Source organism: Caulobacter sp. GW821-FHT11A05, from assembly GCF_058809015.1.
Genome location: NZ_JBXASF010000002.1, coordinates 1 through 54,436, shown reverse-complemented (window position 1 = coordinate 54,436; position 54,436 = coordinate 1). Strand labels below are relative to the sequence as shown.

Sequence of the window (54,436 nt, the reverse complement as noted above, 5' to 3'; positions counted from 1 at the left end):
GGTCCGGCGCAGCCACGCAATCGCGTCCTCGATCGCCTCGCCGCCGCGCCGCAGGCTCACGGCATAGTCGGCGAGATCGGCGGAGACGCCGCCCGCCGTGTCGGCGATGAGCTCGACCTCCTGAAGGAACGCCATGACAGGGCGTCCTCCGGCCATCGGCAGCTTGCGCGCCACAAGGTCGAAGGCCTGGATGCCGTTGGAGCCCTCGTAGAGCTGGAAGATGCGGGCGTCGCGGACGAACTGTTCGACGCCGTTCTCGCGGATGTAGCCGTGACCGCCGTAGACCTGGACGGCGGCGTTGGCCGCCTCGAACCCCCGGTCGCTGAAATAGGCCTTGATCACCGGCGTCAGCAGCTGGCCAAGGCCCGCGGCCCGTTCCCGTTGCGCCGGCTCGGCGCCCGCCTGCTCCTCATGCAGCAGTTCGGCGACCCACAGCGCCGCCGCCCTGGCTCCCTCCACGAAGGACCGCTGCTGCAGGAGCATGCGGCGCACGTCGGGATGGACGATGATCGGATCGGCCGCCCCCTCGCCCCGGCCGCCGTCCGACACCGCGCGGCCGGACCGCCGTTCCTGGGCGTATAGCGCGCTGTTCTGGTAGGCGACCTCCGCCGCCGCGATGGCGCCGACGCCCGTGCCCAGCCGGGCGTGGTTCATCATGTGGAACATGCCGCTCATGGCGGCGGACTTGGAACCCGGCGCGGCGTCGGTCTTGGTCGTCCCCAGCCGGTAGCCCACCGCGTCGTCGAAGTTCAGGACGCAGGTGGCGCTGCCCTTCAGGCCCATCTTCTTCTCGATGCCCCCGACGTTGACGCCGTTGCGCACGCCCAGCGCGCCGGTCTCGGGCTCGACCCTGACCTTGGGGACCATGAACAGGTTGACCGTGGCGAGGTCGTCGCAGTAGCGGCCGTTCTCGTCGGGCAGCTTGGCCAGGACCAGGTGGATGATGTTCTCGGTCAGGTCGTGGTCGCCGCCCGAGATGAAGATCTTGGTCCCGGTGATCCGGTACGACCCGTCGGCCTGGGCGACGGCCTTCGTCGACATCAGCCGCAGGTCCGTGCCGCAATGGGGCTCGGTCAGGCACATGGTGCCGCACCAGTCGCCGCTGACCATCCGCGGGACGACGTGCTGCAACATCCAGGGCGCGCCCGTCAGGGCCAGGCTCGAGCAGGCGCCGTTGGTGAGCCCCGGATAGTGGGCGAGGGAGGCGTTGGCCGACGAGGTCATCTCGTAGACCGCCTGCGAGATGACCCCGGGCAGGCCGGCGCCGCCATGGGCTTCCGGGGCGCCGAGGCGGTTCCAGCCCGCCTCGCAGTAGGCATGGTAGGCTTCCGCGAAGCCGGTGGGCGTGCGCACCACCCCGTTCTCCAGGCGGCAGCCCTCCTCGTCGCCCACCTGGTTCAGCGGTTGCCAGACGCCGGTCAGGAAGTCCCCCGCCCCTTCGAGGATCGGCCGCGTCAGGTCAGGTTCGAGGTCCGTGAAGCCGGCGATATCGTCCCGGGTCTGAACACGCAGGACCTCGTGCAGCAGGAACAGATAGTCGTCGATCGGCGGGGCGTAGGTCGGCATGGGTTATCCAATCAAGGGGGAGGGTCAGCGGCCCTGGAAGTTGGCGGCGCGGCGTTCCACGAAGGACTGGATGCCTTCCTTGGCGTCCTCGCTGTCGAGCACCCGCCCGCGGATTTCCGGGATGATGTCGATCGCCGCCCGCTCGCCGGCCTCGATGAACTTGAGCCCGGCTTCCTTGGTCACCTGGATGCCCAGCGGCGCGTTGCTCGCGATGATCCCGGCCAGTTCCATGGCCCGCTCGACCTGCTGACCGGCCGGCACGACCTCCTGGACGATGCCGACCCGGTAGGCTTCCTCGGCCGTGAACTCGTCGCAGAGGAGCAGGTGGTACATGGCGTTGCCCCACCCGGCGCGGGTGAGATAGCGGAAATGGGCGCCGCCCAGAGGCGCGATCCCCCGCTTGGATTCCATCTGGCACAGGCGCGCGTTGTCGGCCGCCACGACGATGTCGCCGGCCAGCATGATCTCGATGCCGATGGTGAAGCAGACGCCCTGGATCGCCGTGACGATGGGCTTGCGGCAGCGGTTCTCCAGGCCGAAGGGATCGATGTTCCCGGCCGGACGATCCATCTTCACCGCCGTGGGGCCGAAGAACTTGGGCATGTCGAGGCCGGCCGTGAAATGCTTGCCCTCGGCGCAGAGGACGCCGACCCAGAGGTCGTCGTCGCGGTCGAGGACCGTGAAGGCGGCCGACAGCTCCTCCATCATCTCGGGGCTGAAGGCGTTCATCTTGGCGGCGTTGTCGATGACGATCTTCAAGATGTGGCCGTGGCGTTCCTGACGGACACAGCCCACCTGCACTGCGGCTTCACTCATCGACGTCTCCTGGAGTTTGCATGAAATGGCCGATCGCTTGGCGGGGTGACGATTGAAGGCTGGGGGTCACCGCGGGTCACAACGCGCCCTCTCGGGACGCGCCGCGGAAAGGCCGGAAGCATGTCCGCAGCTCCTCGACGAAGATCTCCGGCTGTTCCCAGGCTGCGAAGTGGCCGCCACGCTCGACCTCATTCCAATGAACGAGGTTGGCGAAGGCCCGCTCGGCCCATACCCGCGGAGCGCGGAAGATTTCGCGGGGGAAGACTGTGCAGCCCACCGGCAGGTCGACCTTGGTGAAGGCGCCGAAATCCTTGCCCCAACTCTCCCAGTACATCCTCGCCGCCGAGCCGCCGGAGTTGGTCAGCCAGTACAGGCTGATCTCGTCCAGCAACTCGTCGAATGGCGCGATGTCGGCCCAGTCGCTCCGGTCGATATCGCCGCCGAGATCGGCGGGCGTCGTGAACTTGTCGTACATCCATGCCGCCTGCGCGACGGGCGAGTCCGCGAGGGCATAGGCAAGCGTCTGTGGCCGCGTCCGTTGCAACTCGGCGTAGGCCGACAGTTTGGCGGCGTAGTAGGACAGCTGCTTCAGCGCCGATCGCTCCGCTCGCGACGGCTCGCCCTCCACGGGGGGCGTAAAGAACGGCAGGAAGTTGAGGTGGATAGCCCGCAGTCCCGGCGGCTTCTGCTGACCCATCTGGCATGTGACGGCCGAGCCAAGGTCGCCGCCCTGGGCCACGTAGCCCGAGTCATAGCCAAGGCGCGCCATCAGGACCGCCCATGCCTGGGCGGTGCGCGTCAGATTCCAACCCGTCTCTGTCGGCTTGTCCGAGAATCCGAACCCCGGGAGCGCCGGCGCGACGACGTGAAAGGCGTCCGAGGCCTGACCGCCGTGCGCCTCCGGGTCGGTCAGAGGGCCCATCACCTTGGCGAATTCGAGAACCGAGCCGGGCCACCCATGCGTGAGGATAAGGGGCAGCGCCTCCGCATGGCGCGAACGCAGATGCAGAAAGTGAATTCCCAGCCCATCGATCACCGTGCGGTGCGGCCCAAACGCGTTGAGCTGCGCCTCGCAACGCCGCCAGTCGTATTCGCGGCCCCAATAGTCGACCAGGGCCTTCAGCCGATCGAGCGGGACGCCCTGCGATTGGTCGCCTGTGGCCTCGCGCCCCGGCCAGCGTGCGGTCGCGATCCGCCGGCGGAGATCTTCAAGCGCCTCGGCCGGGATGGCGATCGGGGCCGGCTCGATCGTCTCGGTGTCGCTCATGCGACCTCCGCCGCCTGGGCCGTCAGGCCATACCGGACCGGTGGGATCGCGTTCTGGCTGATGGCCTTGCTGAGCGTCCGCCGCGCATCGTCGAAGGCCGTCCAGGCCTGCAGATCATGCAGGGTCGGCCAGCACAGGAGTTCGCCCTGGTCCAGCGCCCGGAAGGCGATGTCGACCACGGTCTCGGGAGACATGAAGAGCTCGTCGGGGAGCGGCGGCGGCCGGTCGCCGAAGAACTCGGTCCGCACCGGGCCCGGCATGACGACCTGCACCTTCACCTTCGTCTTGGAGAACTCGCTCTGCAGGGAGCGCGAGAAATTGAGGACATAGGCCTTGGAGCCGCTGTAGGCGGCGGCGGTCGCGGACGGGATGACCGCGATCACCGATCCGAGGTTGATGATCAGCCCATCGTCGCGGGCCGCGAACCGGGGGGTGGCGGCCAGGCAGAGTCGGGTCAGCGCCAGGACGTTGATCCTGACCAAGGCTTCCACCGCATCGGCATCGGCCGACACGCTGGGCGCGCCGGCGCCGAGGCCGGCGTTGTTGACCAGCACCCCGATGTCGTCGCGCTCACGCACCAGCGCTTCGATGCGGGCGAGATCCTCGGGCTGGCCCAGGTCGGCGGGGTGAACCTCGACCTGTCGTCCGTACTCCTCGCGCAACCGTGCGGCCAGGACCTCCAGGCGATCACGGCGCCGCGCCACGAGGATCAGATCGTGGCCGCGCGCCGCCAGGCGATCGGCATAGACCGCGCCTATCCCCGAAGAAGCGCCTGTGACGAGAGCGCCGATGCGAATGTCGCTCATGCCTTGGCTCTCCCTGGGCCTTCCCGGTGATATTCTGCATGTTATATCTCATGCAGTTGCCTCACCATGATGGCCGTCATCCTGTTCGTCAAGCACCCTGATCGTCTTCCGTGAGTTCAAAAATGACACCGCCTCGTGCGGCCTGTTGTGGCGGTTCGCCGAGGCAATGGCCGCCGATGATTCTCGTCGGGTTCTTTTTTACCACTTGCTATCGCGAGACTGGCGAGTCACTTTCATTATGAGAGTTACCGGGGGCCGCCCATGAAGCTGAAGTCATTCGCCGGGATGCGCTGCTCCATCGCCGGGGCGCTGGAGATGGTCGGCGACAAATGGACGATCCTGCTGTTGCGCGACCTGGCGCTGGGCGTTCACCGCTATGACGACCTGCGAAACAGCAGCGGTATTCCGCACGCCACGCTGGCCGCACGCCTGAAGAACCTGGAGGCCCAGGGGCTGGCGGAACGCGTGCGCTATCAGGATCGACCGCCCCGCGACGAATACCGGCTGACCGACAAGGGCCGCGATTTCTGGAAGGTGACCACCGCGCTGCGCGAATGGGGTGACCGCTGGGACGTCTGTGGCCACGGCGCGCCAACCGTACAGGTCATGGATATCGACACCGACCATGAGCTGCGTCTGGCGCTGGTCGATCCCATGACCGGCCGCGCCGTCCCACCGGAGCGGGTCCGCTACCGGCCAGGGCCCGGCGCGGACGAAGCCCTCACCGACCTTCTCAACAAGTTCAACAAGGGAGAAAACGCATGAGCTCGACCGTAGAGTTCTTCTTCGATTTCCAGAGTCCATACAGCTACTTGGCGCACAGCCAGCTGGCGACGCTGGGCGCGCCGATCCGCCTTGTGCCGATCTCGGTGCTGCCGCTGATGAAGCTGGTCAACAACACGCCGACCACCATCACCTGCAGCGTGAAACGCACCTATGCCGGCAACGACCTGGGACGGTGGGCCGCGCGCTACGGCGTGCGGGTGATCCCCGCCGACCGGGAAGGCCTGGACGCCAACCTTTTGCTCCGCGTCGCCACGGCGGCGGAGGGGCCCGTTCGCGCCGCCGTGACGGACGCGATCTTCAACGCGATGTGGGGCGGCCAGGGCAAGCCGACGCCAGACGGCCTCGAGGCGGTGCTTTCCGCTCGCGGCCTGCCGGCCGCCGACCTGATCGCCGCCGCCGGACAGGAGAGCGTGGCCAAGGCGCTGGAAGCGGCCACCGAGGCGGCCGCCGCGCGCGGCGTGTTCGGCGCCCCCACCCTCTTCGTCGGGGACGAGATGTTCTTCGGCAATGACCGGCTCGATTTCGTGCGCGACGCCCTCGCGCCCAAGGAGGTGGCGTGATGCCCGCAACCAAACCCCTCGCCCTTGTCACCGGGGTCGGCCCCGGAACCGGCTCCGCCGTGGCCCGCCGCTTTGCACAGGGCGGCTACCGCGTCGCCATGCTGGCCCGCGACGCCGACCGGCTGGCCGCCCTGGAGGCGGAGATCCCGGACTCCATCGCCGTCCCCTGCGACGTCACCGACGCCGCCGCTCTTGAGCGGGCAGTCGCCCAGGTGGGCGCCCCCAAGGTCGTGGTCCACAATGCCGTGGGCGGCGCCTTCGGCAGCTTCCGCGACATCGATCCGTCGGTGCTGCAGCGCAACTTCGAGATCAACACCATGGCGCTGATGCACCTGGCGCGGCTGACGACGCCGGCCATGGTGGAGGCCGGCGAAGGGGCCATAATCGTCACGGGCAACACCTCGGCGCAGCGCGGCAAGGCCCACTTCGCGGCCTTCGCGCCGACCAAGGCCGCCCAGCGCATCCTGGCCGAGTCCCTGGCCCGGGACCTGGGTCCCAAGGGCGTGCATGTCGCCTACCTGATTATCGACGCCGTCATCGACGTGCCCTGGGCGCGGGAAATGATGAAGGACAAGCCCGACAACTTCTTCATCTCCCCGACCTCCATCGCCGCCGAGGTCTTCCACCTGGCCCACCAGCCACGGGACGCCTGGGCCTTCCTCGCCGAGGTGCGCCCCTTCCACGAGCCCTGGTAGGCGCCAGCGCCAGGCGGGTCAGCGCCCCTCGCGACGATCGATCGCGAGGGGAGCGGGCTCTAGCGCCGGACGTCGATGACGGCCCGGCCGCGGACTTCCCCGCGCACCACGGCCTGAGCGACCTTGGGCGCTTCGGCCAGGCCGAACTCGGTGATCGTGCTCTCAAGCTTGGCGAGGTCCAGGTCGCGGGCCAGACGCGCATAGGCCTCCACCCGCACGGCATGGGGCGCGTTGACGGAGTCGATCCCGGCCAGGGTGATGTTGCGCAGGATGAACGGCAGCACCGTCGCCGGCAGGTCCATGCCCTGGGCCAGGCCACAGGCGGTGACCACGCCGCGATACCTGGTCTGGGCCAGGGCATTGGCCAGGGTGTGGCTGCCGACGGAGTCGATCACGCCGGCCCAGCGCTCGGCGCCAATGGGGCCGGCCGGCTCGGACAGGGTGGCGCGGTCGATGACCTCGGCGGCGCCCAACGCGATGAGATAGTCCTTCTCGCCCAGCCGGCCCGTCGAGGCGACCACGCGGTAGCCCAGGCGCGACAGCAGGGCGATGGCGATCGATCCCACCCCGCCGGCGGCGCCGGTGACGAGGATGTCGCCTTTGCCTGGAGTCACGCCGCCGTGCTCCAGGGCCAGGACGCTGAGCATGGCGGTGTATCCCGCCGTGCCGATGGCCATGGCGTGGCGGGTCGAGATCGCACCCGGCAGCTTGATCACCCAGTCGCCGGGGACCCGCGCCCGCTCCGCATAGCCGCCGTGGTGCGTCTGGCTGAGGCCCCAGCTGTTGACGACCACCCGGTCGCCGGCCGTGAACCGCGCATCGGACGACGACTCGACGACGCCGGCGAGATCGATACCGGGCACGAGGGGAAAGGTCTTGATGATGTTCGACCGCGCGTTCAGCGCGGCGCCGTCCTTGTAGTTCACGCTCGACCACTCGACCGCGATGGTCACATCGCCAGGATGCAGCTCCGCATCCTCCATGATCTCCACCTGGGCCACGATTGTCTCATCGATCTTGCGCGCCACCAAAGCCCTGAAGGTCATCTTGTCTTCCTCGGAAACATCTGAAGGTTCTGATTTGGCACGTGCAATCGGTCTTGCAAGACGGCACAATCATCGCCGGTACTATCAATCATGAAAGTAACGCCATGCGCCCGAAGCGACTGGATTCCCGCAGTGACTGCGCCGTGGAGACGACGCTTTCGGTCGTCGGCGGCCTGTGGAAGCCGCTGATCCTCTACCACCTGATGGGCGGCAAGAGGCGTTTCATGGAACTGAGCCGGCGGATTCCACAGGCGACGCAGCGGATGTTGACGTTGCAGCTGCGCGAGCTTGAGGCCGACGGGGTCGTCACCCGCCAGGTGTTCGCCGAGGTCCCGCCGCGGGTCGAGTACGCGCTTACCGAGTTTGGCCACACCCTTGCCCCGGTCCTGGACGCCCTGCGCGCCTGGGGCGAACGCTACCGCGTGGAACGCCAGGGCCTGCCGCCCCGCGACCCCTGTGCGAACACGCCGGTGAAGACCACAGAGCCATCCGCGGCCGATCTGGGCAGGGTCCAGGCATCCGGCCCCCTCCTCGGCTGACGTCACGGAGAAGGGCTTGTCCGCCCGGGGACGGAGTGGAAGACTGTGGATAGATTGCCAATCGGGTTCGTTTTCGGCATTCATCCGCCAATCGGCGCCCCGGCTGGCCGAATTTGAAGGAGACCTTGCGTGCAGTGGAGCGAGCTCGAGGACCAGGCCTGTTCGCTGGCCCGTACGGTGTCGGTGATCGGCGACCGATGGACGCTGCTGATCCTGCGCGACTGCTTCCTGCGGGTGCGGCGGTTCGACGATTTCCAGGAACGGCTGGGGATCGGCCGGCCGATCCTTTCGGACCGGCTGAACAAGCTGGTCGACGCCTTCGTGCTCACCAAGGTCGCCTATCAGACCAATCCGACCCGCTACGAATACCGCCTGACGCCGAAGGGCCTCGACCTCTACCCGATCATCATGTCGATCGTTCACTGGGGCGATGTCCACATGGCGGGCAAGAAGGGCCGTCCGCTGCTCCATGAGCACGTCACCTGCCATCATCAGTTCGATCCGGTGATGGTGTGCTCGGAGTGCCAGGAGGCTCTCGACCCGCGCGACGTCCGCCTGTCGGCCGGCCCCGGGGCGCGCCATCCCCAGCATCTGCCGATGGATCTCGGCCGGCCGGCGAGCGCCAAGGGCGTTCGCAAGAAGGCTGCCGCCGCGACCTGAGGCCCGTCAGGCCGGCAAGCTGGCGCTCGCCGCCATGATCTCGTCCTCGACCTCTCGCAGACGGTCCTTCCCGAAGTAGAGCTCGTCGCCGACCAGGAAGGACGGGCTGCCGAAGACCCCCTGCGCGACGGCCGCCTCCGTATTGCTCATGAGCGTCGATTTTACGGGGTCGGTCTGAGAGAGCCTGAGAATCTCGTCCTTGGGCAGGCCGGCGTCGACCAGGGATGCGGCGTAGACCTCCGGCTCGTCCATCTTGCGGCCATGCACCCACATGTCCGCGTAGATCCGCTCGACGAAGGGCTCGAACACCCCCAGCACCTGGGCGGCCGCCGCGCCGCGCATCAGATGGAGGGTGTTGATCGGAAAGTGCGGGTTGAACTGGAAATCCGCGATCTCGTGCCGCCGGACGAATCGCTGGGTTTCCAGACGGTCGTACTCCGGCTTGTTCTTGATGTGCCCGAAGGCGGTCGCCGGCGACTGATTGCCGGTGAGCTTGAATATCCCGCCGAGCAGGACCGGCTGATACAGGAACTTGACCCCGGTTCGCGCCTCGATCCGCGGGATCACCCGGTGGCACAGATAGGCGTTGGGGCTGCCGAAGTCGAAAAAGAACGTGACCTGCATCGTCGACCTTTGGTCCGGAGCGCTCGCCTACGCGAGCAAGAATGGGTATGAAATCAGCACTTATAGAAATCCCGGCGCATATCAAGCGTTGGGGACGCTCCGGCGACACCCAAGTTGAGGAGGCCCACCCCGGCTGAAAAGCTTGACGAGTTCGAAAAACGAACTCACTTAGGCGGTCTGGCCCGGCGCGTTGCCGGGGCCACGACAGAGTCCGGGTGATCGCCGCCGCCCGCCCGGCAATTAGAGGCTTCATATGTCCGACGCATCCAACGCCGCCGCGCCCCCGGCCCGCCGTAACGCCACCGCCGTCGTCGTCGGCGCCGGCGACTACATCGGCGCCGAGATCGCCAAGAAGTTCGCCGCCGAGGGCTACATCGTGTTCGCCGGCCGCCGTCAGGCCGAAAAGCTGGAGCCGCTGAAGGCCGAGATCGAGGCGGCCGGCGGGCGCGTTGTCATCAAGGGACTGGACGCCCGCGACGAGGACCAGGTGACCGCCTTCTACGAGGAGGCCGAGCGCACGGCTCCGATCGAGGTGTCGGTCTTCAATATCGGCGCGAACGTCAACTTCCCGCTCCTGGAGACGACCTCCCGGGTGTTCCGCAAAGTCTGGGAGATGGCCTGTTTCGCGGGCTTCCTGAGCGGCCGGGAGGCGGCGCGGCATATGCTGCCCCGGGGAACCGGCTCGATCTTCTTCACCGGCGCCACCGCCGGCCTGCGGGGCGGCTCCGGATACGCCGCCTTTGCCAGCGCCAAGTTCGGCCTGCGCGCCGTGGCCCAGGCCGCCGCCCGCGAGCTTGGACCGCAAGGCATCCATGTGGCCCACCTGGTCATCGATTCCGGCGTCGATACCGCCTGGGTCCGCGAACGAATCCGCGAGGCCGCCGCCAACAGCCCAGCCCCGGACCGGGTGCTCATGCGGCCCGCCGCCGTGGCGGAGGCCTACTGGGCGCTGCATCAACAGGCCAGCGACGCCTGGACCTTCGAACAGGAGATCCGCCCGGCCGGCGAGACCTGGTGACCTCCGAGCCTTCGCCGCGCTTTGGGAGGATGCGGGCCATTTTCTGCAATTGGAGCAGCCCGAGCGCGTCGCCGAAGAGGTTATCAGCGTCCTCAAGATCGGGATTTAGCAGGGCGCTCGGGATGTTGCCGGATGGCATGGCCGTCCGGCCTTTGCTCAGAGCGCCTTGCCGGCCAGGAAGCCTCCGTCGATGTTCACGATGCTGCCTGTCATGAATGCGGCGCGGTCGGAGGCGAGATAGACAATCAACTCGGCCACTTCCTCAGCCTGACCCGCACGTCCCAGGGGATGGGCGGCCGCCACCCGGGCACGCGCCTCCGGCGAGTCGGCCAGGCCCGTAAGCTCCGTCTCCACCGCCCCGGGCGCCACCGCATTGACGCGGATTCCCCGAGATCCGAGATCGAGAGCCATCATCTTGGTCAGGCCGACGACACCGTGCTTCGACGCCACATAGGCCACCCGGCCCGACATGGCGGTCAACCCGGCCACGGACGAAACATTGACGACGGAACCGCCTGCCCCCCGCTCGACCATGCGGCGGACGACGGCCTGGGACAAAAGGAATACGCCGGTCAGGTTGACGTCGATCACGCGGCGCCAGGCGCCGGCCTCCATCTCAAGGAATGACGCCCCCTCGGCGATTCCGGCATTGTTGACCAGCACGTCCAGCGGCCCAAGCAGCCGCTCGGCCTCCGCCACCGCGGCGACGACGGCGTCCTCATCGGCGACGTCCGCGATCAGGGCCTCGGCGACACCGCCGTCCTCGCGGATCTGCTGCACCGTGCGCCCCGCCAACTCGGCCCGTCGGTCCAGCACCGCCACAGACGCTCCACAGGCCGCGAAACGGCGCGCCGCGGCGGCGCCGATTCCCCGTCCGGCGCCGGTCACAAGCGCGACCTTGCCGCGCAGTCCCATGTCATCGGGCATCCGATTCAGCCTCCCTGCACTTCAGTCGTCATCCCACCAGAGGCGAACCCTACGGGCGCTTCAGATTGACCATCTGAATGATGGTCGACATTCTGATTGCGGTTGTCAAACACGCCTGTAGCCGATGGCCAGTCCGACGCTCCGGGCGTCGCCAACGCAGCGCGGCGCCTGGCGGAAGTCGCCCGAGGACATCGGCAGCTGTTTCAGGGCCTCGACCACTTGGCGCAAAATGCCAATTCGCGGGCGCACCAGGCCATGTCTCCGGGCGCCCGCGCGGCCTAACCTGCCGAATACAAGACCCGCCTTGATGCGGGCGACAGGGAGGCAAGACCATGGCCGATGGCTCAATGGCTCAATCCGCGGCAGTCCGCGCCCGATCCATCCCGCTGGATGAGATCGACGTCAGCCACCCCGACCTCTGGCACAGCGACAGCCACTGGCCCTACTTCGAGCGCCTGCGGCGCGAGGACCCGGTGCACTACTGCCGCGAGAGCCTCTACGGGCCCTACTGGTCGATCACCCGGTACAACGACATCCTGGCGGTCGACACCAATCACCAGGTGTTCTCGTCGGAAGCCGCGCTCGGCGGGATCGCCATCGTCGATCCGGCCACGCCGCTGCGCCTGCCGATGTTCATCGCCATGGACCCGCCTAAGCACGACGCCCAGCGCAAGGCGGTCAGCCCCGCCGTCTCTCCGTTCAACCTGCAACGGATGGAGCCGCTGATCCGGGAGCGCGCCGGGCGGATTCTCGACGAACTGCCGCGTGGCGAGGTTTTCGACTGGGTCGACCGGGTGTCCATCGAACTGACCATCCAGATGCTCGCCACTCTGTTCGATTTTCCCTTCGAGCAGCGCCGCAAGCTGACCTGGTGGTCCGACGTGGCCACGATGGAGCCGGGCCCCGACATGCCGATCAAGACCGATGAGGAGAAGCTCGCGGTCCTCATGGAATGCCTGGCCGCCTTCACCGAGCTGTGGAACGAGCGGGTCAACGCCCCGCCGGCCGGCGACCTGATCTCGATGCTGGCGCACAACGAGGCGACCCGGAACATGAGCCCCGAGGAGTACCTCGGAAACCTCATCCTGCTGATCGTCGGCGGCAACGACACCACCCGCAACAGCATCAGCGGTTCGCTGTACGCCCTGAACAAGAACCCCGAGCAGTACCGGAAACTGCGGGACAACCCCGCGCTCATCCCCTCGATGGTTTCCGAAGCCATCCGGTGGCAGACGCCGCTGGCCCATATGCGGCGCACGGCGCTGGAGGACATCGAGTTTCGCGGCAAGCTCATCCGAAAGGGGGACAAGGTCGTCATGTGGTACGTCTCGGGCAACCGCGACGACGAGGTGATCGACAATCCGGACGCCTTCATCGTCGATCGGGAACGACCCCGCACCCACATGTCGTTCGGCTATGGCGTCCACCGCTGCGTGGGCAACCGGCTGGCCGAACTCCAGCTCAAGATCATCTGGGAAGAAATCCTCCAGCGGTTCCCGGTGATCGAGGTGGTGGGCGAGCCTGAGCGTACGCCGGCCTCGTTCGTGAAGGGCTACCTCAGCCTTCCAGTCCGCATTCCCGCCTGAGGAGCCGACATGCCGGTCATCACCTATGTCGAACACGGCGGCGCGAGGCGGCGCGTCACCCTGCAGTCAGGCGTCAGCCTGATGCAGGGGGCGATCGCCAACAACATCCCCGGCATAGACGCCGACTGCGGCGGGGCCTGCGCCTGCGCCACCTGCCACGTCTTCGTGGACCCGGCCTGGATGGCCGGCCTGGGTGACCGCAACCCCATGGAGGAGTCCATGCTGGAGTTCGCCGAGGGCGTGCGGGAGACCTCGCGCCTGGCCTGCCAGATCCTGGTGAACGACTCCCACGACGGCCTGGTGGTTCACCTGCCCGAGGCCCAGCACTGACGTCCGGGTTCGTCGCTGAGCGAGGCGGCATGTTGCCTATGCCCATCTAATAGGTTCTATTTCGATACCCATACTGGCTTCGGCGCGGTCGCGGTCCGGCGGCGTGGGGTGGCCGAGGCCCCCCTCCGCCCGGGGCGGGGCCCACAACGGTAGAGATGCGGAGGGTCCAGCGCATGGTCGGTCACGATCCCGCCTCCGCAACAGCCGACGGCCATCAGCCGCCGACGCTGGAACAGCTGTCGATGACGCCGGGCTATTTTCGGCTGATCCTGCGGTCCTTCGGCGACACGCCGGAACGGCGGGCGGCCATTCTGGCCGGAACGGGCGTGACGGAGGAACAGCTCCGGGATTCGTCCGCCGACATCAGCCTCTTCCAGCAGGTGCGGCAGGTGGAAAACCTCGTCGACCTGGTCGGGGACGGCTGGGCCCTGCGGACGCCCGAGCTCTGGCTTCCCACGGCGCATGGCCCGCTGGGCGTTGCGGCCATGGCGGCCCCGGACCTCGATGCGATGGTGGAGATCATCGCGCGATACGGCAGGGTCCGCGCGCCCTTCCACACAGCCTCCCTGCGGCGCGGACGCCTCTGGAGCCAGGTCGACTACGAATTGACGGTGCCCATCGATGAACGCATCTGGCGTCCGATGATCGAGATATCCTTCATCGGCATCCGGGGCTCCCTCGCCGCGATGCTCGGCGCCGCGCCGCTGGAGGCCCGCTTTTCCTTCAGCTGCGCCGAACCCGCCCATGCCCCCGCCGTGCGCGCCATCCTGGGCGAGCGCGTGTCGTATGGCGCGCCGCGCAATTCGATCCGGTTTCCCTCCGCCTGGCTTGCCCTGGCCTCGCCGTTCGCCGACGCCACCCTGTACGCGGCCGCGACCGGTGAACTTCAGGCTGCGGCCCGGCGCAGCTCGGCCCCGGTCGGCCTGAGAGGGCGGGTGGAGCGCCTGTTGAACGGCCTGCCCGCCGGGCGTCTCACCTCCGAGGAGGCAGCGCGGCTGACGGGCGTATCGCGCCGGACCCTGGTCCGCCGCCTCTCGGAGGCGGGCGTTGGCTATCGGCAACTGGTCGACGCCGAATTGCGCTGCCGGGCCGAGCGGCTTCTGAGCGAGGGCCGCCTCCCCTACGCGCGGATCGCCGAACAGCTGGGCTACACGGACCCGGCCAGCTTCAGCCGCGCCTGTCGCCGATGGTTTGGGCGGCCCGCATCGACCCGAGGCCTCTGACACCCCGTTTTGCATGATGCTCAACATCCACCTTGACTGAGTTGGTTTTCAGTATTTAGGTCGGCCGACCACAGCGGGGATCGCCGATGAGCAGCCGTCGCCTGGACACCGGCACCGATGAGCTGCTCGGCGAAATCCGCCAGGGCGTCGCCATCTTCACCCTGAACCGGCCACAGGCGCGCAACGCCCTGTCCGACCACCTGACCCCGGCGCTGCGGGCCGGAATCGCGGCCTGCGACGCAGATCCGGAGGTCGGCGCCTTCCTGATCACCGGATCGGGCGCCGCCTTCTGCGCCGGGGGCGACGTGAAGGGCATGGCGACGCCGGGGGCTCGGACCAGGTCGGTCTCAGCGCGGGTGGCCGAACTGGTCGTACGCCAACGGGCGCTCACCGGCGCCCTGGTCATGAGCCGCAAGCCGAGCATCGCGGCGCTTCCCGGGCCCGCCGCCGGCGCGGGCCTGTCGCTCGCGCTGGCCTGCGATCTGCGGCTGGCGAGCCCTGGCGCCTTCATACGCACCGCCTATGTCCGCATCGGCCTGCCGGGCGACTACGGCGTCAGCTGGCTTCTCTCGCGCGCGGTCGGCCCGGCCCGCGCCCGCGAACTCATGCTGTTGTCGGAAGACATCGATGCGCGGCGCTGCGAGCAGCTGGGCCTCGTGAACCGGGTCGTGCCGGACGATCAGCTCTTCGCCGCCGCCTTCGAGCTGGCCGCGCGCCTCGCCGACGGCCCCCGTCAGGCGATCGGCCTCATCAAGGACAATCTCGACGACGCCCTGCGGCTGGGCTTCCTGGCGTCGCTCGACGCCGAGGCCCGCCGCATGGTGACGCACAGCGGTTCGGCGGAGACACGCGAGGCGATCACCGCCTTCGTTGAGCGTCGCCCCTCAGACTTCAAGGGCGTTCGCGACAAGGTGATCTTCCCTCCGGCCAGGCGATCGCTGTTCACGCTGCTGAGCGACTTCGCCGGCTGAACGGCGACGAATAACTTCCCCATTCATAGTGACAACTTCCATTTTCATAGTTATTAGAGAGGCGAAGACAGCCAGGCTGGAGGATGCCCGTGAGCCTCAGTGACCACCCCTCCATCCGGCGACTTCGCGCGGCGGGCCCGACCGCGGCCAAGCCCGCCCTTCTCGCGGACGAGGTATTGCAGTTGTGCCGCGATTGCGGGGCCGACGATGTCGCGCTGCTCTCGGTGGACGATCCCGCCATCGCACCCCAGCTGAGCGAGATCGTGCGCATCTTCCCCGAGGCGCGCACGGTGGTCAGCTTTGTCTGCCAGATGAACCGCGAGCCGGTCCGGGCGACGGTCAGGTCGATCGCCAACCAGGAATTCCACGAGACTTACGACAGCGTGAACGAGACCGCGCGAACCTTCGTGCGCGAACTGCAGGACCGCGGCCACCGGGCGGTGAACGCCGTCGCCGCCTTCCCGATGGAGCAGGAGAAGTTCCCCGGCAAGAACTGGGCGCTGTCTCACAAGCCGATCGCGGTCGCCGCCGGGCTCGGCAAGATGGGCCTGCACCGCTGCGTCATCCATCCGAAGTTCGGCAGTTTCGTCCTGCTGGGCACGATCCTGCTTGAGGACGACGTGCTCGCCGAGAAACGGGTGCTGGACTACAACCCCTGTCTGGAATGCAAGCTGTGTGTGGCCGCCTGTCCGGTCGAGGCGATCGGTCCCGACGGCAGCTTCAACATGCTGTCCTGCTACACCCACAACTACCGGGAATTCCTGGGCGGCTTCGGCGACTGGGTGGAGACCATCGCCGACTCCAAGTCCGCCGACGACTATCGCGCCCGCGTGCCGCTGAACGAGACGGCCTCGATGTGGCAGAGCCTCAGCTTCAAGCCCAGCTACAAGGCCGCCTTCTGCATCTCGGTCTGCCCGGCCGGCGAGGACGTCCTCAGCCCCTTCTTGGAAGACCGCGCCGCCTTCGTGGAGCGTTTCGTCAAGCCGCTGCAGGACAAGCAGGAAACCGTCTATGTGCTGGACGGCTCGGACGCCCAGGACCTGGTCGCCCGGAAATTCCCCAACAAGACCGTCAAGACGGTGTCCTGGATGAACGTCGAGCCGACCGGCGCCAGCCTGCTCTTTGGCATGCGGCTCAGCTTCCAGCGCCGCCGCTCCAAGGGGCTGGAGGCGCGGTTTCACATGCACTTCACCGGGGCCCGCGAGATCTCGGGCACGGTGGACGTCCGCCGCCTCGCCGTGGACCTGGATTTCGGGCTGAAGGGCGTCCCGGACGTCGTCCTGCGGGTGTCGGGCCCTGTCTGGGTCGAGCTCCTCTCGCGCAAGCTCTCCGTGCCGGACGCCATGGCGCAGGGGCGGCTGGAGGTCGAGGGCGATCCGCAACTGGTGACCCGCCTGGTGGACTGCTACCCCCGCTACGGACGCGTTCCCCAAGGCGGACCAGTCGCCGAACCGGCCTGAGGCGTCCAGGGCCGACGATGGAGGGTGGAAGACATGCGATGGGATGAGGTCTCTGACCTGCAGTGCTCGGTGGCGCGATCCCTGGCGATCCTTGGCGATCGCTGGACGATGCTGCTCCTCCGCGACATCTTTCTCGGCGTCCGCCGCTTCGACGAGCTGCAGGCCCTGAGCGGCGCGTCACCCCAGGTGGTGGCCTCACGGCTGTCGCGGCTGGTCGAGGCCGGAATCCTGCGCAAGGTCGCCTACCAGGAGCGGCCGACCCGTTACGAATACCGGCTCACCGAGATGGGCCGGGAGCTGCACCCGACGATGGTGTCGCTGATGACCTGGGGCGACAAATGGCTCGACGACGGCCAGGGCGCGCCCAACCCGCTTCGCCATACCGGATGCGGCGAGGTCACGCGCCCCAGGCTGGTCTGCGACCAGTGCGACGAGCCGGTCTCGGTGAACACCCTGGTCAGCGAGCCATCGGAACGGATGGCCCGCCAGCGCCACGCCATGCTCGCCGCCGCCGAGCCCCAGGCCTGAGCCTGGCGGTCCCCGAACAGGAAAGAGTCCCATGAGCACCCGCGATATCGTTCTGTGCCACCCGGTCCGCACCGCGATCGGCGGCTTCAACGGGGCCCTCAAGGCCGTGCCCGCCACCGAGCTTGGCGCGATCGCCGTGCGCGAGACCCTGCGCCGGGCCGGCCTGGACGCAGCCGAGATCGGCACGGTGGTGATGGGCAATGTCATTCAGGCCGGCAATCGCATGAACCCGGCCCGCCAGGCCGCCATCGGCGGGGGCTTGCCCGTGTCGGTCCCGGCCATGACCGTCAATCGCGTCTGCGGTTCCGGGGCCCAGGCCATCCTGACGGTCGCGCAGGAGATCGCCGCCGGCGATGCGCAGGCGGCCATCGCCGGCGGCATGGAGAACATGGACCGGGCGCCCTACCTGATGGACGGCGGCCGGTGGGGCTATCGGATGGGGCCGGCCCAGATCCTGGACAGCCTGTTGACCGATGGCCTCAACGACGCCTTCTCCGGTCAGCACTCCGGCTGGCACACCGAAGACCTCGTCGCCCAGATGCAGATCACCCGCGCCGAGCAGGACGCCTTCGCCGCCCGCTCCCAGCAGCGCTTCGCCGGCGCCCAGGCGGCGGACCGCTTCGCCTCGGAGATCGTCGCCGTCGAGGTGAAGGGCAAGAAGGGACCCGAGCCCTTCGCCGTCGACGAGGCGCCGCGACCGGACACCACGGTCGAAACCCTGGCCCGGCTGAAACCGGCTTTCCGCCCGGACGGCTCGATCACCGCCGGCAATGCGCCGGGGCTGAACAGCGGCGCGGCGGCCATGATCGTCGCCGACCGCGCCTGGGCCGAGGCCAAGGGGCTCCAGCCGATGGCCCGCCTGGCCGGCTACGGCGTCGCCGCCGTGGAGCCTGGCCTGTTCGGACTGGGGCCCGTCCCGGCGGTGCGCCGGGCGCTTGACCGCGCCGGCTGGACGCTCGCCGACATCGAGCGGATCGAGATCAACGAAGCCTTCGCCGCCGTGCCCATCGCCGTGGCCCGCGAGCTGCGGCTGCCCGCGGACATCGTCAACGTCGAGGGCGGGGCCGTCGCTCATGGCCATCCCATCGGGGCGACCGGCGCGATCCTGGTCACCCGGCTGCTTCACGCCATGCGGCGCGACGGGATTTCCAAGGGCATGGTCACCCTCTGCATCGGCGGCGGCCAGGGCATCGCCCTCGCGCTCGAGGCGCTTTAGCGCGGTCAGCGAGCGCCGCCGCCGATCGGGGACCGCGCCGCCCGGTCGCCGATCCAGGCCCGCGTCTCGCGCAGAATCTCCAGCGACAGCGATGGATCTTCAATCGTTCGCGACAGGACGAGCGCCCCGACCATGGAGGCCAGTGTGCCAATGGCCTGACGACGCGCCTCGGGGGTTTCCTCGCTGGAGATGGCCCCGGCGATGCGATCGATCTGCGATCTGAACCCTTCGGTCATGGCCAGGCGGGCCGCCGGCGTCTGACGACGAACATCCGCGACCAACGCGGCCGTCGGGCAGCCATCCGCGACGCCATCGCGGTGTAGGGGTGACAGATAGGCGTCGAGTTCGGCGTCCAGACCGCCCGGCCCGGGCTCCAGCGCGCCGGTGTCAAAGATGTGGGCGATGGTCTGGACGATGAGATCGTCCTTGGACTCGAAATGTCCATAGAAGCCGCCGTGGGTCAGACCCGCGACCTTCATCACCTCCGCCACGCTCACGGCGTCGAAGCCCTTCTCCCGGAAGAGGCGGCCGGCGGCCTCCAGGATTCGGCCTCGGTTGGCCTCCCTCTGCTCGCGGCTAACCTTCATCGAACAAATTCTCCGCGCGGCCCGTTGACTTCAACATGACGACCATCATATTCAATACCAATCATGATGGCTATCATGATTATGCCGCAACCTGACACCGACGCCCTCCCAGGCTTCGCGTGACGACCGTCCCTGGAGACCTGTTCCCCATGAAAGCCTTCATCCTCGATCGCTACGGGAAGAAGGGCGCGCTGCGCCTGGGCGATCGTCCCGATCCCGTCCTGCAGGACGGCGACGTGCTGATCGAAGTGCGCGCGGCCGGTCTCAACCCGATCGATGCGAAGATCCGCGACGGCGCGTTCAAGCCAGTCCTGCCCTACCGGCTGCCGCTTGTTCTGGGCCACGACGTGGCCGGAACCGTCGTTCGGGTCGGCCCCAAGGCGCGCCGCTTCAAGGTCGGCGACGAGGTCTACGCCCGGCCTCGCGACGGCCGGATCGGAACCTTCGCCGAGCTCATCGCCGTCGACGAAGCCGACATCGCGCTGAAGCCCGCCAACCTCACCATGGAGGAGGCCGCCTCCGTCCCCCTGGTGGCCCTGACCGCCTGGCAGGCCCTGGTGGAACGCGCCGGGCTCGGCAAGGGCCAGAAGGTTCTCATCCATGCCGGGTCCGGCGGCGTCGGCATCTTCGCCATCCAGCTGGCCAAGCACCTGGGCGCAACGGTGGCCACAACGGCCAGCGGCGCGAGCGCCGACCTGGTCAGGCGCCTGGGGGCCGATGTCGTGGTCGACTACCGGACCGAGGACTTCGCCAAGGTCCTGTCGGGCTATGACGTGGTGCTGAACGGCCTGGACGCCGAGACGCAGGAACGCTCGCTCGCGGTCCTCAAGCCGGGTGGCAAGCTGATCTCGATCTCCGGTCCGCCCGACCCCGCCTTCGCCAAGGCCCAGGGTCTGAACTGGGTCCTGCGCCAGCTTTTTGGGCTGCTGAGCCGCGGCATCCGGCAGAAGGCCGGGGCGCGGCGGATCGACTATTCGTTCCTGTTCATGCACCCCGATGGCGAACAGCTGGCCCGCATCGCGTCGCTGATCGAGGCCGGCGTCATCCGCCCGGTCGTGGACCGGACCTATCCGTTCTCTGAACTCAACGACGCCCTCGCCCATGTCGAAACCGGACGGGTCAAGGGCAAGGTCGTGGTCACGGTGAAGCCATGAGCACAAGCATTCCGCCCCCGTCGAACCATGGCGCCGAGACCTGGCGCGACACTCCCAACAGGTCGGTCGACGCCGCCGGGACGACCTTCGCCTATCGGCGGCTTGGGGCGGCGCAGGGCGTTCCGCTGGTGATGCTGAATCACTGGGGCGCGACGCTCGACAATTTCGACCCGCGCATCATCGATGGCCTGGCGTCTGGCCGACCCCTCATCGCCCTCAACTACCGCGGCGTCGGAGCCTCCGGCGGCGAGGCGCCGCTGACGACCGCGGAAATGGCCTCCGACGCCATCGCCGTCATCCGCGCCCTGGGGCTCCAGCAGGTCGATCTGCTGGGCTTCTCCCTTGGCGGCTTCGTCGTCCAGGATATCCTGCGCCAGGCGCCGGACCTCGCCCGCAAGGTCATCCTGACCGGCACGGGCCCGGCCGGAGGCGAGGGGATCGCGAAGGTGGGGGCGGTATCCTGGCCGCTGATCGCCAAGGGAATCCTGACCTTCAAGGACCCGAAATACTATCTGTTCTTCACCTCCAGCGCGAAGAGCCGGCGCGCGGCCGACGCCTTCCTCAAACGGCTGAAGGAGCGCGCCCGTGCCCGCGACAAGCCGATCACGACGGCGGCTTTCCGGCGTCAGCTGAAGGCCATCACGGCCTGGGGCCTGCAGGCGCCGCAGGATCTCGGCGCGATCGCGAAGCCCGTCCTGGTGGCCAACGGCGACCAGGACCTCATGGTGCCGACCCGCAATTCCATCGACATGGCGCATCGCCTGCCGAACGCCGAGCTGGTGCTTTACCCGGACGCCGGCCACGGCGGCATCTTCCAATACCACGAAGCCTTCGTCCCAAAGGCCAAGGCCTTCCTCGACGCCTGACCCCTCACCACTTCTCGACCCACGGCCGCAGCGCGATCTCAAAAGCCCAGGTCGAGCGATGCTGGCGGTGGAGGTACAGATAGGTTTCGGCGATGCGGTCCGGGTCGGCCATGTTGTCATCGACGGTCGTTCCGGCCAGCCGGTGGGCGCGACTGCCGTCCTCCTGGGTCCAGCCGATCGCCGCATCGATGGGCACATTGGCCACATGGATGCCCTGGGGCATCAGCTCGCGCGCCATGCTCTGGGCGAGGCCCGACTTGGCCTGGCAGGCCATGGCGAAGGCGCCGCTGGCCGGAAAGCCCTTGAGCGCCGCGCTGGCGTTCGTGAAGATGATCGTCCCCCTGGCCCCGTTCGCGTTGACAGGGTTGTCACGCATCAGGCTGGCGGCCTGCTGGCCGACGAGAAAGGCGCTGAAGGCCGAGTTGCGAAGGGTCTCCAGCACCATGTCCGGATCCGCTTCGGTGATGCCTTTGCGGAAGATGCCAGCGACGCGGCCATCGATGTTGTGCACGACAAGGGTCGGCGTTCCGAGGTCCTGGGCGACGGCCTGGAACAGCCCGGCCACGCCGGCGGGGTCGGTGGCGTCACAGCCATATCGACGCACGCCGTGCGAGGCCTCCAGGGCCCCCAGCACCGGCTTGTCCGGATCCCTGGCGGCGACGGCGACGCGCATGTTGTTCTGGGCGAACAGCCTGGCGCAGCTTGCGCTGATGCCGGGCCCGCCGCCCACGATGAGGGCGACGTCCTGCCCGGAAGGCCGGGCTTCGCGGGAATCGGCTTCAGGCATGTCGGGGGGCTCCATCGGCGGGACAGGTCGGACGCTTCAATCGGGGCGGCGGTCTCGCCGATGCTGTGAAATCGCGCACATCCCGGCTTCTGGAGCGGGCAACCAACGGTCGTGGGCTGTCCTCAGGCTAATCTGCATGTTATGCCTCATGCATATGATTGAACATGATAACCGTCATTCAGGTTGTCAAGCAGGTGTTGGAGCCGATGGGACATTCACGGGCGGAAAAGGCGGAGAGCCGCGAGCGCATCCTCGACGTCACGGCGCGGCAGATTCGCCAGGGCGGGCTCGACAGCGTCAGCATCGCCGAGATCATGAAGGCGGCGAACCTGACGCACGGCGGCTTCTATGGTCATTTCCCCTCGCGCGCGGGTCTCATATCGGCGGCGCTCGAGCGGGCGCTGGACCTGGGCGATGCGGCCTTCTTCGCCAACCGAAGCGCCAACGAAAACGCCACCGTCAAATCGATCGTCAACAGCTACCTGAGCCCGGCGCACCGCGACAACACCCAGGAGGGATGCGCCATCGCCGCCCTGTCGGGCGACGTCGGCCGGGCCGAGGACGATGAGGTCCGCACCCAGATGTCGCGCCGCCTCGAGCCCAGCTTCGAGGACATGGCCAGGGCGATGGGCGGCGGTCCGAAGGCGGAGGCCGCGGCGATGACCGCCTGGTGCGCCATGGTCGGCGCCATCAACCTGTCGCGCGTCTTCCGCGGGACGCCCCGCGCCGACGAGATCCTCCGCGCCGCGCGGCAATCCATCCTGGACCTGGAAGCGGCGGTGCGGGACGAAGAGGCTCTGCCCTCGTAGCTCCGCCGCCTAGGCCCCGTGGTGTTCCTTGCTGCCCGCGCCGGCCAGTCGCATGATCTGGAACAGGCTCTCAGGCGTGACCTGCACGTAGTCGTTCAGCCCCCCGGCGCGCATGATCGGCAGCGCCTGTGCGGTCTGGTAGACGCCATCCTCGATCAGCAGCTTGTCGATGTAGACCGCCACCACCTCGCCCAGCACCAGCCAGCCGTTGACCTTGTCGCCGTCGGCGTTGCGGAACTGCACGATGTCGATGACCTTGCATTCCATCGCCGCGCGGCTTTCCCCCACCCGCGGGACGTTGACCACCCGTCCTGGAACCGCCGTCAGTCCGGCGATCGAAAACTCATCCACCCCGTGAGGCAGCGGCGCCGACGTCGCATTCATCCGGTCGCCGAGCTCCCGCGTCACCAGGTTCCAGACAAACGCTCCCGTTTCGGACGCATTGCGGACGCTGTCCTTCCAGGCGATGCTCGAGAACCCGATGATCGGCGGGTCGTAGTTGAAGGCGTTGAAGAAGCTGTAGGGGGCGAGGTTGACGCGGCCCTCCGCGTCCCGCGAGGAGATCCAGCCGATCGGACGTGGGGCGATCAGCGCGTTCAGGGGATTGTGCTTTAGCCCATGGCCCTGGGACGGCTCGTAGTAGTGAAAATCAACGCCCGACATCAGGTGCAACCTCGGCTCTGGTGGACGACGCGGGGGGCGGAAGCCCTCACGGACGCTGCAGCCAGTCGATCACGCGGCGGGTCACCTCGGCCGGCCGCTCGCGGTGGAGGAAATGCCCGCAGCCTTCCAGGATGGCCCATTCATAGGGGCCCACGAAGAATTCCTTCTGCGGCTCCAGCATCTCGCTGCGCAGGTCGTTCGCGCCGCACAGCGCCAGGGTCGGCACCCCGATCGGCCGGTCGCACGCCGCGTTGATGTCCCGCAGCGCCGGATCGCTCTTGGCCGGATCGATCATCGCCCGGTAGTAGCCGAGCGTCGCCGCCAGGGCGCCGGGCCGCGCCAGCATCCGCTTGATCTCGGCGATGTGCGCCACATCCTCATGCCCAGGCGACCAGTCGGCCCAGAGGTAGTCGATGAAGGCCATGTCATTGGCCAGGATCGCCGCTTCCGGCAGGCCGGCGAGCTGGAAAAACCACCAATGGAACGACTCATGGACGTGCTTTGGCGAGTCCAGCAGCGTGCGCCGGATCTGCGCCGAATGGGGGATGGCCATCGCCACGGCGCGCCGGACCAGCTCGGGGAAGGCGGCGATCACGTTGTAGGTGATCCCGGCCCCCCAGTCCTGGCCCACGAGGAACACCGGCTCGCCGCCGCCGAGCGCCAGGATCAGCGCCTTGACGTCGAGCGCCAGGGTCGAGCGGCCATAGTAGCCGCCCTCCGGGATCTGGGTGGGCGGGTAGCCGCGCAGGAACGGCGCGACGACCCGATAGCCGGCCGCCGAAAGGGCGGGAATCTGGTGGCTCCAGGTATGGGCATTGTCGGGAAAACCGTGCAGCAGGAACACGGTCGGTCCGCTTCCCTCCTCCAGGTAGGCATAGTCGATCCCGTTGGCCTTGACGCGTCGCTCTTCCATCAAATCCCCCTGGATGCCGCTCTGGATGACCGGCGGATCGATGCCGGACACCCCTGCGAATTTCGTTTTCATGTCAGCGCCTGCAAGCCGATGGATTCCAAGCTCTGCGCCGTTAAGTTCTGTTATAGCACTCACGGGCGCGTCGCAAGGCGGCCGCCGCGCGTCCCGGGCTCGCCCAAGCAGTGTAAATGGCGCTCGACATCCTGATTTCGAATACGCTATGCCGCGCGGCGGAATTCGAACGACTGTTTAAACCCACTGCCCCGCGTTAATGACGGTGACTGACCCGTGCGCCCGTTCTTCGTGCGACGGACCACCGAAACAGGGCGGTTCATGCCCGCCACCCGAGGACCCCATGGCCTACAACACCCTGTCCTACGAGGTCGCCGACCGGATCCTGACGCTGACCCTCAATCGGCCCGACCAGCTCAACGCCTTCACCGTCGAGATGGCGCACGAGCTGATCGACGCGTTCGAGAGGGCGAGCGAGGACGACGAGGTGGGAGCGGTGATCGTGACCGGCGCCGGGCGCGCGTTCTGCGCCGGCATGGACCTCTCGCCCGACGGCAATGTCTTTGGCCTGGACGAGAGCCTGACGCCCACTCTGGCCGACATGCGCGATCGCCTGGACGACCCGACGATCCGCGACGGGGTTCGCGATACAGGTGGGCGCGTCACCCTGGCGATCTACAACTGCAAGAAGCCGGTGATCGCCGCGATCAATGGCGCGGCCGTCGGCATCGGGGCGACTATGACGCTCGCCATGGACATGCGCCTGGTCTCCGAAAAGGCCCGGATGGGGTTCGTGTTCGGCCGGCTGGGGATCGTGCCGGAAGCCTGTTCGAGCTGGTTCCTGCCGCGACTGGTTGGGCCGCAGCAGGCGTTGGAATGGGTGCTCTCGGCCGAGATCTTCGACGCCGCCGAGGGCCTGCGCGGCGGCCTGTTCCGCTCCATCCACGCCCCCGAAGCGCTGCTCGACGCGGCGCGCGCGCTGGCCCGCAAGTTCATCGACGGCCGCTCGCCGGTCGCCGTCGCCCTGGCAAGGCAGATGATGCTGCGCAACGCCGCCCAGCCGCACCCCATCGAAGCGCACCGCATCGACTCGCTGGCGATGTTCTACACGAGCCTCGGCGATGGAAAGGAGGGCGTCGCCGCCTTCCTGGACAAGCGCGAGCCGGACTTCTCGGGCCGGGCTTCTCAGATGCCGCCCTTCTACCCCTGGTCCTGAGGCCTGGCGCAAACTGTCAGAAAAATGGCGCAGCGCGTTATCCGGGTCAGCCCGCGCGCGGCGTACCCTCACGCCACCAGACCTGCTTGAATCAGGCGACAGGGAGTGACGACCATGCCCCGCGACAGCGTAGCGCCGCCGGCAGATGGCGGTGTCGGATCAGATCCGCCGCCCCCCGCCAGCGCCAGCCTCATCGGCCGCCTGCTGGGGTTTCTGCTTCAAGGCATGCCGTTCATTTTCGGAATCGGCTTCATCGCGCCCCTGATTGCGCAACTCCTTGAGCGCACGATTCCGGCCGCGGCGCAGGCCCAGTGGCCCCTGTTTGTCGGCCTCGCGATCGGCGGGACCTGGGGGGCCGTGGCGACGGTGACGGGGCGGTGGCTATGAGCGTTTCCGCAACCGTGCTGGAGCGCGATCTCAGCGCGCTGTCGACCCAGGAGCTGATGCGCCTGGAGCGTTCGATCGCCGAGCAGTTCATGGGCGGCCTTCCGTGGGGCTCCATCGCCTGGGCGTTCACCAACCTGGCTGTCTGGCTGTCCCTCTGGCCCCTGACCCTGTCGGGCATGCTGCCCCTCTGGGCGGCGGCGCCCATCGCGACGCTGAACGTGATCCTCGCCTACCTGCCCTCGCACGAGGCCCAGCACCGGATCATCGCGCGGGAAGGCGAGCCGCTCTTCTGGCTGAACGAGCTGGTCGGCCATCTCTCGCCGTTCCCCATGGGGCTGTCCTACGAAGCCGCCCGCCTCACCCACTATGAGCACCACAAGCACGCCAACGACCTGGAGCTCGACCCGGACATCAACACCAGGTCCGACAGCGGCTGGCATATGATCGTCAAGGACATCCGCAGCCAGCTGCAGACGGTCCCGAACATGAACACCTCCTATGCCAAGGCCCTCGAGCGGCTTGGGACCGAGGAGGCCCGGCGCGCGGGCGCGGTGGCCCTGATCTACGCCCTCGCCACCAACGCCGTGCTCTTCGGGTTCGCCTGGGCCGGCTACGCGCTGGAGGCGGCGGCGCTCGTGTGGTTGCCCCGCATCATCGGCGGGGTCTACATCCGGTTCTTCCTCAGCTGGGCGCCGCACCATCCGGCCGCGGACCTGGGCCGCTACCGCGACACCCGCGGCTTCCGAAGCCGGCTTGGCAATATCCTGACGATGGGGATGCAGTACCACGTCATCCACCACCTCTATCCGCGCATGCCCCTGTTCCGGCATCCGGCGGCGTTCCGCGCGTTGCGGCCCATTCTCGTGGCGCGCGGCTGTCGGCTGGACGGGATCTAGCGGCCGCTCATCACGGCTGTAAGGCGGCCGCCGCAGGAGCGGAGAAGGCGGCTAGCGTGACAGATCTGGCCAAGCGGCGAGGTATACAAACGATACCAACAGGCCTAATGGGACTGCGCTAGGACAGCTTTTGGAATGGCCACCATGATGGATCTGGATCCGATCTGCTTCTCGTCGGACTGCCCCAGTCGGACGCTCTTCGACCAGATTGCCGACAAATGGTCCATGATGGTTCTGGCCGTTCTGGGAGACGGCCCTCACCGGTTCAACGCCATCCGCAGGCGCCTGGAGGGCGTCAGCCAGAAGGCGCTGACGCAATGCCTGCGAAGACTCGAGCGAAACGGCCTCATCACGCGACGCATCGTTTCGCTGTCGCCGGTCGCCGTGGAGTACGAGATCACCGCCCTCGGTCACACGCTGCAGAAGCCGTTCGCCGAGCTCCACCGCTGGACGCTCGACAAACTGCCGGACGTCGATGCGGCGCGTGAGGCCTTCGACGCCCGCAAACTCAATGACGGATTCCTCCCGGCGGAAACCCGCTGATGCCGCGGTAGCGACACCGCAACCAGGTATCCGCAAGCCTACCTAGGCGACTTCAGGTGCCTGATTGACGCCAGGTCTACTCGGTATACCTAGATGTCCAGGCTTTCTGGAGCATCGAATGATCCCGCCCGATCGGTAGCAACGGCGACCCATACCCACGCCCTGTCCGGCAGTTGAACTGCGGACACCGGGCCTCCTCCCACAATCAAATGACCCATGTCCACCGGCGCCCACGGCGCCGGTCGAGACCGTGCACAAAGGCAACGCGACCATGACTGATCTCAAACTCCTGACCCCGCTGACAACCGACGCCTTCGACTTCAAGAACCGCGTCTTCATGGCCCCGATGACCCGGGCCAGGTCGCCTGACCGCGTGGCAAATGAGCGGACCGCCCTCTACTACGCTCAGCGCGCCACCGCCGGACTGATCATCTCCGAAGGCACGCAGATCAGCGCCCAGGCGATCGGCTGGACGAATACGCCGGGAATCCACACCGCCGAGCAGATCGAGGGATGGCGAAAGGTCACGCGGGCCGTGCACGACGCCGGCGGCCTCATCTTCGCTCAGCTCTGGCATACGGGCCGGGCCTCGCATCCAGATTTTCATGACGGCGCGCTACCCGTTGCTCCGTCGGCGGTTCCCTTCAACAGCCAGGCCTTTACGTCGCAAGGCCCAAAACCAACCGTCACCCCCCGGGCTCTGACCCTCGATGAGATCGACCAGACGATCCGGGACTACGAGGCGGCCGCCCGCGCGGCGAAGGCGGCTGGTTTCGACGGCGTCGAGGTGCACGGCGCCAATGGCTATCTGCCCGCTCAGTTCCTTGAGGACGGCTCCAACAGGAGAACGGACGCCTACGGCGGCCCCGTCGAAAACCGCGCCCGCTTCCTCCTCGAGGCGACCGACGCCGCCATCAGCGTCTTTGGGCCCTCCCGCGTTTCAGTCCGCCTCTCCCCGCGGGTGCCCTACAACGACATGGGCGACAGCGACCTGGAGGGGACTTACATGTTTGCCGTCGAGGCTCTGGAACGCAGGAAAATCGGCATTCTTCACTTCATGGAGCCGGCGCAGCTTCCCGAGGGCCTCAAGCCGTTCGCGCCCGAGGCAAGAAAGCGCTTTTCGGGTCTGTTTGTGGTCAACGTCGGATACGACCGTGAAAGCGGTGAGCGGGCGATAGCGAGCAATCTGGCCGACGCGGTTACGTTCGGAACGCTCTTCATCAGCAACCCCGATCTGCCGGATCGCTTCCGCCGGGATGCAGCCTTGGCTCCGTCCGACCCATCCAGCTACTACGTGGGCGACGAGCGCGGCTACACCGACTACCCGCCGCTCGGCTAGCCGGAACGCCCGCGTCGCATCGGAGGGCCCGCAGCCTGTCTTTGGCGACTTCTGCATGTTATGCATCATGCATCGAGGTCACATAGTCATCATGCAGATCCTTCGGTGCGAGAGCGAGACCCTGGCGCATCTGCCGATGCCCCTGAGCTACTTCCGGCTCATTCTGCGCTGCTTCGGCGACACGCCGGAGCGTCGGGCCGCGATCCTGGCCGGCACGGGTGTCACCGATGAGATGCTGCGGGGCCCTTCAGCCGACATCAGCCTGCTCCAGCAGGTCCGGCAGATCGAGAATGTGGCCGCGCTGTTCGGCGAGGGGTGGCCATTGCGCGCGCCGGCGCTATGGAGCCCCGCGTCACACGGGCCGCTGGACGTCGCGGGCGTCACGGCGCCCGACGTCGCCACGATGATCGAGGTGATCGTCCGCTATGGCCTCGTCCGGGCGCCCTTCTACAGCACATCGCTGCAGCGCGGACCGCGCTGGACCCAGCTTGATTTCGAGCTGACGGCTGGTCTCGATGAACGTCATTGGCGTCCGATGATGGAGGTCTCCTTCATCGGGATCAGGGCGGGGATCGCCGCAATCCTGGCCGCCCCGCCCGTGGACGCCCGGTTCTTCTTCGCCTGCCCCGAACCCGACCATGCGCCTCAGGTCCGGGCCATACTGGGGGAGGGTGTCGTCTACGGCGCCGCCCGCAACGCGATCCGCCTGCCCACCGCATGGCTCGCCGTGCAATCCCCCTTCGCCGACGCCAGGCTCCACGAGGTGGCGCTCAGCGAGCTGCAGGATGCCCGGGCGCGTCTCGCCGGGTCCGTCGGTCTGCAGAGCCGGGTCGAGCGACTGCTCAGATCCCTGCCCGCCGGTCGCCTGACCGCCGATGAGGTTGCGCGCCTCACCGGCGTGTCGCGACGGACCCTGGTCCGCCGGCTGTCGGAGGCCGGCGTCGGCTATCGCGAACTCATGGACGCCGAGCTACGGAACCGCGCCGAGCGGCTCATGCGAGAGGGTGACCTGTCCCACGGCCAGATCGCCGAACGACTGGGCTACACGGATTCCTCGAGTTTCAGCCGCGCCTGCCGTCGATGGTTCGGACGCGGGTCGCCCACTGCGAACTGAACCACCGCGTCCCGGAGCCGGCGCGAGGAGGGCACGCGGAGTTTTGCCGTCGATGTAGTCGGCCACCCGGGCGCGGAAGGCTCCCATGTCGAAGCTGGGATCGGCCTTCCGGTGGACCGGCAAGGCGTACTCCTTGTGCCCGCAGTGATGGCAGATCACGCCTTGCACCTGATCCATCTCGGCGCGCCTTCGCGAGCGCCAACCCGGGACGTCAGCGACCTTGAGCCCGGCGTCTTCCAGGACCTCCGCCAGCCAGGTGAGTGAGCAGGTCATTCGCCTTCCCTTCATTCAGGCTTGGCGACGCCGCCGGGTGCAGCGGGCAGGTCCTGGTCCGGGGTAATCTCCGTCAGATCGACCGCGATTTTCTCCGGGCAGCGGTCGACGTTGGCCTCGCGGGTGTCGAGGTCGGCGTCGTCGATCGTTCGGCTGGCCGGCGGCGGAGCAATTGTTGTCTTCGCACCCTGCCCGGCGCCGCCGGCTCCGCCAGTGACAGAAGGTTGCGCCACGGGCTTGGCCTTGACCTCGACGTTCGCAAGAAGATCCTGCACGAGACGCTCGGAGAACCCGGCCGCGAAGCCGGCCGCCAGCACCGAAAGCCAGCTGGCGGGAACGGCGCCGCCCAGCGATATGGTCACCGCCCCCGAGCGGATCAGTCCAACCAGAACAGCGCCGGCGATCGTGCCGATAGCCACGCGCAGGAGGGCATCCAGGGCGTTGTCCAGCCACTGCAGGTCCGGCAGTACGGTGCGCGCATGCAGCGCCACCGCGATCGAGAAGAAGGCGCCCATCGCCCCCGCTCCCGCGCCGCGCCAGAGCGTCAGCACATCCTGGATTCGGGGGAGCGCCGTCGCATCCGTGATCTTGAGATGGTAGCACACCAATAATGCAGTGAGAGTGACGAGCGTGGCGGCGCCCAGGGCATAGAGCACATACTGCGCCCGCGCCCGCGCCACCCGCTCCCCCAGGATGTCCTGCTTGACGCCGGCCAGGAGGCCCTGGGCGGCGGCCGTATCCCCCTCCAGCGCCAGGACGAGAGCGCCAGCAACGCGCAGGTCGTAGCGCGCCGTGTCCCGCTGCCGCTCGGGCCCGCCGCGCCGCCAGCCGTCGATCCAGCCCGTGATCTCGCCCCGAAGCGGATTGAGCGGCGCCATGGCGTTACGCTGTTGGCTCGCCACGGCCGGGTCGTCGGCGAACTGGATCACCACCCGCTGGTCCGTGCCATAGACGGCGTACTCGGGCGGCTTGCGCCCGTACATCGTCAGGATCACATGCCCCATGTCGTCGGGGGCCTTCTCGATCAGGTCTGCGACGCTCTTACTCATGAGGTTTTCCCCTTTTGATAGCCCCGCCCGGCTGACGGACAAGGGCGCGAGAGCGATCTGGATCCGGCGAAGGTGGCGGGCGCCCCGGCGCGTGAGCGAGGTGCTATGGCCCGCCAGGGCCGCCGAAGAAGATGTGCTCGCCCCAGTTGGCCGCGCGCTGCACATCGATCGAATAGGACTCCGGCCAGTCCTGGTGGGCGTTCAGGGTCGCACGCCGCGGCTCGCCGTCGAGGTCGTAGAAGCGGATGGACCGCTGGAAAGAGGCTTGCCCGAACCCCCGCGCAGCGAAAGCGCCGCTTCCCATTGGGGGATAGAGACCGTCCGCGCTTGTCTCTCCGCCGAAGTCCACCGTCTCGGCGGCTTTCGCCAGCTGTCCCGATCCGAAAAGGGAGGTCGGAAAATAGCCAATGGCATTCGCCGGCGAGACGCCGTTGACGTAGAGCCACCATTTGTCGTCGGTCAGCTTCAGGCTCAGCAGCAACTCGTGCTGCGGGCCATTCATGGTGCTCACGTTGTCGATCGCCATGCCGAGCGGCCATGAGGCGCCGTAGCGGACGAAGCCGCCGTAGTTGTACGAACCGGTGTCGTCATAGTCGTCCGCCGTCCAGTAGGTGAACAGCACGGGCCAGGCATGCTTGTATTTCCTCGGGTAGACGTGCCATCCCGCCTCCACGGTCTGGAGACCACGGTCTGACCGCGCCGAGACCCAGAGCTGCGATCCGGAGAAGATTCCGGCCTCGACAGGCGGCGCCCAGACGTTGAGTGAGGCGGACGCACCCCGATTGGCGACATCCTGACTGGCATGGGCGTATCGATGACCCCGACGGCCTTGGCCTGCCCCGACGGGGGGCTCGCCTCCGGCCCGGCAGTGCGGCAGGGTTTCGAAGCTGGTCAGTTCCTCGAGCGACAGCCGGCGGATCGGAACACAGCCGGCCGGGCACCACATGCGGTTGCCATGGTCGTCGAGCCTGCCCTCGCGGAGCGGCGGCGGTTGCCCTTCACCAAGAGGGCCGTCCTCATCGTCCGGGGGCTCAGGCGGCGCCGCGGCTTTCTTGCCGCGAAGAGCCGGCTGGCTCTCCATGGGAACGCAATCGAAGATCTGGCCGCCGAGATCCTGGAAGGTGTTGCAGGCGGATACGCCGTCATAGAGTTCGAGAAGGTGATCTTTCAGGCCCTCGAACACCGTCGGGCTGCGCACTCTGCAGTCCGGCAGGGTCTGATAGATGCCCAGCCGGGCTGTGTGGAGCGCGGCGTAGAAATCGTCGAACGATTGAAGTCCGCTTGGTGTCGTCTTGTCTGGCATCGAAGGAGCCTCCAGGAGCGATGCTTGCGCGCCTCTGCTAACGCCCTGCCGGCGGCGGCTTGACCGCCGGGCCTGGCGGCTCGGTAACCGGGTTCGTCTGGACGCCGCCGCCATTGTTCTCTGCCGGCGCGGGCGCCGGGGCGGCATCCCCCACCTTCACACTCACACTGACGAAGCTCGACTCGTCGCCATCATAGAAGGTGAGCGTCTGGGCGCCGGTCGCGGCAGGTGGCGCTTTCATATCGACGCGCGCCGCCTTCCGGCCGCTGGGGCTCAAGGTGACAGTCCAGCCGGCCGGCGGCCTCTCGACGAAATATCCGCCCACGCCACCGCGGAGGATCACCGAGCCGGCGCGCGATGCGTCGAGCGTCACGGAGGTCGCGCTCGCCGTCAGGGGCGCCACGTCGGTCACCGCGACGATGCAGGTCTGTCCCAGGGTCGCATCCGTCGCCTTGTGCGCCTTCACCGCGGCGTCAAACCGGTCGGCGTCGCGCTTGGCGTCGATCGCCATCTTCGAAGCGAGGAGGGCGTCAGCCTGCGCCCGATCGGCGCGAGCGCGCCAAGCATCGACGACTCCGCACCAATCCGCGAGCTTCGCACTCGGTTTGCGGCAGATCCCTTCAGTGGTCAGGGCCGCCCCGCCGCTGTTTTGAGACATGCCCGGCTCATCCTCTGGCTCGGGGGCCGCTGTACCCTGCGCCTGCTCGGCCACCGAAAGGATCATCTGCCGCGCGGTGCTCGCCATCGACATGGCCGTCAGTTCGCGCTTCGTGATCTCGTTGATCGCGACGCGATCTACCTCATCGGACTGCCGCAGCAGCCTCGCTCCGGGCAGGCCGGCCTGGCTCTCGACCTGCGCAAGAACGATCTCAGCCGTCGCGGACACGGCGTCCAGGCCATCGCGCACGGCGGTGATGCGGGCGGCCGCTTCGTCATAGCGGGCCCCGTTGGCCATCAGGGCGCCCAGCAGTTTCTCCAGTTTCGGCTTGTCGGCCTTCTTCGCCGCATTCACGGCGGCCCGGAGGGCCTCCTCCTGAGCGGCGCGGCCGTCCCTGAGGCTCCGCGTAGCGTCAATGGAGAAGGCTGAGATGGCGCCGCTGGCAAATGCCGTGTCGCCGCGGCCGATGCTCAACTTCAGTTGCGCGTGCGCCGCCTTGATGGCTTGCGTGTTGTCGCCCGCCTGCCATTCCGCGACCGCTGACAGGAGACAGTTGTAGGCCGCGACGGCTTTTTCACTGACACTCGCCTGCTCGGGCGACGCGAAGTTATTGGCGCCCGTCACGGCCACGCCGCTGGCGAGGCCCAGCGGCACGACAGCATGGTTCGGGTCCCCCTCGGCCGCGAGGGCGATGCCGACGGCCGCGGCCAGCACTGTGAACGCGCCGGAATTGCGGTTGATTTGCCGGCTGAGCGCCGCGCGGCGTTCCCAGCCTGCGCCGCGCGCGACCAGACAACCCTGGACCTTGTCCGCCGCGCTGGGCGTACTCAGCGCGTCGGCGCAAGCTGTCGCCAGGCTTCCCTGAGCACCCTGGCCAGCCGTCGCGCCACTGGCATAGCGCGTTGGATAGGGGGTTGCGCAGGCGGCCAGGGCAAGCAGGCTGACAGACACTAGACTTCCGCGCAAAAGGACGTTGGACCTGGTCATGTCGGCTCCCCAGCCTCACCGCGAGGCAGGGGGAGAGTGCCTGCCGCGGCGCGGTCCGACGGTGACCAACGGCACAGCTTTGGTGTGAGATTCACCACATGCGAGGTCGGCGCCCATCTCTCGGCGCCCCGCTCACCTTGCTCTTACAAGCTGGACGGCGATGCTGCTTCCTCCGGAACTGCCAGGCCCTGCTCCCCCAGCCATGCCGGCCACGCCTGTCGGGCTCTCAGACCGCGCGGCGGGGCAAACGAGATGAATTTCCTCGCTCCAGTTCGTGAAAAAGTGGTATTTCTTTGTGCGATTTCCCACAAATTGTACTCCAGTGCGCGGTGTGGATGGGGACGCGATGGAAATGTACGATGCGGAGTCGGCCGAGGTGTCTGGGCTGGACCTCGAAGAAGTGCTGCCGAACGATCTGGCCGCAGAGCTCTTTGCTCGCGGGAATCGGATCAATGCCCCAAAGGGCCTCACACTCATCTCCCAGGGGTCCGATTCAAGCGATGTCTACCTGATTGTTTCAGGGTTGGTGAGGTTCACTGTCACCTCCAGCAACGGGAAAGAGATCGTCCTGCGCGAGATGGGGCCGGGCCGACTCTTCGGCGAAATGGCCATTTTGGGCAAACAGCGCCGGTCCGCCAGCGCCACAGCCGTCACCAACTCCGTGATCGGCCGTATTTCCGGAACCGTCTTCACGTCGTTCCTCAAGGACGTTCCTGGCGCCGGATACTGGCTGGCAACGCTGCTGGCGGCGCGCGTCCGCCACCTCACTGTGAGGTGTTCCGAGCTCGCCACCTTGTCCGTCTCCGCACGCCTCCACATGGAGATCATGCGGCTGGCGGTGGCGGCGGGGCTGGATCGCGATCACTTGGAGATCGCAGACTTCCCGACTCATGCGGAGTTGGCTGCTCGAATTGGCTCGCACCGAGAGGCGGTCACCCGTGAACTCCAACAGTTGAACAAGGAAGGCATCGCCAGTCGATCGGGACGCACGCTGACGATCCACTCGTTGTCTCGGATGCGAACGCTGATGGCGCGTATGGCGCGATGAGCGACGCTCACATCGAGGAACGCCGCCCCATCACAGTCCTGTTTTGTGACCTGATCGACTCGACCGGACTCACCACGCGTCTGGAACCCGAGCAGTTCGCAGAGATTTTGGAACAGATACGCATCATCTCCCATCGCGCCGTCAGCACCCACGGTGGCGAAGTCATTCGGGTGGATGGGGATGGTATGCTCTGCATCTTCGGCTATCCCGAAATCTACGAGGATGCCGGTCGCCGAGCGACCGAAGCGGCCCTGGACATACACACGAGCATGGCCGCCCTGGGGTCTTCCCTCAACATCAGCCGGCCCCTGAGGCTGCACAGCGGCATCCATTCAGGGATGGTCTTGCTCCGCACCGGCGACATCGTCCGTGGCAAGTATGAGATCCTGGGCGACGCCACCAATACGGCCGCCCGCCTGTGCGACGCCGCCCGACCTGGAGAGATCCTGGTCAGCGCCGAGACCCTGGGCGCAGAACACCACTTTTTTGAAACGAACGGCTGCTCCGAGCGGTCGCTTCGCGGCAAGATCAAGCCCTTGCGTGCTTGGTCCATCACCGGTCGAGCCGGCGTACGCACCCGGTATGAAGCGCGCACGCTCGGCGGGTTGACGCCGTTTCAGGGCCGGACACAGGAGAGCGCCGCACTGCGAGCCTGGCTGGGCAGCGCTGCGCCGCGGCTCGCGCTTCACGGTCCGGCCGGCATCGGCAAGAGTCGGTTCCTGCGCGAGGAGGCTTCTCATGCGGCAAGCCAGGGCTGGCTGCTCGCGAGCGGCTGGTGCGAATCGTATCTGAGCGCCCAGCCCCTGCAGCCCTTCCGGCAGATCGCGTCAGCGCTGGGCATCGGCGGCGATACGACGGAGTCGGGCGCAGGGAACATCTTGGCGGCCTTGTGCGGCCTAGCCGGCTCGGGACGAAACCTGTTGCTCATGATCGACGACTGGCAGTGGGCCGATGACGCCAGCGTCGACCTGCTCACCGTCATGATCCAAGATGGATTGCTGGGCCGCCACGTGAAGCTGGTGACCGCCTCGCGGCGGGACCTCGAAGGATCAGAGATCGCACCCGGGATCGACAGGCTGGCCTTGCTGCCGCTCCCGCGAGGCGACGTGCTCGCTACGATCGAAGGCCTGCTGGGGCTACCCGACGCGTTCGTCGCCGCACGCATTGAACAGGCCGCCGGCGGCAGCCCGCTGTTGATCGAAGAGTTATGTCGTGGGTTCCAGACAGGCGCCCTTTCGATGGCCGACGACCTGCGCAGCGCATGGTTCGATCAATCGGTGCAAGCCCGCTTCGGCGGTCTTGAGCCAGCGGAGCGCGAGCTGCTAAGGCTGTTCTCGGTCGTCGGCCACGTGGCGCCTGTCTGGCTCATCGAGGCCCTACTCGGCGGGCCGCTTCCGGAACAGATGCGCGACCGGTTGCGCGAGGCCGATTTTCTCTTCGCTGGCGAAAACGATGAGACCTATCGTTTCAAGCACGGACTGACCCGCGACGCGATCTATAGCGCCATCAGCCTGGCTGACCGCCGCGCGCTGCACGCCAAGACCCTCGCGGCCTTGGAACGCCGTCTCGCCCACATTCCCAGGGAGCAGGTGCGGGACGCGATGGCCCACCACGCTGTCGCGTCAGGTTCGGAGCGAGGCCTTTCACTGGCGGCCGAGGCGGGTGACGCGGCGCTCGCCGCCGGCGCACTCGACCGGGCCCAGGCGCACTACAGCGCCGGCCTGGGTCTCGTGCGTATGCTGCCGCCCGACGACGCGAAACGAGACTGGGCCTGGACCTACCTCAACAAGTTCGGGCTGGCTTGTGTCATCGACCCCGCGCCCGACCAGCTTGAGGTGCTCGCCGCCATACAGGCCATTCTCGAGGAGCACGGTTCGCAGCGCGATCGCATGCGCTGCATCTACTGGCATGGCGCGATAGCCTATGGCCTGGGACGCGGTCGACAGGCGGTCCGGTACTTTGAGCAGGCACGCGCGATTGCGCTCGATCACGGGTCCCCCAGCGATAATCGCCTCATTCACGCGAAGCTCGCTCACTCGCAGTTCACCTGCGCGCGCATCGCCCAGTCGATGGAGGCCCTTGAGGGTCTTATTCCGGAACTGACACGGTCGGAGAGTCAGCACGACCGCGGGCTCTCGGCCTACTCGCATGCCTGTCTGGGCTTCCTCCATGCCGAACGCGGCGACTTTGCGCGTGCGAGCGCGCTGTTCGATCAGGCCGACTCGGTCCTGGCGGACCCCGATGATGCGATCAATGCGAGCATTCTGCTCTATCGCGCCGCAGCGAAGGTTTCCCAGGGCCAATGGGGGGACGCCATTCGCGTCACCGATTCGATCCAGGCGGTGAGCCAGCGCAGCCGGACACGGATGCAGAACCGCACCTGTCGCGCCCAGGCGGCATATGCTCGTTGGCAGCTTACCCAAGACCGGCAAGCCGCGAGGGACCTGGTGAGTGCGGCCAGGGTATTCCTCGATTCCAGCAACAGCCAGCAGTACGCCTCCATGGTCTTCGGCTGGGTCGTCGACCTTGCGGCGGATCGCAACGACCCGAACCTGGCGCGTGAGTTCATGGGCGCGGTCCTGCTCCGGGCGCGAAAAGCCGGGGACCGGCTTGGCGAAGCGATGGGGTGGCGGGCGATGGCCCGACTGGCGCAGGCGGGTGGCGACCCCGCACGCGCGGACCGGCGTCTTGCTCACGCCCGTCGATCCGCCTCAGCACGGCTGTCGCGGCGGGAAGAGGCGCACAACAAGGTCTGCGAAGCCGCCCTGGTGCGCGCACGGGGGCAGGTTTCGAGAGCGGACGACCTGCTGCGCGGGGCCGCCGACGACTTCGCAGACATGCTGATGCCCAGCTACGCCGCGCGCGCCACTGAACTCACCAGTCGCTGATCCTGACGATAAGCGAGGCGGGAAGCGCCTGGATCGTGCCCGCATCGAGCAGCGCCGCGAGAATGCCCGTCATGGCGCCCATCGCCATCTTCTGCGCGGGACAGGCATGCACCGCGCCATTGCCGCGCGGAGTGACGGCGCCGTCCCTGTAGTCGTAGCCCTGCAAAGGCTTGTCGCGCGGACCGCCGAAGATGATCGAGACATCGTTTCGATCCCCCTCGGGGCGCTCGTCCAGCCGCCTTTGACTGGCTGAGGCGAGGTTGACGACGACCAGATCGCCCTTTTCGGTGACGACGGGCGGTTTGGAACTGTCGCCTCTGGCGCCCTTGGGGATATCCACGCTTCCCGTCGCCGTGCGGAAAAGCAGTTCAGGCGCCGGCCGCTTGCACATCGCCTGCGCAATCGGTCCGCTCAGCACGGTGAGGACTGCCTTTGCGTTCGCCAGCACCCCGCCACCGTTCAGTTCCGCCTTGAACGCCGCCTGATGCCGCCACAGTCGCCGCTCCAGCAGCCATTCCAGGATGATGTTGCGGAGGTTCGCGTCCATGGGCGGGATAGCCCCGATCATCGTTCCGATGATGTTGCGCGCCAGCACCTCTCGCTGCTCCGCATCCGGGTAGGCCTTGAAGAGTGCGTCGATGAGACGGGTTCTCGCAATGGTTTCGTCTCCGCGCAGCCGATCGACAAAGGCCAGACCAGCCTTGTGGAGCGCTTCGCCATGTTCCTTCGCGTAGTGCTCGATGGATTTGTTCGGCCGTGGATAGACGGCCCCCCGCGACGGCGCCAGGAAGTCGCCCGGGCATAGGGGCTTGGACCGCTGGGTGGCGCTGTCGGTAGCGGCCAGCTGCTTCCAGGACCATCCACCGTCGTCCATGGCGTCTCCGTCTGGCAGACCGTACCAAGTCTTCCATAGGGCGGCGATCGCTGGCTGAATATATTGGCGGCGAAGTTCTATCTTGAATTCCTTGGGACTCCCTGGGGGATAGGCGTCGTCCAACCCCTTCTTGATCGCATTCAGAACGCCTGAGCCGGCCTCATATCCGTCTCGAAACGCATCTTCTTCTTTGTATTCAAACAAGATTTCGTTCGCCGCTTGCGCTTCCTTGTGATAGCTCAGCCCCGCGAAGACACCGGCGTTGTCGTCGATGTACTTGTCGTCCGGCTGTTGCGTAACGTAGATCGGACCAGTCTTGTCCGCGATGCGTCTCAGTTGCTCCTGAGACGTGAACTTGTCCCACTCCGAAAGCACTTGAAGGATCTGGTGTTCTCCGGCGCATAAGATGACATTCTGATTTTCTGGAACCGGGTTGTTCCAGTCGTAGCGCCGCGCTGCGTCTTCGCTGGCGTCCTCAACAAGTTTCATGGGGAACTGCCCCCAGAAGGCCTTCCAGGCGGCGCTTTGGTCCGGTGTCATGGGCGGAGGCGCGATGGGCCTTGGAAAGAAGTTGAAAACACCGCCGTGGTTTCGGCGGATCGCGGACCAAAGATGCGGACTGATGTCGCGTTCCGAGGGGTCCTTTGCGACGAAGTCTTCGATCAGTCGGTTCAATTCCTTGGCAGCCTGGCTTCTCGGGAGCGCTTGGATGGTCTCGATTTGGGCCTCGCCGACCGCCACCTCCAGCATCTCGCGCAATGGCCTGTATCCCCCCTTCCAACCGCGCCCTTTGCCCGCCTCGTCCGGCTGGTGCGCATCGTCCTTTTCGACCGCATCGGTCGAGATGGTCTCAAGCGCGGCCCGAGAGGGCGCAAAAAGGTAGAGGCCCCAGTGGAGCGGCGTGAAGGGATGACGACCCGGCTCCGACTCGTCGCCAACTGGTGTCGGAAGCTGAGCCCGGACCACGACGCGCTGGCCGTTCGCGCCTCTCGCGACGAAGCGAAGCGTGCTCGGTCCATCCTTCGGTCGGACGCCGGTCAGCGCATCGTTGTTGGCCGAGGCGACATCGGTCGGATTGCCGCCGTTCAGCCAGCGCTGGATGACTTCGTACTGCTCGGCGATGCTGGCGGCATAGGCCATGAACATTATGCCACGCGACGCGTCGCCCTCCTTTCCGAAAAGCATCCCGCGGCGCAACAACCTGGGAGTTGGTCGGCCGAGTTCGCGGCCCGCGGCGGTCGGGTCCTGGCTTTTCGGATCCCATCGCCTGGGATTGGCCCGACGGATGTGGGCAGCGTGTGGGCACGCCAGCCCCTCCGCGTCGTCCCGGTAGTCGAAGTCATTGTCGTCCGCGGACAGGGGTGGCACGAGGGGCGTCCCGTCGGCGTTCCGGCCCATGATGGCCGCCCGCAGTAGCGCTCTCGCGTCGGGGTCGGTGCAGCCCAACTGGTTGGCGACGGCGGCCTGCTCCCGGTCCAGCCACGCCTCCAGCCCATCCACGTCCTCGCCGATCTTGCGGACGACGAGGAAGCTGCCGTTCTTGAGCAGGTTCAGGACCTTTTGCCGAGGCCCCTTCCGCCAGTTCGTGCTCCTCCCAAGCGGCTTGTCCTTCCGGTCCAGTTCGTCGAACGGGACCGGTGGCGGATCGCCCCGATCGTTGGCATAGCCCAGCACCACCTCGCCCAGGGCCACACTGTCTCTCTCCAGATGGCCGCCCGGGTCGCCCGGGACCTTCGGCCTGGGCTGACTGACGCCGTCGATGAAGCCGAAGTGATCGCGGAACCGATGCCCGTCAAGCCGCACGTTGAGCCAGTCGATCGCCTCGAGCGTCGCGGCGGGCGCCGCCTGCGTGGCGAGCCAATGCGCCAGCTGCCTGACCGAGTCCTCGTTGAAGCCGCGCAGCTGGAGGACGAAGTCGACCTCGTCGAGCGTGACCGGCGGGAGAGACCCGGGGGCCTCCTCACCCCGGACAAAGGCCGATCCGTTGCGCTCAGGCAGGATCCAGTTGCGCGGATGGTTCTCGCGCAGGTCGCCGACCTGGCTGGACCGCTGGGCCAGCCCATCGCGGAACTCCTTCGGCAGGCAATCGTGTTGCGGATAGGGCATGCCGAGTTCCAACAGCCCCGGCGAGGTGAAGGCAATGTTGCTGAAGACGGCCGCCTCATCCGTGGAGGCGGGCGTGTCGCCAAACCCGAGCACTCCCTCCTCGACCAGAGCCTGAATGAAGCTCTTCGTCTTGTCGGCCTTGCGGACGGTGAAGAGCATCAAGGCGCCGTGGCTGACGGGCCGTTCGCGGGATCCGTGGGGCCTGAGGATGCCCGATTGGACCTGTGCGTGATCGAAGACCGGGTCGGCTGGCGCAGGTTGAGGCGCGCCGATGTGCTTAAGGCCCGTCTCATACCAGTTGAGGGGTTCGGCATAGGTGGTGAGCGCTGGATGGGTCGGGGCGAGCATCCGGAACTTCGCCAGCACCTCGTTCCAGCCAGACAACAATTCGTGGGTCGCCCGCACCAGCCGGTGGCCTTCACCGGGCCACTTGTGTTCGCCCGCGCGGCCGGTCAGCCATTCGGGCGGATAGTAGTCCGCCAGCTTGTAGAGAACGTTCAGAGCCTCGAAGCCGAGTTTTACCGCCTTGCGGAAATGCGCGGGCGCTTCCCTGACCTTGGCCGCCTCGTCGTCCGGGTAGGCCATCGTATGCTTCGCCAGGATGAGATCGTCATCCGAAAGGCTGGGCCTGCCCGCCCGCTGGGCCTTCTCCAAGCTCGACAGATACTTCTGGTCGCGGACGGTGAGTCCGGTCGTATTGTAGAAGATCGCGCTATCAATTTGGTTGTCGCGAACCCATTGGATATATTCGTCGAAGCTGTGTTCGGTCGCGGTGATGTAATCTTCGCAGTTGCAGAACAGAAGGTCGAGGAATGCTCCCAGCGGGCGCCAGATCTGGCGCATATAGGGCTCGAAGCCGCCTTCGAAGGTCGCCGTGAGGTACAGAAAACGCTTCGGGGTGACGGTGCGCGCGCCGCGCGGCCCCCGCGCCAGGCCAAACAGCTCCTCATCGATCACGCCCACTCGAAAATCGAGCAGGCTGAGGATCCGCTCCGTGACATCACTGTACGGCGTCACCCGCTCGTATTCCCGGGCGGCGATGCGTAGCCGGTTTAGAGCGTTGGCAACGATCTCGAGGCGAGAGGCGTAAGTGATTGTCTCGTACGCCTTGATGAACCCTTCCTTGATAGGCGCAAAGACCACGAGGTCGGAAATCCCCTCTAGGGTCTTGGATGCAGCTTCCTTCATGATCGTGCCCCTCCGCCAGGCCGGGCTCCTCGCTCGAATGACGCCCGTCTTTCGAGCCTACCCGAAGGTAACCTCTCAAGGTTGTGGGAAAAATCACCAGCCCAACAATACTTCTGGCCTCTTCCGGAAGGTGGGTGGTCGGCCGACAGCTGAACGCGAAACAGACTTTCTGGTTGTCCACGTTGAGGTCGGAAGCGGACTTCGGTGATCTCCCGTCCCCACAGTGGTCGCCGATTGAGATCGCAGTTTGCGACCTCAAGCTCCAAGAGCGGTCGATTGCGATACTCGAACCTGCGCGGACAGGGGATTGGTAGGCGTGGCAGGACTCGAACCTGCAACCAGACCGTTATGAGCGGCCGGCTCTAACCATTGAGCTACACGCCCCCGAGGCCTGAGCGCCTAGCATGGCCCGTCTGCTGAAACCACAACGGCTTTGACAGGTCCCGTTCAGGGGCGCTGAGCTTAATGTCGCCGCAGACGGGGCCGATCAAGGACCCCGCACTGGTCGGAGACTGTACGATGAAGAACCTGTTCCGGGCCGCCGCCGTCGGCGCCCTGATTCTGGCCGGCACGGCCGGCGCCAGCGGCGTGGCCATGGCCCAGACGGCGCCGGCCGCCGACGCCGCCTTCCGCGCCACCACCCTGAACCTGTCGGCCTATGGCGAGACCCGCCAGGCCCCCGACATGGCCACCATCACCCTGGGCGTCACCACCGAGGCCCCGTCCGCCTCCGAAGCCATGCGCCTCAACGCCGAGCGGATGAGCGGCGTCATCGCCTCCCTCAAGAAGGCCGGCATCGACCCGCGCGACATCCAGACCAGCGGCCTGAATTTGAATCCGCAGTATGTCTACGTCGAGAACCAGCCGCCCAAGCTGAACGGCTACCAGGCCGCCAACACCGTCACCATCGTGGTGCGGGACCTCAAGCGCCTGGGCGCTGTCGTGGACGCCTCGGTGAACAGCGGCGCCACCAATGTCGGCGGCATCAGCTTCGGCATCGAGGACAGCAGCGCCGCCGAGGACAAGGCCCGTCTCGAGGCGGTCAAGGCCCTGCAGGCCAAGGCCAACCTCTACGCCCAGTCGCTCGGCTACAGGGTCGCCCGGCTGGTCACCTTCAGCGAGTCCGGCGGCTACGCGCCCCAGCCGCCGGTGGTCTACGCCAGCTTCGCCCGCGCCGAGAAGATGGACGCCGGCACCCCGGTCGAGGCCGGCCAGCTGAAGGTCCGCGTCGACGTCTCGGCGACCTTCGAACTGATGAAGTAGGCAGAAGGCCCGCCCGCGCAACCTGGCGCGCGGCGGGCCTTCATCCGTCGGCCGGTCAGGCCGTGGCTTCCGTCAGCGCCTCGTTCAGCGCCGGATAGTCAGTGTAGCCGGTGGCGTCGAGCGCGTAGATGGTCTGCGGGACCAGGGCGTTGAGCGGCGCCCCGGTCTTCAGCCGCAGCGGCAGGTCGGGGTTGGAGATGAAGTCCTTGCCGAAGGCGACCGCGTCCGCGATGCCCGCATCGAGCGCCGCCTGGGCGCTGGCCCCGGTGAAGCCCTCGTTGGCGATGTAGACGCCCTTGAACCGCTTGCGCAGGTCCGGACCCAGGCTGTCGGGCGCCTGGTATTCGCGAGCGGCGATGAAGGCGATGCTCCGGCGGTCCAACTGGTCGACGACATAGCCGAAGGTCCCGGCCAGGTCGCTGTCGCCCATGTCGTGGGAGTCGGCGCGCGGCGCCAGGTGCACGCCGACTCGGTCGGCGCCCCAGACGGAAATCGCCGCATCGGTCGCCTCGAGCAGCAGCCGGGCGCGGTTTTCGATGGGGCCGCCATAGTCGTCGGTGCGCTTGTTGGAGCCGTCCTGAAGGAATTGGTCGAGCAGGTAGCCGTTGGCGCCGTGCAGCTCGACGCCGTCGAAGCCGGCAGCCTGCGCCAGTTCCGCGCCACGGCGGAAGGCCTCGATGACGCCGGGGATCTCCTCGCGGGCCAGGGCGCGGGGGGTGACATAGTCGCGCTGCGGCCGCAGCAGGCTGACCTGGCCCTCGGGCGCGATGGCGCTGGGGGCGACCGGCGGCTTGCCGCCGTGGAAGATCGGGTCGGATATCCGGCCGACGTGCCACAGCTGCATGAAGATGCGCCCGCCTGCCTCATGGACGGCCTGGGTCACGCCCTTCCAGCCCTCGACATGGTCCTGGTTCCAGATGCCCGGCACGCCCTGGTAGCCGACGCCCTGCGGCGTCACCGGCGTCGCCTCGGTCAGGATCAGACCGGCCGAGGCCCGCTGGACATAGTAGTCGGCCATCAGCGGGTTGGGGATGTGGGTCTCACCGGCCCGCAAACGGGTCAGGGGCGCCATGATCACCCGGTTGGGCAGATCGAGATCACCGAGACGAAGGGGATCGAACAGGCTGGGCATCGGGCAGGCTCCTGGGGCCGAAAATCGGTAACCAGCCATGTGGCGTTTGTCGCGCCACGCTCAACCCGCTCAGGCCCGGAATAAATCTGAAGGCCGAGCCAAGGATTCTTGGGGGGCCTGGAGCAGGGCGCGATTTGATGGAATCAAATCGCTTGCTCTAGCCTCTTCGTTGTCGCGCGTTTGGTCCGATGACCGGTTCCCACTTATCGGAACGCGCTCTAGAGGCCCGCCCGTCTGAACGCCGTGGCGAGGCGGGCCTTCATCTCGCGGCCGGGCAGCGACTGCTCGCTCGGCCCCTCCATCACCGCCGCATAGGCCAGCTTCTGGCCACCGGGCTTGGTCTCGACGACGCCGGAGGCCCAGGCGACCGTGCGGGCCCCGTCGGCGGTGCTGTTGCAGCTGATCGCCCGGTCGGCGCCCTGTGCGGCCAGTTGGGCGAAGTCGGTGGCGTTCAGGGTCGCCCCCGAACAGTCGGGCAGCTCGCGGCCACAGGCCGAGGGCGCGCCGTACTGGAAGGTCTTCTTGCCGCTCCCCTGCTCGACCAGGAAGACGCAACTGTTCTCGCCACCGACGGCGTCGGCCACGGTGTTGGACAGGGTCTGGCCATCGACGCCCTTGGGCGCCGGCTCGCAGGCGGCCAGCAACAATGTCACGGCGGCGATGGGCAGCAGGGCGCGCATGGGAAGTCCTCCGAAATCTGGAGGCAGATTGCGCGATCCGGGAAGGGCCTGAAAGCCCCTTCGCTTAAGCGGCGCGCTTGATGTCGTTCTGGTCGTCGAGCAGCACGACGACGGGGTTGTAGTTGCGGGCCTCTTCGGCCGGCAGCTGGCCGTAGGTGACGACGATGATCTTGTCGCCCTTCTGGACCAGGCGGGCGGCGGCGCCGTTGACGCCGAACACCTTCGACCCGCGCGGCGCCTCGATGGCATAGGTGGTGAAGCGGGCGCCGTTGGTGATGTTCAGCACATCGACCTGCTCGTGCGGCAGAATCCCGGAGGCGTCCAGCAGGTCGCGGTCGATGGCGATCGAGCCCTCGTAGTCGAGGTCCGCCTGGGTGACCGTGGCGCGGTGCAGCTTGGACTTCATCATGGTCAGAAGCATGGGGAGTAAGGACCTCAGGCAGGTGATCGAGATGCGGAGCCGCCACACAGTTTGGCCTCCGAGGACCGCTGCATATAGCGGCTCCGGCGCCCATCTTCAATGCAGTGCAATATGAACACTGATCAGATAATCTGCGGACCACCCCCTTTTCCAGGCTGGCGGGGCCCGCAAAGCCAAGCCAGGATTGGACCTCACCCTGGGGGAGCCCTCCACCATGCGCCGCATCATCGCAGCCTTGATATTGTTCGCCTTCTGCCTGGCCCAGCCGGCCGCGGCCGCCACCCGCATCGACGATCCCAAGGCCTTCATCACCCAGGTCTACGCCGATCTGATGAAGGGCCAGACCGAGACCGGGGCCGATCTCGACAAGGCCCATGAGCCGCCGGAAGACAGCATCTACACCGCCACCCTGCAGAAGGCCTTCGACGACGAGCGCCGCGACCGCGCCGGGGAGCTGGGGCGGCTGGACTTCTTCTTCTGGGTCAACGGCCAGGACTGGAAGCTGAGCGAGGTCGAGGTCAGCGAGCGCAGCGTCTGGAAACGGCCCGACCGCCGGGTGGTGGCGGTCAGCTTCAAGAACTTCGACCAGGAGAGCAGCCTGCTGTTCTACTTCCAGAAGTCCGGCGCCCGCTGGCTGATCGACGACGTGGAATCGCTCGACGTCACCGAGGGCGAGGAGGGCTACGCCTGGGTCCTGTCGCTGATCCTCAAATACGCCCGCGAGGAGGAGTAGGCCTCAGCCCAGCCCCGCCTGGCGGCGCAGGAACCCTGTCAGCTCGGCGTACTCGGTCGAGCGGCCGCGGAAGGTGCGCGACAGGTTGAGCAGGACGTCGGCATGGCTCTGGCCCGGATAGATGTGGCTCTCGACCTCGACGCCTTCCTTCTTCAGCGCCGCCGCCAGGCGTTCGGTGTTGCGCGGCCGGACGGTCCGGTCGGCGCCGCCGGCGACCAGGAAGGCGGCGGGGGATGCCGGGCTGGCGTAGTCGAGGGTCTGGTAGATCTTGTCGTCCGGCGCGCCGGCGAAGGTCTTGCTGAGCACCGGGCCACTGAGGTCGGGGAAATAGTAGGGGCCGGCCAGGCCGGCGAAGGCCTTGATGCGTTTGCGATCGACCCCGACCGCCTTCAGGTAGCGCGGGTCCAGCGCCACCATGGCGGCGTTGTAGGCGCCGGCCGAGTGGCCGACCAGGACGATGCGGGACGGGTCGCCGCCGTGCTCGGGCGCGTGGTCGACGGCCCAGCGGACAGCGGCGGCGACATCCTCGACGAAGGCCGGGAAGCTGACCTCGGGGGTCAGGCGGTAGTCGGCGACGACGGTGACGAAGCCCTGGGCGGCCAGCATCTTGCCGGCCCACTGGTATTCCTTGCGCGAGCCGCTGTTCCAGCCGCCGCCGTAGACGAACAGGGCCACCGGGGCGCCGGGTTTGCCGCCCACCGGACCGTAGAGGTCGAGCTTCTGGCGCGGATTCTCGCCGAAGCTGGCGTCCTTGAGCAGGGTGGCGGCGGCATCGTCGGGAAACACCGAGTCGAGGAAGCGGGCCGGGGTGCAGGCGGCCAGAAAGGCGCCGGCCAGGCCGATCAGTCCGGTCCGCCGGGTCATCGGGTTCACGTCAGCCTCCACGGGGGAAAGCGGCGGTTTTCCCCCGCGCGGTACAGGCAGACCCGGTTGCCGGCCGGGTCGGTGGTCCAGGCCTCGCGCCAGAGCCAGGTCTGGTCATCGGGCCCGCTTTCGAAGACGACGCCCTTGTCCATCAGGGCCTCGACCTCCTCGTCCAGCTGCTCGTGCTCGAAATAGACGCTGGCCGCCCCGGGCGTGGCGTCCGGGTCGAGGTGCAGCGAGAAGGTCGGCGGAGGGTCCCCGTCCGGACATTCGAAGCGGGCGTAGTGCGGGCTCTTGACGATGAGGATGAGGCCGAGCGCCTCATAAAAGCGGATCGAGGCCTCGAGATCATGGGCCGGGACGGTGACCTGGTTCAGACGCATGGGAGTCCAGTTAGGTGACGCGGGGCTGGCGACAAGCCCTCAATCGCCTTGCCGCTAGGTCGTTCCAGGGGCAGGGAAGCAAGAATGACCATGACGCCCCTCGACATGTTCGGCCTGTTCGCCGTGATCCTGATGCTGGTCTTCTATGCGCTGGAGAAGCGCCACCACATCTTCATCCTGCTCTTCTCCCTCTCCTGCCTGCTGGGCTCGACCTACGGTTTCCTGCAGGGCGCCTGGCCGTTCGGGGTGGTGGAGCTGGTGTGGACGGCGGTCGTGGGCTGGCGCTGGTGGAAGGAAGTCAGTTCCTCCCCCGGCAGGCCGCAGGCCTGACGGGGGAGGGGGACCGCCGGCCCGACTCACGCCGGCGCTGCCCCCTCCACCACCGCCGCTAAGTCGCGGCGGCGGTCCCCCTCCCCCGTCGCTGCGCGCCGGAGGAGGAACTGCAGCCTTGCCATCCCCCCCCTTTTCCCCTATCAGCCTCGCCTTTCCGCGACTGCCGGGCCAAATGGCATGCCTTGGCGGTCCACATGCTACTCTTAGAGGACAGGGTTCGCCCTGAGCAAAATGCCGAAGCTGAAGACCAAGTCGGGCGCCAAAAAGCGCTTCAAACTGACGGCCACGGGTAAGCTGAAAGCCGGCGTCGCCGGCAAGCGCCACCGCCTGATCAGCCACAATTCCAAGTACATCCGCCAGCAGCGCGGCACGAAAGTCATGAGTGCTTCCGACAAGAAGACCATCATGACCTACCTGCCCTACGGCCTGTAAGAAGGAGCGCTGACACATGGCTCGCGTCAAACGGGGCGTCACCGCCCACGCCAAGCACAAGAAGGTTCTCGAGCAAGCCAAGGGCTTCTACGGGCGCCGCAAGAACACCATCCGCACGGCCAAGGCCGCGGTGGACAAGGCCGGCCAGTACGCCTACCGCGACCGCAAGGTCCGCAAGCGCAGCTTCCGCAGCCTCTGGATCCAGCGCATCAACGCCGCCGCCCGTCTGGAAGGCTTCACCTACTCGCAGTTTATCCACGGCCTTGACGAGGCCGGGGTCGAGATCGACCGCAAGGTTCTTGCGGACATCGCCGGCCAGGATCCGACCGCGTTCAAGGCCATCGCCGACAAGGTTCGCGCCGCGCTGGCTTGATGGTTTGGGCTTAGGCCCTTTAAGACCTGAAGAGGCCCTCCGGTGTGAGCCGGGGGGCCTTTTGTTTGCGCCCTCCCCACCAAGCAGAATTGAGGACGCCATGAACCACCCCATTTTCCGATCACCCCGACGAAAGTCGGGGCCCAGTGGCCGCCCAAGCGTGAGGTTCGCGCTGATCAGCGCCAGCCCCGCTGCGCCTTGCCAACTGGACCCCGACTTTCGTCGGGGTGATCGGATTGGGGGATTGGTGCGAGGCCTGATCCTGCCGCTGCTAGGCAGCCTCCTGCTGGCCCTGCCCGCCGCCGCCCAGACCCGCGCCGTCGCCGTCACCTTCGACGACCTGCCCTATCAGGCGGCCGACGAGGCCCTGTGCGACCCCAGGGCCGCCATGGCCCTGACGCGCGACTTCCTGGCCATGCTGAAGCCGCTGAAGTCCCGCGCCACCGCCTTCGTCAACGAGGGCAAGGTCTGCGATGCGCGGCGGGCCAGCCTGCTGCCGATGATCGAGACCGCCTGGCTCGATGCCGGCGTCGAGCTCGGCAACCACACCTTCAGCCACCCCAACATCCACGGCATGACGGCGGAGGCCTGGCTGGCCGATGTCGACCAGGGCGAGCTTGTCCTGCGGCCGCTGCTGAAGAAGCGTGGCAAGGCCCTTCGCTACTTCCGCCACCCCTTCCTGTTCACCGGCGAAACGCCGGAGAAGAAGGCGGCGATGGCCGAAGGGCTTAAAGTCCGCGGCTACACGGTCGCGCCGGTGACTCTCGACAACAGCGACTGGATGTTCGCCGCCGTCTATCGCCAGGCCGAGGCCGCCGGCGACAAGGCCCTGAAAACGAAGATCGGCGAGGCCTATGTCGCCTACATGGCCGGCGCGCTGGATCACTTCGAACCCTACAGCGCCGAGCTGACCGGCGGGCGCGAGCCGGCCCAGGTGCTGCTGCTGCACGCCAACAGCCTGAACCGCGACTGGTATCCCAAAGTCCATGCGCTGTTCCTGGCCCGGGGATACCGGTTCATCAGCCTGGACGAGGCGCTGAAGGACCCGATCTACAGCCACGCCGACACCCTGGTGAAGAAGTTCGGGGTGTCCTGGCTGCACCGCTGGACGGCCACCGACGGGCGCAAGGTCCGCTGGGAGCCGGAACCGCCGGCCTGGATCGTCAAGGCCTATGAAGGGGCGGGGAAATGACGCGAACAACCTCCCTCCCCGAATGGGGAGGGCAGGCGCGCGTTGCGCGCCGGGTGGGGCAGTGGGTCACCATCGTCCGCCAGCCAGTTCCCTCAGCGCATACCACCAGGGGCCGGTTACCGACCGCCCCACCCGACGCGCGTAACCGCGCGTCTGCCCTCCCCATTCGGGGAGGGAGGATGACGAACCGGACCAACCTCGCTAGACGAGCCCAACCATGACCGACCTGACCACACTGCAAGCCGACCTCACCGCCCAGATCGCCGCCGCGTCCGACGCCGCCGGCCTGGAAGCCATTCGCGTGGCGGCGCTGGGCAAGTCCGGCTCCGTCTCCGCCCTCCTCAAGACCCTCGGCGCCATGAGCCCCGAGGAGCGCAAGGAGAAGGGCCCGGCCATCAATCAGCTGCGCGACGCCGTCGCCGGCGCCATCGCCGAGCGCAGAACAGCGTTGGAGACCGCCGAGCTCGACGCGCGCCTGGCCCGCGAGAGCCTCGACCTGACCCTGCCCGCCCGGCCGCGCCGCAAGGGCAGCGTCCACCCGACCATGCAGACCATGGACGAGATGGTCGCCGTCTTCGCCGAGATGGGCTTCGCGGTCGCCGAAGGCCCCGACATCGAGGACGACTTCCACAACTTCACCGCCCTGAACTTCCCGCCCAAGCACCCGGCGCGGGAGATGCACGACACCTTCTTCTTCAACGAAGGCCCGGACGGCGAACGCAAGCTGCTGCGCACCCACACCAGCCCGGTGCAGGTCCGCGCCATGCGGAAGGGCAACACGCCCCCGCCCGCCCCGTGGATCGCCGCCGGCCAGGAGCCGCCGATCCGCATCATCGTGCCCGGCCGCACCTACCGTATGGACTCGGACGCCACCCACACCCCGATGTTCCATCAGATCGAGGGCCTGGTGATCGACAAGGGCATCCACATGGGCCACCTGAAATGGACCCTGGAGACCTTCATCGCCCGGTTCTTCGAGACCGACGCGGTGACCACCCGCTTCCGGCCCCACCACTTCCCCTTCACCGAGCCCTCGGCGGAGATGGACGTCGGCTGCGACCGCTCGGGCGGCGAGGTGAAGATCGGCACGGGCAGCGACTGGCTGGAGATCCTCGGCTGCGGGATGGTGCATCCCAACGTCCTGCGCCACTGCGGCATCGATCCGGACGTCTATTCCGGCTTCGCCTTCGGCATGGGCGTCGACCGCCTCGGCACCCTCAAGTACGGCATGCCCGACCTGCGCGACATGTTCGCCAGCGATACCCGCTGGCTGGCCCACTACGGCTTCTCGGCCTTCCAGGCCCCCAACCTCGTCTCGGGCCTGAGCTGATGCGCGGACGCCCCTCTCTGACCAAGGACCCGTCATGACCGACCAGAACACAGGCGGCTGGACCATCGCCAGGGACCTGGCCGGCGACCATTTCTCGAACGTCGCCCTGTCGCTCGTCGACCTGCATCGCACACGCCTGGACCAGGGCCAGCCCATCCTCAGCGGCATCACCTTCGAGAACTGCCGCATCGAGGGCCCGGCCGTGATGCTGGTGGTTGGCGGCTGCACCTTCGACGCCACCGATTTTGGGCCGACGAATGGCGACATCCGCACCCTGGTGCTGCGTCCCGCCTCGCCCAGCGGCGTGGTCGGCGCCATTCCGGTGCGCGACTGCCGCTTCATCGGCTGCCAGCTGTTCGCCATCGGCTACACCGGCGGCGAAAGTTTCCTCAATCAGATCCTGGCCCTCGGAGGGCCGACGCAATGAAGTTCACGCTTTCCTGGCTGAAGGACCATCTGGAGACCGACGCGACCGTCGCCCAGATCGTCGAGGCCATGACCATGGCCGGCCTCGAGGTCGAGCATGTCCACGACCCGGCCACCAGCCTCGCCCCGTTCACGGTCGCCAAGATCGTCTCGGCGCAGCAGCACCCCAACGCCGACCGCCTGCGCGTCTGCCAGGTCGAGACCGTCGATGGCGTCAAGGAGATCGTCTGCGGCGCGCCGAACGCCCGGGCCGGCCTGACCACCATCTACGCCCCGATCGGCGCCTATGTGCCGGGCCTCGGCGTCACCCTGGTCGAGAAGCCGGTGCGCGGCGTCGTCTCCAACGGCATGCTCTGCTCGGCCTCCGAGCTGGAAGCGGCCGAGGAGAGCGACGGCATCATGGAGCTTCCTGATGATCTCGCGGTGGGCGCGCCCGCCGCCCAGGCGCTCGGCATGGAAGCGGTCATCGATTTCGAGGTCACCCCCAACCGCCCCGACTGGCTGGGCGTCGCCGGCATCGCCCGCGACCTGGCCGCCGCCGGGGTCGGAACCTTGAAGACCCCGCCGATCCCGCCCGTCCCCGGCAAGTTCCCCTGCCCGATCCGCATCGAGGTCGATGGCGAGGCCTGCCCGGTGTTCGCCGGCCGGCTGATCAAGGGCGTCAAGAACGGCCCATCGCCGCAATGGCTGCAGGATCGCCTGCGGGCCATCGGCCTGCGTCCGATCAACGCCCTGGTCGATGTCACCAACCTGATCACCTACGACCGCGCCCGGCCGCTGCACGTCTATGACCGCGCCCTGCTGGTCGGCGACGTCATCGTCGCCCGCCTGGGCCGGGGTCCGGACGAACCGACGCCCGGCGACCAGCCCAGCCCCGTCGCCCACCGGGACGAGCAGCTGATCGCCCTGGACGGCAAGACCTACGACCTGTCCACGGAGATGAGCGTCATCGCCGACGCCGGCGGCGAACGCCCCATCGGCATCGGCGGCGTCATGGGCGGCGAGAGCACCGGCTGCAGCGAAGCCACCACCGACGTCTTCGTCGAATGCGCCTGGTTCGACCCGATCCGCACCGCCCAGACCGGCCGCACGACCGGCATCAACAGCGACGCCCAGTACCGCTTCGCCCGCACCGTCGACCCGCAGTCGCCGGTCCCGGGCATCGAGCTGGCCACGGCCCTGATCCTGGAGCTGTGCGGCGGCGAGCCTTCGGAGATCACCGTCTCCGGGCAGGCCCCGGCCCCGCCGGCCCCGTTCGCCTTCGACCCGGCCTATGTGAAGGCCCTGGCCGGGCTCGACATCCCGGCCGCCAAGTCCGTCGAAATCCTCGAAGCCCTCGGCTTCAAGGTCGAAGGGTCCGCGCCCGCGCTCACCGTCACCCCGCCGACCTGGCGGCGCGACGTCGAGGGCAAGGCCGACCTGGTGGAGGAAGTCGCCCGCATCGCCGGCTACGGCGCATTGCCCTCGACGCCCCTGCCCGAGGTCCCGCGCGCCGTCGGCGGCGTGCTGACCGCCCGCCAGTCCCGCGCCCGCGCCGCCCGCCGCTTCCTGGCCGCCAGCGGCTATGCCGAGGCGGTGACCTGGAGCTTCACCTCGCGAGAGACGGCGAAACTGTTCGGCGGCGGCGACGAGACCCTGGTCCTCGCCAACCCGATCGCCGCCGAGCTCGACTGCATGCGGCCCTCGATCCTGCCCAACCTGATCGAGGCCGCCGCCCGCAACGCCCGGCGCGGCTTCCCCGACGCCGCCCTGTTCGAGATCGGCCCGATCTTCGGCGGCGACCAGCCGCAGGACCAGCGCATGGTCATCGCCGCCCTGCTGGCCCCCCACGCCCCGCGTGACTGGGCGAAAGGTTCGGCTGAGGACCTGTTCACCCTCAAGGGCGACCTCGTCGCCCTGCTGGAGGAACTCGGCGCGCCGGTCGCCTCCCTGCAGACCGCGCAAGGCTCGGCCTCGCCCTGGCACCACCCCGGCCGCTCGGCCCGGCTGCAGCTGGGCCCCAAGGCGGTGCTGGCCGAGTTCGGCGAGCTGCATCCGGCCGTGCTCAAGGCGATGGACGCGCCCGGCCCCATGCTGGCCTTCGAGATCTTCGTCGAAGCCATCCCCGAGCCGAAGAAGAAGTCGGTGAAGACCAAATCGGCCCTGGAGCTCTCACCGCTCATGCCGCTCAGCCGTGACTTCGCCTTCCTGGTCGACGCCGCCAAGCCGGCCGGCGACCTGGTCAAGGCCGTCGCCGGCGCCGACAAGGCGCTGATCGCCGGCGCCCGGGTGTTCGACGTCTACCAGGGGGCCGGCGTGCCCGAGGGCCAGAAGTCCCTGGCCGTCGAGGTGACGGTGCAGCCGCGCGAGAAAACCCTGGCCGATGCGGAGATCGAGGCCCTGTCGGCCAAGATCGTCACGGCGGCCGAAAAGGTCGGGGCGAAACTGCGGGCCTAGCGTTTCGTTTCCTTCTCCCGCTTGTCGGGAGAAGGTGGCCCCCGAAGGGGGTCGGATGAGCAACTGTGTTTGGTTAGGCGGTGAGCTGTGTCCAGGGCTTGTTGTCTCTGAGCATGGCGTTGAGGGTGGTGAGCATTTTCCGGACGACGGCGAT

The 54,436-nt window shown here is 67.5% G+C and carries 54 protein-coding genes and 1 tRNA gene (1 of these 55 cut by a window edge); 33 read left to right on the top strand and 22 right to left on the bottom strand.

What is annotated here, in order from left to right:
* The 4 genes from AC1RSK_RS03250 to AC1RSK_RS03235 form a co-directional block, all read right to left on the bottom strand.
* Window positions 1-1,566: the 5' portion of an acyl-CoA dehydrogenase C-terminal domain-containing protein gene (locus AC1RSK_RS03250; protein ID WP_492905490.1), read on the bottom strand. Its footprint begins 270 nt before the window's first position; the window shows 1,566 of its 1,836 coding nt (coding positions 1-1,566); its start codon is at window positions 1,564-1,566; its stop codon lies beyond the left edge, outside the window.
* Window positions 1,567-1,590: 24 nt separating this feature from the next.
* Window positions 1,591-2,382 carry a crotonase/enoyl-CoA hydratase family protein gene (locus AC1RSK_RS03245; protein WP_492905488.1) on the bottom strand — a complete coding sequence of 264 codons (792 nt, stop codon included), beginning with the start codon at window positions 2,380-2,382 and terminating at the stop codon, window positions 1,591-1,593.
* A 76-nt stretch (window positions 2,383-2,458) separates the two neighbouring features.
* Window positions 2,459-3,649 carry an epoxide hydrolase family protein gene (locus tag AC1RSK_RS03240; RefSeq protein ID WP_492905486.1) on the bottom strand — a complete coding sequence of 397 codons (1,191 nt, stop codon included), beginning with the start codon at window positions 3,647-3,649 and terminating at the stop codon, window positions 2,459-2,461.
* The gene (locus tag AC1RSK_RS03235; RefSeq protein WP_492905484.1) at window positions 3,646-4,455 is read right to left on the bottom strand and encodes an SDR family NAD(P)-dependent oxidoreductase; all 810 of its coding nucleotides are present in this window, start codon (window positions 4,453-4,455) and stop codon (window positions 3,646-3,648) included. The genes AC1RSK_RS03240 and AC1RSK_RS03235 overlap by 4 nt, the downstream gene beginning before the upstream one ends.
* A 261-nt stretch (window positions 4,456-4,716) precedes the next feature.
* Between AC1RSK_RS03235 and AC1RSK_RS03230 the strand changes: the two genes are divergently transcribed.
* From AC1RSK_RS03230 to AC1RSK_RS03220, 3 genes are read left to right on the top strand one after another with little or no spacing between them, the layout of a single operon-like run.
* On the top strand, window positions 4,717-5,220 hold the full coding sequence (locus tag AC1RSK_RS03230) for a winged helix-turn-helix transcriptional regulator (RefSeq protein ID WP_492905483.1): 504 nt from the start codon (window positions 4,717-4,719) through the stop codon (window positions 5,218-5,220).
* A complete protein-coding gene (locus AC1RSK_RS03225) occupies window positions 5,217-5,801 on the top strand; it encodes a 2-hydroxychromene-2-carboxylate isomerase (RefSeq protein WP_492905482.1) in 585 nt (194 codons plus the stop codon). The genes AC1RSK_RS03230 and AC1RSK_RS03225 overlap by 4 nt, the downstream gene beginning before the upstream one ends.
* Complete coding sequence (locus tag AC1RSK_RS03220; RefSeq protein ID WP_492905480.1) at window positions 5,801-6,496, top strand: SDR family NAD(P)-dependent oxidoreductase; 696 nt, start codon at window positions 5,801-5,803, stop codon at window positions 6,494-6,496. The genes AC1RSK_RS03225 and AC1RSK_RS03220 overlap by 1 nt, the downstream gene beginning before the upstream one ends.
* A gap of 59 nt (window positions 6,497-6,555) precedes the next feature.
* Here AC1RSK_RS03220 and acuI read toward each other — a convergent pair whose 3' ends face one another.
* Window positions 6,556-7,542 (bottom strand): acrylyl-CoA reductase (NADPH), encoded by a 987-nt coding sequence (gene acuI, locus AC1RSK_RS03215; protein WP_492905478.1) that lies wholly within the window; start codon window positions 7,540-7,542, stop codon window positions 6,556-6,558.
* Between the two features lie 104 nt (window positions 7,543-7,646).
* On the opposite strand from acuI, the gene AC1RSK_RS03210 reads away from it, so the two are divergent.
* Together AC1RSK_RS03210 and AC1RSK_RS03205 are read left to right on the top strand one after the other, a co-directional pair.
* A complete protein-coding gene (locus tag AC1RSK_RS03210) occupies window positions 7,647-8,081 on the top strand; it encodes a winged helix-turn-helix transcriptional regulator (RefSeq protein WP_492905476.1) in 435 nt (144 codons plus the stop codon).
* Between the two features lie 129 nt (window positions 8,082-8,210).
* Entirely contained in the window at window positions 8,211-8,741 is a 531-nt protein-coding gene (locus tag AC1RSK_RS03205; RefSeq protein ID WP_492905474.1) for a winged helix-turn-helix transcriptional regulator, read from the top strand.
* 6 nt (window positions 8,742-8,747) lie between these two features.
* On the opposite strand, the gene AC1RSK_RS03200 is transcribed toward AC1RSK_RS03205, so the two are convergent.
* Window positions 8,748-9,365 carry a 2-hydroxychromene-2-carboxylate isomerase gene (locus tag AC1RSK_RS03200; protein ID WP_492905472.1) on the bottom strand — a complete coding sequence of 206 codons (618 nt, stop codon included), beginning with the start codon at window positions 9,363-9,365 and terminating at the stop codon, window positions 8,748-8,750.
* Between the two features lie 253 nt (window positions 9,366-9,618).
* Between AC1RSK_RS03200 and AC1RSK_RS03195 the strand changes: the two genes are divergently transcribed.
* Window positions 9,619-10,383, top strand: coding sequence for an SDR family NAD(P)-dependent oxidoreductase (locus AC1RSK_RS03195; RefSeq protein ID WP_492905470.1), 765 nt, complete (start codon window positions 9,619-9,621; stop codon window positions 10,381-10,383).
* Window positions 10,384-10,539: 156 nt separating this feature from the next.
* Here the strand turns inward: AC1RSK_RS03195 and AC1RSK_RS03190 are convergent, their stop codons facing one another.
* On the bottom strand, window positions 10,540-11,310 hold the full coding sequence (locus AC1RSK_RS03190) for an SDR family NAD(P)-dependent oxidoreductase (protein WP_492905469.1): 771 nt from the start codon (window positions 11,308-11,310) through the stop codon (window positions 10,540-10,542).
* Between the two features lie 105 nt (window positions 11,311-11,415).
* Window positions 11,416-11,538 (bottom strand): hypothetical protein, encoded by a 123-nt coding sequence (locus AC1RSK_RS03185; protein ID WP_492905467.1) that lies wholly within the window; start codon window positions 11,536-11,538, stop codon window positions 11,416-11,418.
* Window positions 11,539-11,642: 104 nt separating this feature from the next.
* Between AC1RSK_RS03185 and AC1RSK_RS03180 the strand changes: the two genes are divergently transcribed.
* The 7 genes from AC1RSK_RS03180 (at window position 11,643) to AC1RSK_RS03150 (ending at window position 18,624) form a co-directional block, all read left to right on the top strand.
* Window positions 11,643-12,896: a cytochrome P450 gene (locus tag AC1RSK_RS03180; RefSeq protein WP_492905465.1), complete on the top strand. Its 1,254-nt coding sequence runs from the start codon at window positions 11,643-11,645 to the stop codon at window positions 12,894-12,896.
* A 9-nt stretch (window positions 12,897-12,905) separates the two neighbouring features.
* Window positions 12,906-13,226 (top strand): 2Fe-2S iron-sulfur cluster-binding protein, encoded by a 321-nt coding sequence (locus AC1RSK_RS03175; RefSeq protein WP_492905463.1) that lies wholly within the window; start codon window positions 12,906-12,908, stop codon window positions 13,224-13,226.
* A 173-nt stretch (window positions 13,227-13,399) separates the two neighbouring features.
* Window positions 13,400-14,449, top strand: coding sequence for an AraC family transcriptional regulator (locus AC1RSK_RS03170; RefSeq protein WP_492905461.1), 1,050 nt, complete (start codon window positions 13,400-13,402; stop codon window positions 14,447-14,449).
* Window positions 14,450-14,535: 86 nt separating this feature from the next.
* Complete coding sequence (locus tag AC1RSK_RS03165) at window positions 14,536-15,420, top strand: enoyl-CoA hydratase-related protein (RefSeq protein ID WP_492905459.1); 885 nt, start codon at window positions 14,536-14,538, stop codon at window positions 15,418-15,420.
* A gap of 89 nt (window positions 15,421-15,509) precedes the next feature.
* Window positions 15,510-16,880, top strand: a complete 1,371-nt coding sequence (locus AC1RSK_RS03160) for an SCP2 sterol-binding domain-containing protein (protein ID WP_492905457.1) — start codon at window positions 15,510-15,512, stop codon at window positions 16,878-16,880.
* A 33-nt stretch (window positions 16,881-16,913) separates the two neighbouring features.
* A complete protein-coding gene (locus AC1RSK_RS03155; protein WP_492905455.1) occupies window positions 16,914-17,408 on the top strand; it encodes a winged helix-turn-helix transcriptional regulator in 495 nt (164 codons plus the stop codon).
* A 31-nt stretch (window positions 17,409-17,439) separates the two neighbouring features.
* Window positions 17,440-18,624 carry a thiolase family protein gene (locus tag AC1RSK_RS03150; RefSeq protein ID WP_492905454.1) on the top strand — a complete coding sequence of 395 codons (1,185 nt, stop codon included), beginning with the start codon at window positions 17,440-17,442 and terminating at the stop codon, window positions 18,622-18,624.
* Between the two features lie 5 nt (window positions 18,625-18,629).
* Here AC1RSK_RS03150 and AC1RSK_RS03145 read toward each other — a convergent pair whose 3' ends face one another.
* Window positions 18,630-19,211: a TetR/AcrR family transcriptional regulator gene (locus tag AC1RSK_RS03145; protein WP_492905452.1), complete on the bottom strand. Its 582-nt coding sequence runs from the start codon at window positions 19,209-19,211 to the stop codon at window positions 18,630-18,632.
* 149 nt (window positions 19,212-19,360) lie between these two features.
* Here AC1RSK_RS03145 and AC1RSK_RS03140 point away from each other — a divergent pair, with 149 nt between their 5' ends.
* Window positions 19,361-20,365 (top strand): NADP-dependent oxidoreductase, encoded by a 1,005-nt coding sequence (locus tag AC1RSK_RS03140; protein ID WP_492905450.1) that lies wholly within the window; start codon window positions 19,361-19,363, stop codon window positions 20,363-20,365.
* A complete protein-coding gene (locus AC1RSK_RS03135; RefSeq protein WP_492905448.1) occupies window positions 20,362-21,231 on the top strand; it encodes an alpha/beta fold hydrolase in 870 nt (289 codons plus the stop codon). The genes AC1RSK_RS03140 and AC1RSK_RS03135 overlap by 4 nt, the downstream gene beginning before the upstream one ends.
* A gap of 4 nt (window positions 21,232-21,235) precedes the next feature.
* On the opposite strand, the gene AC1RSK_RS03130 is transcribed toward AC1RSK_RS03135, so the two are convergent.
* Window positions 21,236-22,018, bottom strand: a complete 783-nt coding sequence (locus AC1RSK_RS03130; RefSeq protein WP_492905447.1) for an SDR family oxidoreductase — start codon at window positions 22,016-22,018, stop codon at window positions 21,236-21,238.
* Between the two features lie 206 nt (window positions 22,019-22,224).
* On the opposite strand from AC1RSK_RS03130, the gene AC1RSK_RS03125 reads away from it, so the two are divergent.
* Window positions 22,225-22,827 (top strand): TetR/AcrR family transcriptional regulator, encoded by a 603-nt coding sequence (locus tag AC1RSK_RS03125; protein WP_492905446.1) that lies wholly within the window; start codon window positions 22,225-22,227, stop codon window positions 22,825-22,827.
* Window positions 22,828-22,836: 9 nt separating this feature from the next.
* Here the strand turns inward: AC1RSK_RS03125 and AC1RSK_RS03120 are convergent, their stop codons facing one another.
* Together AC1RSK_RS03120 and AC1RSK_RS03115 are read right to left on the bottom strand one after the other, a co-directional pair.
* A complete protein-coding gene (locus tag AC1RSK_RS03120; RefSeq protein ID WP_492906449.1) occupies window positions 22,837-23,490 on the bottom strand; it encodes a flavin reductase family protein in 654 nt (217 codons plus the stop codon).
* 46 nt (window positions 23,491-23,536) lie between these two features.
* Window positions 23,537-24,475, bottom strand: coding sequence for an alpha/beta fold hydrolase (locus AC1RSK_RS03115; protein WP_492905445.1), 939 nt, complete (start codon window positions 24,473-24,475; stop codon window positions 23,537-23,539).
* A 283-nt stretch (window positions 24,476-24,758) separates the two neighbouring features.
* Here AC1RSK_RS03115 and AC1RSK_RS03110 point away from each other — a divergent pair, with 283 nt between their 5' ends.
* The 6 genes from AC1RSK_RS03110 to AC1RSK_RS03085 all read left to right on the top strand — a co-directional run bounded on the left by AC1RSK_RS03110 (window position 24,759) and on the right by AC1RSK_RS03085 (window position 29,910).
* Window positions 24,759-25,631 carry a crotonase/enoyl-CoA hydratase family protein gene (locus AC1RSK_RS03110; RefSeq protein WP_492905444.1) on the top strand — a complete coding sequence of 291 codons (873 nt, stop codon included), beginning with the start codon at window positions 24,759-24,761 and terminating at the stop codon, window positions 25,629-25,631.
* 114 nt (window positions 25,632-25,745) lie between these two features.
* Complete coding sequence (locus AC1RSK_RS03105) at window positions 25,746-26,018, top strand: hypothetical protein (RefSeq protein WP_492905443.1); 273 nt, start codon at window positions 25,746-25,748, stop codon at window positions 26,016-26,018.
* Complete coding sequence (locus AC1RSK_RS03100) at window positions 26,015-26,914, top strand: fatty acid desaturase (protein ID WP_492905442.1); 900 nt, start codon at window positions 26,015-26,017, stop codon at window positions 26,912-26,914. Before AC1RSK_RS03105 ends, AC1RSK_RS03100 begins: the two co-directional genes overlap by 4 nt.
* Before the next feature lie 135 nt (window positions 26,915-27,049).
* A complete protein-coding gene (locus tag AC1RSK_RS03095) occupies window positions 27,050-27,457 on the top strand; it encodes a winged helix-turn-helix transcriptional regulator (protein ID WP_492905441.1) in 408 nt (135 codons plus the stop codon).
* Between the two features lie 271 nt (window positions 27,458-27,728).
* Complete coding sequence (locus AC1RSK_RS03090; RefSeq protein WP_492905440.1) at window positions 27,729-28,796, top strand: alkene reductase; 1,068 nt, start codon at window positions 27,729-27,731, stop codon at window positions 28,794-28,796.
* A gap of 91 nt (window positions 28,797-28,887) precedes the next feature.
* Entirely contained in the window at window positions 28,888-29,910 is a 1,023-nt protein-coding gene (locus AC1RSK_RS03085) for an AraC family transcriptional regulator (protein ID WP_492905438.1), read from the top strand.
* Between the two features lie 284 nt (window positions 29,911-30,194).
* On the opposite strand, the gene AC1RSK_RS03080 is transcribed toward AC1RSK_RS03085, so the two are convergent.
* From AC1RSK_RS03080 to AC1RSK_RS03070, 3 genes are all read right to left on the bottom strand, one after another.
* Window positions 30,195-31,232, bottom strand: a complete 1,038-nt coding sequence (locus AC1RSK_RS03080) for a hypothetical protein (protein WP_492905436.1) — start codon at window positions 31,230-31,232, stop codon at window positions 30,195-30,197.
* 103 nt (window positions 31,233-31,335) lie between these two features.
* The gene (locus tag AC1RSK_RS03075; RefSeq protein WP_492905434.1) at window positions 31,336-32,535 is read right to left on the bottom strand and encodes a neprosin family prolyl endopeptidase; all 1,200 of its coding nucleotides are present in this window, start codon (window positions 32,533-32,535) and stop codon (window positions 31,336-31,338) included.
* Window positions 32,536-32,572: 37 nt separating this feature from the next.
* Window positions 32,573-34,180, bottom strand: a complete 1,608-nt coding sequence (locus tag AC1RSK_RS03070) for a hypothetical protein (RefSeq protein WP_492905432.1) — start codon at window positions 34,178-34,180, stop codon at window positions 32,573-32,575.
* A gap of 346 nt (window positions 34,181-34,526) precedes the next feature.
* Here AC1RSK_RS03070 and AC1RSK_RS03065 point away from each other — a divergent pair, with 346 nt between their 5' ends.
* Entirely contained in the window at window positions 34,527-35,228 is a 702-nt protein-coding gene (locus tag AC1RSK_RS03065; RefSeq protein WP_492905431.1) for a Crp/Fnr family transcriptional regulator, read from the top strand.
* Window positions 35,225-38,116: an adenylate/guanylate cyclase domain-containing protein gene (locus AC1RSK_RS03060; protein WP_492905429.1), complete on the top strand. Its 2,892-nt coding sequence runs from the start codon at window positions 35,225-35,227 to the stop codon at window positions 38,114-38,116. The genes AC1RSK_RS03065 and AC1RSK_RS03060 overlap by 4 nt, the downstream gene beginning before the upstream one ends.
* Here AC1RSK_RS03060 and AC1RSK_RS03055 read toward each other — a convergent pair.
* Both AC1RSK_RS03055 and AC1RSK_RS03050 read right to left on the bottom strand, forming a co-directional pair.
* Window positions 38,103-42,284 (bottom strand): hypothetical protein, encoded by a 4,182-nt coding sequence (locus AC1RSK_RS03055; RefSeq protein ID WP_492905427.1) that lies wholly within the window; start codon window positions 42,282-42,284, stop codon window positions 38,103-38,105. The genes AC1RSK_RS03060 and AC1RSK_RS03055 overlap by 14 nt on opposite strands.
* A 308-nt stretch (window positions 42,285-42,592) precedes the next feature.
* Window positions 42,593-42,668 (bottom strand) — tRNA-Ile (locus tag AC1RSK_RS03050).
* Window positions 42,669-42,803: 135 nt separating this feature from the next.
* Here AC1RSK_RS03050 and AC1RSK_RS03045 point away from each other — a divergent pair.
* Window positions 42,804-43,547, top strand: coding sequence for an SIMPL domain-containing protein (locus AC1RSK_RS03045; RefSeq protein ID WP_492905425.1), 744 nt, complete (start codon window positions 42,804-42,806; stop codon window positions 43,545-43,547).
* 55 nt (window positions 43,548-43,602) lie between these two features.
* Here the strand turns inward: AC1RSK_RS03045 and AC1RSK_RS03040 are convergent, their stop codons facing one another.
* The 3 genes from AC1RSK_RS03040 to panD all read right to left on the bottom strand — a co-directional run bounded on the left by AC1RSK_RS03040 (window position 43,603) and on the right by panD (window position 45,780).
* On the bottom strand, window positions 43,603-44,679 hold the full coding sequence (locus AC1RSK_RS03040; RefSeq protein WP_492905423.1) for an alkene reductase: 1,077 nt from the start codon (window positions 44,677-44,679) through the stop codon (window positions 43,603-43,605).
* 218 nt (window positions 44,680-44,897) lie between these two features.
* A complete protein-coding gene (locus AC1RSK_RS03035; RefSeq protein ID WP_492905422.1) occupies window positions 44,898-45,359 on the bottom strand; it encodes a hypothetical protein in 462 nt (153 codons plus the stop codon).
* Between the two features lie 64 nt (window positions 45,360-45,423).
* Window positions 45,424-45,780 (bottom strand): aspartate 1-decarboxylase, encoded by a 357-nt coding sequence (panD, locus tag AC1RSK_RS03030; RefSeq protein WP_492905420.1) that lies wholly within the window; start codon window positions 45,778-45,780, stop codon window positions 45,424-45,426.
* Window positions 45,781-45,994: 214 nt separating this feature from the next.
* Here panD and AC1RSK_RS03025 point away from each other — a divergent pair, with 214 nt between their 5' ends.
* Window positions 45,995-46,513 (top strand): DUF3828 domain-containing protein, encoded by a 519-nt coding sequence (locus AC1RSK_RS03025; protein ID WP_492905418.1) that lies wholly within the window; start codon window positions 45,995-45,997, stop codon window positions 46,511-46,513.
* A gap of 3 nt (window positions 46,514-46,516) precedes the next feature.
* Here AC1RSK_RS03025 and AC1RSK_RS03020 read toward each other — a convergent pair whose 3' ends face one another.
* Together AC1RSK_RS03020 and AC1RSK_RS03015 are read right to left on the bottom strand one after the other, a co-directional pair.
* A complete protein-coding gene (locus AC1RSK_RS03020; protein ID WP_492906447.1) occupies window positions 46,517-47,377 on the bottom strand; it encodes an alpha/beta hydrolase in 861 nt (286 codons plus the stop codon).
* A 5-nt stretch (window positions 47,378-47,382) separates the two neighbouring features.
* A complete protein-coding gene (locus AC1RSK_RS03015) occupies window positions 47,383-47,760 on the bottom strand; it encodes a VOC family protein (RefSeq protein ID WP_492905416.1) in 378 nt (125 codons plus the stop codon).
* An 84-nt stretch (window positions 47,761-47,844) separates the two neighbouring features.
* On the opposite strand from AC1RSK_RS03015, the gene AC1RSK_RS03010 reads away from it, so the two are divergent.
* From AC1RSK_RS03010 to pheT, 7 genes are all read left to right on the top strand, one after another.
* Window positions 47,845-48,090 carry a hypothetical protein gene (locus tag AC1RSK_RS03010; RefSeq protein WP_492905414.1) on the top strand — a complete coding sequence of 82 codons (246 nt, stop codon included), beginning with the start codon at window positions 47,845-47,847 and terminating at the stop codon, window positions 48,088-48,090.
* 234 nt (window positions 48,091-48,324) lie between these two features.
* The gene (gene rpmI, locus AC1RSK_RS03005; RefSeq protein WP_166575389.1) at window positions 48,325-48,525 is read left to right on the top strand and encodes a 50S ribosomal protein L35; all 201 of its coding nucleotides are present in this window, start codon (window positions 48,325-48,327) and stop codon (window positions 48,523-48,525) included.
* Between the two features lie 16 nt (window positions 48,526-48,541).
* Window positions 48,542-48,898, top strand: coding sequence for a 50S ribosomal protein L20 (gene rplT / locus AC1RSK_RS03000; RefSeq protein WP_271068045.1), 357 nt, complete (start codon window positions 48,542-48,544; stop codon window positions 48,896-48,898).
* A 247-nt stretch (window positions 48,899-49,145) separates the two neighbouring features.
* The gene (locus AC1RSK_RS02995; protein ID WP_492905412.1) at window positions 49,146-50,090 is read left to right on the top strand and encodes a polysaccharide deacetylase family protein; all 945 of its coding nucleotides are present in this window, start codon (window positions 49,146-49,148) and stop codon (window positions 50,088-50,090) included.
* Between the two features lie 217 nt (window positions 50,091-50,307).
* On the top strand, window positions 50,308-51,420 hold the full coding sequence (gene pheS, locus AC1RSK_RS02990; RefSeq protein ID WP_492905410.1) for a phenylalanine--tRNA ligase subunit alpha: 1,113 nt from the start codon (window positions 50,308-50,310) through the stop codon (window positions 51,418-51,420).
* A gap of 34 nt (window positions 51,421-51,454) precedes the next feature.
* The gene (locus AC1RSK_RS02985; RefSeq protein ID WP_492905408.1) at window positions 51,455-51,847 is read left to right on the top strand and encodes a hypothetical protein; all 393 of its coding nucleotides are present in this window, start codon (window positions 51,455-51,457) and stop codon (window positions 51,845-51,847) included.
* Window positions 51,844-54,282, top strand: a complete 2,439-nt coding sequence (gene pheT / locus AC1RSK_RS02980; RefSeq protein WP_492905406.1) for a phenylalanine--tRNA ligase subunit beta — start codon at window positions 51,844-51,846, stop codon at window positions 54,280-54,282. Before AC1RSK_RS02985 ends, pheT begins: the two co-directional genes overlap by 4 nt.
* Window positions 54,283-54,436: the final 154 nt, after the last annotated feature.

What these genes read in the sequence shown, in the direction of transcription:
- AC1RSK_RS03045 (WP_492905425.1), top strand. Translation starts at nt 42,804, where the DNA reads ATGAAGAACCTGTTCCGGGCCGCCGCCGTCGGCGCCCTGATTCTGGCC.
- pheS (WP_492905410.1), top strand. Translation starts at nt 50,308, where the DNA reads ATGACCGACCTGACCACACTGCAAGCCGACCTCACCGCCCAGATCGCC.
- AC1RSK_RS03085 (WP_492905438.1), top strand. Translation starts at nt 28,888, where the DNA reads ATGCAGATCCTTCGGTGCGAGAGCGAGACCCTGGCGCATCTGCCGATG.
- rpmI (WP_166575389.1), top strand. Translation starts at nt 48,325, where the DNA reads ATGCCGAAGCTGAAGACCAAGTCGGGCGCCAAAAAGCGCTTCAAACTG.
- AC1RSK_RS03220 (WP_492905480.1), top strand. Translation starts at nt 5,801, where the DNA reads ATGCCCGCAACCAAACCCCTCGCCCTTGTCACCGGGGTCGGCCCCGGA.
- AC1RSK_RS03150 (WP_492905454.1), top strand. Translation starts at nt 17,440, where the DNA reads ATGAGCACCCGCGATATCGTTCTGTGCCACCCGGTCCGCACCGCGATC.
- acuI (WP_492905478.1), bottom strand. Translation starts at nt 7,542, where the DNA reads ATGACCTTCAGGGCTTTGGTGGCGCGCAAGATCGATGAGACAATCGTG.
- AC1RSK_RS03190 (WP_492905469.1), bottom strand. Translation starts at nt 11,310, where the DNA reads ATGCCCGATGACATGGGACTGCGCGGCAAGGTCGCGCTTGTGACCGGC.
- AC1RSK_RS03130 (WP_492905447.1), bottom strand. Translation starts at nt 22,018, where the DNA reads ATGCCTGAAGCCGATTCCCGCGAAGCCCGGCCTTCCGGGCAGGACGTC.
- AC1RSK_RS03165 (WP_492905459.1), top strand. Translation starts at nt 14,536, where the DNA reads ATGAGCAGCCGTCGCCTGGACACCGGCACCGATGAGCTGCTCGGCGAA.
- AC1RSK_RS02985 (WP_492905408.1), top strand. Translation starts at nt 51,455, where the DNA reads ATGACCGACCAGAACACAGGCGGCTGGACCATCGCCAGGGACCTGGCC.
- AC1RSK_RS03135 (WP_492905448.1), top strand. Translation starts at nt 20,362, where the DNA reads ATGAGCACAAGCATTCCGCCCCCGTCGAACCATGGCGCCGAGACCTGG.
- rplT (WP_271068045.1), top strand. Translation starts at nt 48,542, where the DNA reads ATGGCTCGCGTCAAACGGGGCGTCACCGCCCACGCCAAGCACAAGAAG.
- AC1RSK_RS03070 (WP_492905432.1), bottom strand. Translation starts at nt 34,180, where the DNA reads ATGACCAGGTCCAACGTCCTTTTGCGCGGAAGTCTAGTGTCTGTCAGC.
- AC1RSK_RS03175 (WP_492905463.1), top strand. Translation starts at nt 12,906, where the DNA reads ATGCCGGTCATCACCTATGTCGAACACGGCGGCGCGAGGCGGCGCGTC.
- AC1RSK_RS03125 (WP_492905446.1), top strand. Translation starts at nt 22,225, where the DNA reads ATGGGACATTCACGGGCGGAAAAGGCGGAGAGCCGCGAGCGCATCCTC.
- AC1RSK_RS03140 (WP_492905450.1), top strand. Translation starts at nt 19,361, where the DNA reads ATGAAAGCCTTCATCCTCGATCGCTACGGGAAGAAGGGCGCGCTGCGC.
- AC1RSK_RS03200 (WP_492905472.1), bottom strand. Translation starts at nt 9,365, where the DNA reads ATGCAGGTCACGTTCTTTTTCGACTTCGGCAGCCCCAACGCCTATCTG.
- AC1RSK_RS03235 (WP_492905484.1), bottom strand. Translation starts at nt 4,455, where the DNA reads ATGAGCGACATTCGCATCGGCGCTCTCGTCACAGGCGCTTCTTCGGGG.
- AC1RSK_RS03110 (WP_492905444.1), top strand. Translation starts at nt 24,759, where the DNA reads ATGGCCTACAACACCCTGTCCTACGAGGTCGCCGACCGGATCCTGACG.
- AC1RSK_RS03245 (WP_492905488.1), bottom strand. Translation starts at nt 2,382, where the DNA reads ATGAGTGAAGCCGCAGTGCAGGTGGGCTGTGTCCGTCAGGAACGCCAC.
- AC1RSK_RS03240 (WP_492905486.1), bottom strand. Translation starts at nt 3,649, where the DNA reads ATGAGCGACACCGAGACGATCGAGCCGGCCCCGATCGCCATCCCGGCC.
- AC1RSK_RS03020 (WP_492906447.1), bottom strand. Translation starts at nt 47,377, where the DNA reads ATGACCCGGCGGACCGGACTGATCGGCCTGGCCGGCGCCTTTCTGGCC.
- AC1RSK_RS03015 (WP_492905416.1), bottom strand. Translation starts at nt 47,760, where the DNA reads ATGCGTCTGAACCAGGTCACCGTCCCGGCCCATGATCTCGAGGCCTCG.
- AC1RSK_RS03055 (WP_492905427.1), bottom strand. Translation starts at nt 42,284, where the DNA reads ATGAAGGAAGCTGCATCCAAGACCCTAGAGGGGATTTCCGACCTCGTG.
- AC1RSK_RS03075 (WP_492905434.1), bottom strand. Translation starts at nt 32,535, where the DNA reads ATGCCAGACAAGACGACACCAAGCGGACTTCAATCGTTCGACGATTTC.
- AC1RSK_RS03095 (WP_492905441.1), top strand. Translation starts at nt 27,050, where the DNA reads ATGGCCACCATGATGGATCTGGATCCGATCTGCTTCTCGTCGGACTGC.
- AC1RSK_RS03065 (WP_492905431.1), top strand. Translation starts at nt 34,527, where the DNA reads ATGGAAATGTACGATGCGGAGTCGGCCGAGGTGTCTGGGCTGGACCTC.
- AC1RSK_RS03040 (WP_492905423.1), bottom strand. Translation starts at nt 44,679, where the DNA reads ATGCCCAGCCTGTTCGATCCCCTTCGTCTCGGTGATCTCGATCTGCCC.
- AC1RSK_RS03060 (WP_492905429.1), top strand. Translation starts at nt 35,225, where the DNA reads ATGAGCGACGCTCACATCGAGGAACGCCGCCCCATCACAGTCCTGTTT.
- AC1RSK_RS03230 (WP_492905483.1), top strand. Translation starts at nt 4,717, where the DNA reads ATGAAGCTGAAGTCATTCGCCGGGATGCGCTGCTCCATCGCCGGGGCG.
- AC1RSK_RS03155 (WP_492905455.1), top strand. Translation starts at nt 16,914, where the DNA reads ATGCGATGGGATGAGGTCTCTGACCTGCAGTGCTCGGTGGCGCGATCC.
- AC1RSK_RS03180 (WP_492905465.1), top strand. Translation starts at nt 11,643, where the DNA reads ATGGCCGATGGCTCAATGGCTCAATCCGCGGCAGTCCGCGCCCGATCC.
- AC1RSK_RS03090 (WP_492905440.1), top strand. Translation starts at nt 27,729, where the DNA reads ATGACTGATCTCAAACTCCTGACCCCGCTGACAACCGACGCCTTCGAC.
- AC1RSK_RS03115 (WP_492905445.1), bottom strand. Translation starts at nt 24,475, where the DNA reads ATGAAAACGAAATTCGCAGGGGTGTCCGGCATCGATCCGCCGGTCATC.
- AC1RSK_RS03100 (WP_492905442.1), top strand. Translation starts at nt 26,015, where the DNA reads ATGAGCGTTTCCGCAACCGTGCTGGAGCGCGATCTCAGCGCGCTGTCG.
- AC1RSK_RS03225 (WP_492905482.1), top strand. Translation starts at nt 5,217, where the DNA reads ATGAGCTCGACCGTAGAGTTCTTCTTCGATTTCCAGAGTCCATACAGC.
- AC1RSK_RS03105 (WP_492905443.1), top strand. Translation starts at nt 25,746, where the DNA reads ATGCCCCGCGACAGCGTAGCGCCGCCGGCAGATGGCGGTGTCGGATCA.
- AC1RSK_RS03035 (WP_492905422.1), bottom strand. Translation starts at nt 45,359, where the DNA reads ATGCGCGCCCTGCTGCCCATCGCCGCCGTGACATTGTTGCTGGCCGCC.
- AC1RSK_RS03145 (WP_492905452.1), bottom strand. Translation starts at nt 19,211, where the DNA reads ATGAAGGTTAGCCGCGAGCAGAGGGAGGCCAACCGAGGCCGAATCCTG.
- AC1RSK_RS03025 (WP_492905418.1), top strand. Translation starts at nt 45,995, where the DNA reads ATGCGCCGCATCATCGCAGCCTTGATATTGTTCGCCTTCTGCCTGGCC.
- AC1RSK_RS03195 (WP_492905470.1), top strand. Translation starts at nt 9,619, where the DNA reads ATGTCCGACGCATCCAACGCCGCCGCGCCCCCGGCCCGCCGTAACGCC.
- AC1RSK_RS03080 (WP_492905436.1), bottom strand. Translation starts at nt 31,232, where the DNA reads ATGAGTAAGAGCGTCGCAGACCTGATCGAGAAGGCCCCCGACGACATG.
- AC1RSK_RS03120 (WP_492906449.1), bottom strand. Translation starts at nt 23,490, where the DNA reads ATGTCGGGCGTTGATTTTCACTACTACGAGCCGTCCCAGGGCCATGGG.
- panD (WP_492905420.1), bottom strand. Translation starts at nt 45,780, where the DNA reads ATGCTTCTGACCATGATGAAGTCCAAGCTGCACCGCGCCACGGTCACC.
- AC1RSK_RS03170 (WP_492905461.1), top strand. Translation starts at nt 13,400, where the DNA reads ATGGTCGGTCACGATCCCGCCTCCGCAACAGCCGACGGCCATCAGCCG.
- pheT (WP_492905406.1), top strand. Translation starts at nt 51,844, where the DNA reads ATGAAGTTCACGCTTTCCTGGCTGAAGGACCATCTGGAGACCGACGCG.
- AC1RSK_RS03210 (WP_492905476.1), top strand. Translation starts at nt 7,647, where the DNA reads ATGCGCCCGAAGCGACTGGATTCCCGCAGTGACTGCGCCGTGGAGACG.
- AC1RSK_RS03010 (WP_492905414.1), top strand. Translation starts at nt 47,845, where the DNA reads ATGACCATGACGCCCCTCGACATGTTCGGCCTGTTCGCCGTGATCCTG.